The sequence below is a fragment of the Streptomyces sp. NPDC050704 genome (assembly GCF_040654355.1).
GTDB lineage: Bacteria > Actinomycetota > Actinomycetes > Streptomycetales > Streptomycetaceae > Streptomyces.
Genome location: NZ_JBFAHW010000004.1, coordinates 57,307 through 113,295, shown reverse-complemented (window position 1 = coordinate 113,295; position 55,989 = coordinate 57,307). Strand labels below are relative to the sequence as shown.

At 68.0% G+C, this 55,989-nt stretch carries 58 protein-coding genes (2 of these 58 cut by a window edge); 31 read left to right on the top strand and 27 right to left on the bottom strand.

All coding sequences use genetic code 11. The features are described from left to right. Both AB0I18_RS03250 and AB0I18_RS03245 read left to right on the top strand, forming a co-directional pair. On the top strand, window positions 1-259 hold the 3' portion of the coding sequence (locus AB0I18_RS03250; RefSeq protein WP_363103633.1) for a DUF4229 domain-containing protein. Its footprint begins 50 nt before the window's first position; only the last 259 of its 309 coding nucleotides appear in the window; its start codon lies beyond the left edge, outside the window; its stop codon occupies window positions 257-259. Between the two features lie 77 nt (window positions 260-336). Then, complete coding sequence (locus tag AB0I18_RS03245) at window positions 337-978, top strand: TetR/AcrR family transcriptional regulator (protein WP_363103707.1); 642 nt, start codon at window positions 337-339, stop codon at window positions 976-978. A 24-nt stretch (window positions 979-1,002) separates the two neighbouring features. Here AB0I18_RS03245 and AB0I18_RS03240 read toward each other — a convergent pair whose 3' ends face one another. Together AB0I18_RS03240 and AB0I18_RS03235 are read right to left on the bottom strand one after the other, a co-directional pair. Further along, a complete protein-coding gene (locus AB0I18_RS03240) occupies window positions 1,003-1,869 on the bottom strand; it encodes a MaoC/PaaZ C-terminal domain-containing protein (RefSeq protein ID WP_363103706.1) in 867 nt (288 codons plus the stop codon). Window positions 1,870-2,006: 137 nt separating this feature from the next. Then, the gene (locus AB0I18_RS03235; RefSeq protein WP_363103632.1) at window positions 2,007-3,365 is read right to left on the bottom strand and encodes a 3-oxoacyl-ACP reductase; all 1,359 of its coding nucleotides are present in this window, start codon (window positions 3,363-3,365) and stop codon (window positions 2,007-2,009) included. Window positions 3,366-3,498: 133 nt separating this feature from the next. On the opposite strand from AB0I18_RS03235, the gene AB0I18_RS03230 reads away from it, so the two are divergent. The 3 genes from AB0I18_RS03230 (at window position 3,499) to AB0I18_RS03220 (ending at window position 7,764) form a co-directional block, all read left to right on the top strand. Further along, window positions 3,499-4,821 (top strand): acetyl-CoA C-acetyltransferase, encoded by a 1,323-nt coding sequence (locus tag AB0I18_RS03230; RefSeq protein WP_363103631.1) that lies wholly within the window; start codon window positions 3,499-3,501, stop codon window positions 4,819-4,821. A gap of 148 nt (window positions 4,822-4,969) precedes the next feature. Next, window positions 4,970-6,886 carry an AMP-dependent synthetase/ligase gene (locus tag AB0I18_RS03225; RefSeq protein ID WP_363103630.1) on the top strand — a complete coding sequence of 639 codons (1,917 nt, stop codon included), beginning with the start codon at window positions 4,970-4,972 and terminating at the stop codon, window positions 6,884-6,886. Between the two features lie 50 nt (window positions 6,887-6,936). Further along, entirely contained in the window at window positions 6,937-7,764 is an 828-nt protein-coding gene (locus AB0I18_RS03220) for a class I SAM-dependent methyltransferase (protein ID WP_363103629.1), read from the top strand. On the opposite strand, the gene AB0I18_RS03215 is transcribed toward AB0I18_RS03220, so the two are convergent. Continuing rightward, window positions 7,741-8,055, bottom strand: a complete 315-nt coding sequence (locus tag AB0I18_RS03215; protein WP_363103628.1) for an AzlD domain-containing protein — start codon at window positions 8,053-8,055, stop codon at window positions 7,741-7,743. The genes AB0I18_RS03220 and AB0I18_RS03215 overlap by 24 nt on opposite strands. Then, entirely contained in the window at window positions 8,052-8,738 is a 687-nt protein-coding gene (locus AB0I18_RS03210) for an AzlC family ABC transporter permease (protein WP_363103627.1), read from the bottom strand. Before AB0I18_RS03210 ends, AB0I18_RS03215 begins: the two co-directional genes overlap by 4 nt. A 70-nt stretch (window positions 8,739-8,808) precedes the next feature. On the opposite strand from AB0I18_RS03210, the gene AB0I18_RS03205 reads away from it, so the two are divergent. Beyond that, a complete protein-coding gene (locus tag AB0I18_RS03205; protein WP_363103626.1) occupies window positions 8,809-9,378 on the top strand; it encodes an XRE family transcriptional regulator in 570 nt (189 codons plus the stop codon). A gap of 291 nt (window positions 9,379-9,669) precedes the next feature. On the opposite strand, the gene AB0I18_RS03200 is transcribed toward AB0I18_RS03205, so the two are convergent. Beyond that, window positions 9,670-9,873, bottom strand: a complete 204-nt coding sequence (locus tag AB0I18_RS03200; protein WP_033319512.1) for a cold-shock protein — start codon at window positions 9,871-9,873, stop codon at window positions 9,670-9,672. A 353-nt stretch (window positions 9,874-10,226) separates the two neighbouring features. Between AB0I18_RS03200 and AB0I18_RS03195 the strand changes: the two genes are divergently transcribed. Both AB0I18_RS03195 and AB0I18_RS03190 read left to right on the top strand, forming a co-directional pair. Next, entirely contained in the window at window positions 10,227-11,108 is an 882-nt protein-coding gene (locus AB0I18_RS03195; RefSeq protein WP_363103625.1) for a menaquinone biosynthesis protein, read from the top strand. A gap of 376 nt (window positions 11,109-11,484) precedes the next feature. Continuing rightward, the gene (locus AB0I18_RS03190; RefSeq protein ID WP_363103624.1) at window positions 11,485-13,254 is read left to right on the top strand and encodes a protein kinase; all 1,770 of its coding nucleotides are present in this window, start codon (window positions 11,485-11,487) and stop codon (window positions 13,252-13,254) included. Window positions 13,255-13,298: 44 nt separating this feature from the next. Here AB0I18_RS03190 and AB0I18_RS03185 read toward each other — a convergent pair whose 3' ends face one another. Next, a complete protein-coding gene (locus AB0I18_RS03185) occupies window positions 13,299-17,927 on the bottom strand; it encodes an FtsK/SpoIIIE domain-containing protein (protein ID WP_363103623.1) in 4,629 nt (1,542 codons plus the stop codon). Window positions 17,928-18,242: 315 nt separating this feature from the next. Between AB0I18_RS03185 and AB0I18_RS03180 the strand changes: the two genes are divergently transcribed. The 8 genes from AB0I18_RS03180 (at window position 18,243) to AB0I18_RS03145 (ending at window position 23,721) form a co-directional block, all read left to right on the top strand. Further along, window positions 18,243-18,548: a WXG100 family type VII secretion target gene (locus AB0I18_RS03180; RefSeq protein WP_363103622.1), complete on the top strand. Its 306-nt coding sequence runs from the start codon at window positions 18,243-18,245 to the stop codon at window positions 18,546-18,548. 116 nt (window positions 18,549-18,664) lie between these two features. Beyond that, a complete protein-coding gene (locus tag AB0I18_RS03175) occupies window positions 18,665-18,991 on the top strand; it encodes a hypothetical protein (RefSeq protein WP_363103621.1) in 327 nt (108 codons plus the stop codon). 71 nt (window positions 18,992-19,062) lie between these two features. Then, window positions 19,063-20,412: a hypothetical protein gene (locus AB0I18_RS03170; RefSeq protein ID WP_363103620.1), complete on the top strand. Its 1,350-nt coding sequence runs from the start codon at window positions 19,063-19,065 to the stop codon at window positions 20,410-20,412. 12 nt (window positions 20,413-20,424) lie between these two features. After that, complete coding sequence (locus AB0I18_RS03165) at window positions 20,425-21,090, top strand: hypothetical protein (RefSeq protein ID WP_363103619.1); 666 nt, start codon at window positions 20,425-20,427, stop codon at window positions 21,088-21,090. A 7-nt stretch (window positions 21,091-21,097) separates the two neighbouring features. Continuing rightward, window positions 21,098-21,706 (top strand): hypothetical protein, encoded by a 609-nt coding sequence (locus tag AB0I18_RS03160; protein ID WP_363103618.1) that lies wholly within the window; start codon window positions 21,098-21,100, stop codon window positions 21,704-21,706. A gap of 4 nt (window positions 21,707-21,710) precedes the next feature. Next, the gene (locus tag AB0I18_RS03155; RefSeq protein WP_363103617.1) at window positions 21,711-22,277 is read left to right on the top strand and encodes a hypothetical protein; all 567 of its coding nucleotides are present in this window, start codon (window positions 21,711-21,713) and stop codon (window positions 22,275-22,277) included. Window positions 22,278-22,422: 145 nt separating this feature from the next. After that, entirely contained in the window at window positions 22,423-22,800 is a 378-nt protein-coding gene (locus AB0I18_RS03150) for a nuclear transport factor 2 family protein (protein ID WP_363103616.1), read from the top strand. A gap of 369 nt (window positions 22,801-23,169) precedes the next feature. Next, complete coding sequence (locus AB0I18_RS03145) at window positions 23,170-23,721, top strand: hypothetical protein (RefSeq protein WP_363103615.1); 552 nt, start codon at window positions 23,170-23,172, stop codon at window positions 23,719-23,721. Here AB0I18_RS03145 and AB0I18_RS03140 read toward each other — a convergent pair. The 15 genes from AB0I18_RS03140 to AB0I18_RS03070 form a co-directional block, all read right to left on the bottom strand. Then, complete coding sequence (locus AB0I18_RS03140) at window positions 23,704-24,303, bottom strand: hypothetical protein (protein WP_363103614.1); 600 nt, start codon at window positions 24,301-24,303, stop codon at window positions 23,704-23,706. The two genes, AB0I18_RS03145 and AB0I18_RS03140, sit on opposite strands and share 18 nt — an antisense overlap. 6 nt (window positions 24,304-24,309) lie before the next feature. Further along, complete coding sequence (locus AB0I18_RS03135) at window positions 24,310-25,698, bottom strand: putative T7SS-secreted protein (RefSeq protein ID WP_363103613.1); 1,389 nt, start codon at window positions 25,696-25,698, stop codon at window positions 24,310-24,312. Then, window positions 25,695-25,994 carry a hypothetical protein gene (locus tag AB0I18_RS03130; RefSeq protein WP_363103612.1) on the bottom strand — a complete coding sequence of 100 codons (300 nt, stop codon included), beginning with the start codon at window positions 25,992-25,994 and terminating at the stop codon, window positions 25,695-25,697. Before AB0I18_RS03130 ends, AB0I18_RS03135 begins: the two co-directional genes overlap by 4 nt. Further along, window positions 25,991-26,617 carry a hypothetical protein gene (locus tag AB0I18_RS03125; protein WP_363103611.1) on the bottom strand — a complete coding sequence of 209 codons (627 nt, stop codon included), beginning with the start codon at window positions 26,615-26,617 and terminating at the stop codon, window positions 25,991-25,993. The genes AB0I18_RS03130 and AB0I18_RS03125 overlap by 4 nt, the downstream gene beginning before the upstream one ends. 161 nt (window positions 26,618-26,778) lie before the next feature. Further along, window positions 26,779-28,038, bottom strand: coding sequence for a hypothetical protein (locus AB0I18_RS03120; protein WP_363103610.1), 1,260 nt, complete (start codon window positions 28,036-28,038; stop codon window positions 26,779-26,781). Continuing rightward, window positions 28,028-30,133 (bottom strand): hypothetical protein, encoded by a 2,106-nt coding sequence (locus tag AB0I18_RS03115; RefSeq protein WP_363103609.1) that lies wholly within the window; start codon window positions 30,131-30,133, stop codon window positions 28,028-28,030. The genes AB0I18_RS03120 and AB0I18_RS03115 overlap by 11 nt, the downstream gene beginning before the upstream one ends. Window positions 30,134-30,296: 163 nt before the next feature. Continuing rightward, window positions 30,297-31,187, bottom strand: a complete 891-nt coding sequence (locus AB0I18_RS03110) for a hypothetical protein (protein WP_363103608.1) — start codon at window positions 31,185-31,187, stop codon at window positions 30,297-30,299. A 77-nt stretch (window positions 31,188-31,264) separates the two neighbouring features. Then, the gene (locus tag AB0I18_RS03105; RefSeq protein ID WP_363103607.1) at window positions 31,265-32,062 is read right to left on the bottom strand and encodes a hypothetical protein; all 798 of its coding nucleotides are present in this window, start codon (window positions 32,060-32,062) and stop codon (window positions 31,265-31,267) included. 39 nt (window positions 32,063-32,101) lie between these two features. Next, entirely contained in the window at window positions 32,102-33,019 is a 918-nt protein-coding gene (locus AB0I18_RS03100) for a hypothetical protein (protein ID WP_363103606.1), read from the bottom strand. Window positions 33,020-33,059: 40 nt separating this feature from the next. Next, on the bottom strand, window positions 33,060-34,322 hold the full coding sequence (locus tag AB0I18_RS03095) for a putative T7SS-secreted protein (protein ID WP_363103605.1): 1,263 nt from the start codon (window positions 34,320-34,322) through the stop codon (window positions 33,060-33,062). Between the two features lie 2 nt (window positions 34,323-34,324). After that, window positions 34,325-34,621, bottom strand: coding sequence for a hypothetical protein (locus AB0I18_RS03090; RefSeq protein WP_363103604.1), 297 nt, complete (start codon window positions 34,619-34,621; stop codon window positions 34,325-34,327). A 131-nt stretch (window positions 34,622-34,752) separates the two neighbouring features. Continuing rightward, window positions 34,753-35,835: a hypothetical protein gene (locus tag AB0I18_RS03085; RefSeq protein ID WP_363103603.1), complete on the bottom strand. Its 1,083-nt coding sequence runs from the start codon at window positions 35,833-35,835 to the stop codon at window positions 34,753-34,755. Further along, window positions 35,826-36,497 carry a hypothetical protein gene (locus AB0I18_RS03080; RefSeq protein WP_363103602.1) on the bottom strand — a complete coding sequence of 224 codons (672 nt, stop codon included), beginning with the start codon at window positions 36,495-36,497 and terminating at the stop codon, window positions 35,826-35,828. The genes AB0I18_RS03085 and AB0I18_RS03080 overlap by 10 nt, the downstream gene beginning before the upstream one ends. A gap of 327 nt (window positions 36,498-36,824) precedes the next feature. Next, the gene (locus AB0I18_RS03075) at window positions 36,825-37,172 is read right to left on the bottom strand and encodes a hypothetical protein (protein ID WP_363103601.1); all 348 of its coding nucleotides are present in this window, start codon (window positions 37,170-37,172) and stop codon (window positions 36,825-36,827) included. Further along, a complete protein-coding gene (locus AB0I18_RS03070; RefSeq protein WP_363103600.1) occupies window positions 37,169-37,465 on the bottom strand; it encodes a hypothetical protein in 297 nt (98 codons plus the stop codon). Before AB0I18_RS03070 ends, AB0I18_RS03075 begins: the two co-directional genes overlap by 4 nt. A gap of 162 nt (window positions 37,466-37,627) precedes the next feature. Here AB0I18_RS03070 and AB0I18_RS03065 point away from each other — a divergent pair, with 162 nt between their 5' ends. Further along, the gene (locus AB0I18_RS03065) at window positions 37,628-37,915 is read left to right on the top strand and encodes a winged helix-turn-helix domain-containing protein (protein ID WP_363103599.1); all 288 of its coding nucleotides are present in this window, start codon (window positions 37,628-37,630) and stop codon (window positions 37,913-37,915) included. A gap of 21 nt (window positions 37,916-37,936) precedes the next feature. Here AB0I18_RS03065 and AB0I18_RS03060 read toward each other — a convergent pair whose 3' ends face one another. Beyond that, entirely contained in the window at window positions 37,937-38,422 is a 486-nt protein-coding gene (locus AB0I18_RS03060) for a hypothetical protein (RefSeq protein WP_363103598.1), read from the bottom strand. Beyond that, window positions 38,419-38,748: a ribbon-helix-helix protein, CopG family gene (locus AB0I18_RS03055; RefSeq protein ID WP_363103597.1), complete on the bottom strand. Its 330-nt coding sequence runs from the start codon at window positions 38,746-38,748 to the stop codon at window positions 38,419-38,421. The genes AB0I18_RS03060 and AB0I18_RS03055 overlap by 4 nt, the downstream gene beginning before the upstream one ends. A gap of 158 nt (window positions 38,749-38,906) precedes the next feature. On the opposite strand from AB0I18_RS03055, the gene AB0I18_RS03050 reads away from it, so the two are divergent. The 3 genes from AB0I18_RS03050 to AB0I18_RS03040 all read left to right on the top strand — a co-directional run bounded on the left by AB0I18_RS03050 (window position 38,907) and on the right by AB0I18_RS03040 (window position 44,933). Further along, window positions 38,907-39,554: a hypothetical protein gene (locus tag AB0I18_RS03050; RefSeq protein ID WP_363103596.1), complete on the top strand. Its 648-nt coding sequence runs from the start codon at window positions 38,907-38,909 to the stop codon at window positions 39,552-39,554. A gap of 152 nt (window positions 39,555-39,706) precedes the next feature. Then, complete coding sequence (locus AB0I18_RS03045; RefSeq protein ID WP_363103595.1) at window positions 39,707-44,290, top strand: RHS repeat-associated core domain-containing protein; 4,584 nt, start codon at window positions 39,707-39,709, stop codon at window positions 44,288-44,290. A 1-nt stretch (window position 44,291) separates the two neighbouring features. Further along, on the top strand, window positions 44,292-44,933 hold the full coding sequence (locus tag AB0I18_RS03040; RefSeq protein ID WP_363103594.1) for a hypothetical protein: 642 nt from the start codon (window positions 44,292-44,294) through the stop codon (window positions 44,931-44,933). A 131-nt stretch (window positions 44,934-45,064) separates the two neighbouring features. Here AB0I18_RS03040 and AB0I18_RS03035 read toward each other — a convergent pair whose 3' ends face one another. The 3 genes from AB0I18_RS03035 to AB0I18_RS03025 all read right to left on the bottom strand — a co-directional run bounded on the left by AB0I18_RS03035 (window position 45,065) and on the right by AB0I18_RS03025 (window position 47,220). Beyond that, complete coding sequence (locus tag AB0I18_RS03035) at window positions 45,065-45,187, bottom strand: hypothetical protein (RefSeq protein ID WP_363103593.1); 123 nt, start codon at window positions 45,185-45,187, stop codon at window positions 45,065-45,067. A 126-nt stretch (window positions 45,188-45,313) separates the two neighbouring features. After that, complete coding sequence (locus tag AB0I18_RS03030) at window positions 45,314-46,066, bottom strand: hypothetical protein (protein WP_363103592.1); 753 nt, start codon at window positions 46,064-46,066, stop codon at window positions 45,314-45,316. Between the two features lie 140 nt (window positions 46,067-46,206). Then, window positions 46,207-47,220: a hypothetical protein gene (locus tag AB0I18_RS03025; RefSeq protein WP_363103591.1), complete on the bottom strand. Its 1,014-nt coding sequence runs from the start codon at window positions 47,218-47,220 to the stop codon at window positions 46,207-46,209. A gap of 456 nt (window positions 47,221-47,676) precedes the next feature. On the opposite strand from AB0I18_RS03025, the gene AB0I18_RS03020 reads away from it, so the two are divergent. The 9 genes from AB0I18_RS03020 (at window position 47,677) to AB0I18_RS02980 (ending at window position 54,274) form a co-directional block, all read left to right on the top strand. Further along, entirely contained in the window at window positions 47,677-48,399 is a 723-nt protein-coding gene (locus AB0I18_RS03020; RefSeq protein WP_363103590.1) for a hypothetical protein, read from the top strand. Between the two features lie 22 nt (window positions 48,400-48,421). Next, window positions 48,422-49,276 (top strand): hypothetical protein, encoded by an 855-nt coding sequence (locus AB0I18_RS03015; protein WP_363103589.1) that lies wholly within the window; start codon window positions 48,422-48,424, stop codon window positions 49,274-49,276. A gap of 37 nt (window positions 49,277-49,313) precedes the next feature. After that, window positions 49,314-50,624 (top strand): ATPase, T2SS/T4P/T4SS family, encoded by a 1,311-nt coding sequence (locus AB0I18_RS03010; protein WP_363103588.1) that lies wholly within the window; start codon window positions 49,314-49,316, stop codon window positions 50,622-50,624. An 8-nt stretch (window positions 50,625-50,632) separates the two neighbouring features. Then, entirely contained in the window at window positions 50,633-51,598 is a 966-nt protein-coding gene (locus AB0I18_RS03005) for a type II secretion system F family protein (RefSeq protein WP_363103587.1), read from the top strand. Then, on the top strand, window positions 51,595-52,515 hold the full coding sequence (locus tag AB0I18_RS03000; RefSeq protein WP_363103586.1) for a type II secretion system F family protein: 921 nt from the start codon (window positions 51,595-51,597) through the stop codon (window positions 52,513-52,515). Before AB0I18_RS03005 ends, AB0I18_RS03000 begins: the two co-directional genes overlap by 4 nt. Window positions 52,516-52,570: 55 nt before the next feature. Next, the gene (locus AB0I18_RS02995) at window positions 52,571-52,822 is read left to right on the top strand and encodes a hypothetical protein (protein ID WP_055610899.1); all 252 of its coding nucleotides are present in this window, start codon (window positions 52,571-52,573) and stop codon (window positions 52,820-52,822) included. Between the two features lie 133 nt (window positions 52,823-52,955). Beyond that, window positions 52,956-53,336 (top strand): TadE family protein, encoded by a 381-nt coding sequence (locus AB0I18_RS02990; protein ID WP_363103705.1) that lies wholly within the window; start codon window positions 52,956-52,958, stop codon window positions 53,334-53,336. Beyond that, window positions 53,337-53,753 carry a TadE/TadG family type IV pilus assembly protein gene (locus tag AB0I18_RS02985; RefSeq protein WP_363103585.1) on the top strand — a complete coding sequence of 139 codons (417 nt, stop codon included), beginning with the start codon at window positions 53,337-53,339 and terminating at the stop codon, window positions 53,751-53,753. 26 nt (window positions 53,754-53,779) lie between these two features. After that, window positions 53,780-54,274: a pilus assembly protein TadG-related protein gene (locus AB0I18_RS02980; RefSeq protein ID WP_363103584.1), complete on the top strand. Its 495-nt coding sequence runs from the start codon at window positions 53,780-53,782 to the stop codon at window positions 54,272-54,274. A gap of 12 nt (window positions 54,275-54,286) precedes the next feature. Here AB0I18_RS02980 and AB0I18_RS02975 read toward each other — a convergent pair whose 3' ends face one another. After that, window positions 54,287-54,622, bottom strand: coding sequence for a hypothetical protein (locus tag AB0I18_RS02975; protein WP_363103583.1), 336 nt, complete (start codon window positions 54,620-54,622; stop codon window positions 54,287-54,289). Between the two features lie 157 nt (window positions 54,623-54,779). Here AB0I18_RS02975 and AB0I18_RS02970 point away from each other — a divergent pair, with 157 nt between their 5' ends. Together AB0I18_RS02970 and AB0I18_RS02965 are read left to right on the top strand one after the other, a co-directional pair. Beyond that, window positions 54,780-55,301: a GntR family transcriptional regulator gene (locus AB0I18_RS02970; protein WP_363103582.1), complete on the top strand. Its 522-nt coding sequence runs from the start codon at window positions 54,780-54,782 to the stop codon at window positions 55,299-55,301. After that, window positions 55,298-55,989, top strand: partial view of an ABC transporter ATP-binding protein gene (locus AB0I18_RS02965; protein ID WP_363103581.1) — the 5' portion only. 253 nt of this gene lie beyond the right edge of the window; only the first 692 of its 945 coding nucleotides appear in the window; its start codon is at window positions 55,298-55,300; its stop codon lies off the right edge, out of view. The genes AB0I18_RS02970 and AB0I18_RS02965 overlap by 4 nt, the downstream gene beginning before the upstream one ends.

Below are 55,989 nucleotides of genomic sequence, written 5' to 3'. Positions count from 1 at the left end.
GGTCGTCTGGGGCCTCGTCTACTCCGGCATCGCCCCGCGCGGCCTCGGCGACTCCAACTACATGTGGGTCGTCCTGCTCTCGCTGCTGATCTCCGCGCCCATCAGCTTCGTGGTCCTCCGCAAGGAGCGCGACCGCGCGTCGGCGCAGGTGGTGGCCCGGGTCGAGCGTACGAAGGCCAACCTGGACGCGAACCGCAGCCAGGAGGACGCCGCCGTCGACGAGGCGGTCCGCGGCGGCGCGCGGGGCCAGGCCTCGTAACGTAACGCAACGTAACGCGGCGATCCGCGCGGATCCGCCCGGCGGCGGGCGATCGTACGCTTGCCCCCATGGGTGGAGTGGGTGGAGTGAAGAGCAAGCGGATGCCGCGTGCCGTGCGCGAACAGCAGATGCTGGACGCCGCCGTGCGGACCTTCGGACAACGGGGGTACCGGGCCGCGTCGATGGACGAGATCGCCGATCTGGCGGGCGTGTCCAAGCCGCTGGTCTACCTGTACCTGAACTCCAAGGAAGACCTGTTCACCGCGTGCATCCGCCGGGAGGCCGCCGCCCTGACCGCGGCCGTACGCGCGGGGGTCGGGCCCGGCCTGCCCGCCGACCGCCAACTCTGGGAAGGGCTGCGGGCGTTCTTCACGCACACCGCGCAGAACCCGGACGGCTGGGCGGTACTGCACCTCCAGGCGCGTACGCACGGGGAGCCGTTCGCCGCCGAGGTCAGTGCGATGCGCGAGGAAATCGTGGCGTTCGTCACCCAGTTGATCGTGGTCGCGGCCCGGGAGGCCCACCGGGACCCGTCGTTGCCCGAGCGCGAGGTCGCCGGTCTTGCGGAGGCGCTCGTCGGTGCCGCCGAGTCCTTGGCCGCCTGGGCCAACGCCACGCCCGGCATCTCCTCCAGGCAGGCCGCCGCGACCCTGATGAACTTCGCCTGGGCCGGGCTCGGCGCCCTGATGCAGGGGCAACCCTGGTCGGAGCAGCGGTAGATGGAGCCGAAACCCCGGTCCCGGTCAGAGCAGCGGTAGCGGATCCACCCGCCCGCTCAGATGCAGCCGGCCACCGGCCCCGCGCAGCTCGAACGCGTCGCCGTCGGCCCCGTACGACACCGTCCCCGGCAGCAGCACCGGCGCCCTGAACTCCGCCCGCACCACGGCCGCCTGGGGCACCCCGTGCCCGGCGAGGCAGCGCGCCACGCTCCACATGCCGTGCGCGATGGCCCGATGGAAGCCGAACAGCCGGGCGGCGAGGGGGTGCAGATGGATCGGGTTGCGGTCGCCGGACGCGGCTGCGTACCGCCGCCCGACGTCCCCGGCGAGCCGCCACTCGGCGACGACGGGCAGCGGCGGCTCGCGCTTCTCGGCGGGCGGCTGCTTTCCGGTGCCCGAGGCGCTCCCGGCGGTCCTGTGCCGCGCGAGGTACGTGCTCCTGGACTCCCACACGAGTACGCCGCCCGCCCGGGCCTCGGTCACGACGACTGCCTCGGTGCCACGGCGGTGGGGCGCCAACTCATCGACGTACACCGTGAGTTCGTACGCCCCGGTGGCCGCCAGAACCCTGTGCTGGGTGATCCCGATCGACGTGTGCACAAGGCCGAGCAGCGGCAGCGGGAACGCCCGCTCACTCATCAGCCGCATGACCAGCGGAAAGCCCAGCACATGCGGATACGTCACAGGCAACTCATCGGCCCCCACCCCGAACCCACAGGCCCGTTCGTACGCGGCGAGCTTGGCCAGATCGATACGGACACCGGGCAGGACGAGACGAACCCGGGGCGCTCTGACGCCGTGCCGGGGCCGCTTGAAGGGCGAGAGGAGAGCACCCCGGGCAAGGAGGGGAGCGAGGTAGGGGGACCGGGTGAGGGTGTGGGTGAGCATCATTTCCGCCGTACCGTCCACTGTTGATCGACTCCTAAGCCAGGCGCGCCCCTTCAGGCGCGGGGCTGTGACACTGTGCGGCTCCGCCGCGTGGGCGCGACCAGCCACGTACGGCCCGCACCTTCGAACCCAGCCAAACGTCACGCCCCCAGAAGGCTCTGCCCACAAACCCGAACAACCTGCCCATTGACCGCCCCAGACCCAGGCCCCGCAAACCACGCCACCGTCTCGGCCACATCCCCCGGCACACCACCCTGCCCAAGAGAGTTCATCCGCCGCCCCGCCTCACGAATGAACAACGGCACGGCAGCCGTCATCCTCGTCTCGATGAAACCGGGCGCGACGGCGTTCACCGTCACCCCGTACTCGGCAAGCGCACGAGGCGCGAGGGACCGTACGAGCCCCACGATCCCCGCCTTGGACGCGGCGTAGTTGGTCTGCCCGGCGTTCCCCGCGATCCCGGCGATGGACGCGGTGGCGACGATGCGCCCGCCGGAGCGCAGGGCCCCAGCGGCGAGGAGCGCGTCCGTGCTGCGGAGGACACTCGCGAGGTTGACGTCGAGCACCGAACTCCACCGCTCGGCGGGCATGTTGGCCAGCCTGCGGTCGCGGGTTATCCCGGCGTTGTGGACAAGGATGTCGAGGTGTCCGCCGGGCAGCGCCGCCGCGATCCGGGCGCCCGCGTCGCCCGCCGTGATGTCGAGCGGCAGGGTGGTCCCGCCGAGCCGCTCGGCGACCCGGGCGAGGTCGGCCCCGGCGGCGGGCACGTCGAGGCACACCACCCGCGCCCCGTCCCGCGCCAGCGTCTCGGCGACCACCTCACCGATACCGCGCGCGGCCCCGGTGACCAGGGCGGTGCGCCCGGCGAGCGGCTTCGCCGGATCGTCCACGGGCACTGTCGCCCCACCGATGCCGATGCCGGTGTCGACGCCAGCGTCACGGCCGCCCACCTCGATCAACTGCCCGCTGATGTAGGCCGACTTGGGAGAGAGGAGGAAGCGGAGGGTCGACTCGGCGGCGCCCGCGTCCGTGAGCCGTACGAGGTTCGCGGTGCGCCCGCGGCCGATCTCCTTGCCGAGGGACCGTACGAAGCCTTCGAGGGCCTGCTGGACGGCGTACTGGTGGTGGTCAGCGGGGTCCAGGGGCGCGCCGAGCACCACGATCCGGCCGCTCTCGGCGACCGACCGTACGACGGGGTGGAGCGCCGCGTGCACCTCGGCGAGCGCGTCGGTGTCACGGACACCGGTGGCGTCGAGGACGACGGCGGTCGGCCTTCCCGTACCGGCATCCGCACGCGTGCCGACCTCCAGACCCGTGCGGGCCAGTACCGGTGCGAGGTCCGGGTCCGACTTGCCGGCGGTGAGGTGGAGCAACCTGCCGTCCAGGGAGGGGTGTTCGGCCGACCAGCGCCGCAGCGGCGCCGGTTGCGGCAGCCCGAGCCGGCGGGTCAGGAAGCGGCCGGGCGCGGTGCCGGTGAAGCTCAGGTAGCGGTCGGCCATGGTCCAACTCCCAGCTCGGTCCTGTGGCTTGATCCTGTGCCCGGTCCTGCGCTCGGGCAGGTGCTCGCGCTTGCTTACTCTGGAGTAAGGTTACCGGAGGTAAGCCTACGTCACAGGTGAGGGGCAGGTCGAGATGAGTCCGGTGGAACCACCTCAGGCGCCGAAAGTCCGCCGCGTCGCGGTTGTCGGCGGCACCCGCATCCCGTTCGCCCGCTCCGACGGCCCGTACGCGACCGCCTCGAACCAGGAGATGCTGACCGCGGCGGTCGACGGCCTCGTCGGGCGGTTCGGGCTCGAAGGGCCGGGCGCGGTGGGGGAGTTGGTGGCCGGGGCCGTCCTCAAGCACAGCCGCGACTTCAACCTCGCGCGCGAGACGGTCCTCGGGTCGGGGCTCGACGCGCGGACACCCGCGTACGACATACAGCAGGCCTGCGGGACCGGCCTCCAGGCCGTCATCGCGGCCGCCAACAAGATCACCCTGGGGCAGACCGAGTCGGCGATCGCGGGCGGCGCGGACACCGCGAGCGACGCCCCGCTCGGCGTCAACGACGAGCTGCGGCGCATCCTGCTGGAGGTCCGGCGCGCGAAGACGACGGGTGCCAGGCTGAAGGCGCTCGCCCGCATCCGCCCCGGCCACCTCGTCCCCGACATCCCGCGCAACGCCGAGCCGCGTACCGGCCTCTCGATGGGTGAGCACGCCGCGGTGACCGCCCGCGCGTGGGGCGTACCGCGGGAGGCGCAGGACGAGTTGGCGGCCGCGAGCCATCAGCGGCTGGCGGCGGCGTACGAGCGCGGTTTCTTCGAGGACCTGGTCGTGCCCTTCCGGGGGCTGGCCCGGGACCAGAACCTGCGACCGGGGTCGACGGTCGACAAACTGGCCTCGCTGAAGCCGGTGTTCGGGGTCGAGGGCCCCAACCCGACCATGACCGCCGGGAATTCGACGCCCCTGACGGACGGCGCGGCGACCGTGCTGCTCGCGAGCGACGAGTGGGCCTCGGCGCGCGGACTGGCTCCGCTCGCGTATCTGACGGCGTACGAGACGGCGGCCGTCGATTTCGTGGCGGGGGACGTGGCGGGTGGTGCGGACGGGCTGCTGATGGCTCCCGCCCACGCGGTGCCGCGCATGCTGGAGCGGGCCGGGCTCGGGCTCGACGACTTCGACTTCGTCGAGGTCCACGAGGCGTTCGCGTCACAGGTGCTGGCCACGCTGGCGGCCTGGGAGAAGCGCGGTCTCGGCACGGTGGACCGGGCGCGGCTGAACGTGGCCGGTTCGTCGCTGGCGACCGGTCACCCCTTCGCGGCGACCGGGGCGAGGATCGTGGCGACACTGGCGAAGCTCCTCGCGGAGCGCGACACTTCCGACATTCCCGAGAGGTCCGGGCGTCCCGTACGCGGGCTGATTTCCATCTGTGCGGCGGGCGGGCAAGGAGTGACGGCGATCCTCGAACGCCCTTGACGCGCATACATGTTGGGCAAAAGGTGAACAGGCGTACGCTGTGAACACGAACTTCTCACTCTTCCGCACACAAGCCCCTCGGTTTCCGAGGTGAACCCGCCACTTCACCGGGCCGTAATGGGGGAAGCACAAGAGTAAGGAGCCGCCCGTGTCCCGCGATCCCTCTGACCACCCCCAGCTCGTCATACCTGAACCCGAGGTCAGGCGACTTGACGGGGTGGTACGAGAGGTCTCGGTCGCCCCGCTGGTCCGCCCCGTGACGTCGTACACATCACTCGGGGACATCCCCTTCGAGAACCTGGAACAGGCCCCCGACGACCCGGTGCTCAGCCGCAAGGCACCGGACGGCCGCTGGACGGACGTCACGGCGGCCGAGTTCGCGGAGCAGGTGCTGGCGGTCGCCAAAGGGCTGATCGCGGAGGGCCTGATGCCCGGCGACCGGCTCGCGATCATGGCCCGTACGACGTACGAGTGGTCGCTGCTGGACTTCGCGGCCTGGGCCGCGGGGCTGGTCACCGTGCCCATCTACCCCACCTCGTCCGTCTTCCAGACGCGCTGGATCCTCCAGGACTCCGGCGCGGTCGCGCTGGCCGTCGAGCACGTGGGGCAGGCCGCCGCGCTCGGCCCGGAGCGGGACCGGCTGCCCGACGTCCGCCACATGTGGGTCTTCGAGAAGGGGCACATGGACCGCCTGGCCGAGCTGGGCCGGGACGTGCCGGACGGGGAGGTTGAGGTGCGCCGGGGCGTGCTCGGCCCCGACTCGCTCGCGACAATCATGTACACCTCCGGCACCACGGGCCGCCCCAAGGGCTGCGCGCTGACCCACGGCAACTTCTTCGCCGAGGTCGACAACGCGGTCGAACTGCTCCACCCGGTCTTCAAGTCCACCTTCAAGGAACCGGCGGCCACGCTCCTCTACCTCCCCCTCTCGCACGTCTTCGGCCGGATGGTGTCCGTCGCCTGCATGCGCGCCCGGGTCCGCCTCGGCCACGCGCCGAGCATCCGTACGGAGGAACTGCTGGCCGACCTCGCCGGGTTCAGCCCGACCTTCCTGCTGGCCATCCCGTACGTCCTGGAGAAGGTCTACAACACCGGCCGGGCCACCGCGGAGAGAATGGGCCGGGCCGCCTCGTTCGACCGGGCGGCCCGCATCGCCCGGCGCTACGGCGAAGCCCTGGAGGCCGAACAGCACGGCACGGGCCCAGGTCCTGGTACGAAACTCAAGGCGGCCCGCGCCCTCTACGACCCGCTCGTCTACCGCCGTATCCGCGCCGCCCTCGGCGGCAAGGTCCGCCAGGTGGTCTGCGGCGGCTCCCCGCTCGGCCGGCGCCTGGCCTCCTTCTACGCAGGCGCGGGCATCCAGGTCTACGAGGGCTACGGCCTGACCGAGTCGACCGCGGCCGCCACGGTCACCCACCCGCGCCGGCCCCGCCTCGGCACGGTGGGCTGGCCGCTGCCCGGCACGCGCGTCCGGATCGCCCAGGACGGCGAGATCCTGCTGAGCGGGCCGCAGGTGTTCCGCGGCTACTGGGATCCGCAGGCGGGCGGGGTGGTCCCGGCCGACCAGGAGGGCTGGTTCGCCACCGGTGACATCGGCGAGCTCGACGACGACGGCTATCTGACGATCACCGGCCGCAAGAAGGACATCCTCATCACCACCAGCGGCAAGAACGTCGCCCCCGCGCCCCTGGAGGACTGGCTCCGCGCCCACCCCCTCATCAACCAGTGCGTGGTCATCGGCGACAACCGCCCCTACGTCACCGCCCTCATCACCCTCGACGCCGAGGGCATGGACCACTGGTGCCGGATGACCGGCAAGTCCGACGTCCCGATCGCCACCCTCGTGACGGACCCCGACCTCCTCGGCATCCTCCAACGCGCCGTCGACGACGCCAACCGCCTAGTCTCCCGCGCCGAATCCATCCGAGCCTTCACCGTCCTCCCCGTGAACTTCACCGAGACGGCCGGCCACCTCACCCCGACGATGAAGCTCCGCCGCGCGGTCGTCACACGGGAGTTCGCGCGGGAGATCGAGGAGTTGTACGGGGAGTCGGGCGACGAGTAGGCAGACGGACATGGCCGGTGGCCGGTGGCCACGTCACTAGGGTGAGTGCCATGTCGCAGCACCCTTCGGTGGCGGGCTTCTACGACCGGCTCGCCCCGGACTACCACCTGATCTTCCCCGACTGGGACGCCTCCATGGCACGGCAGGGCGCCGCCCTGAACGCCGTCATCCGCGCCCACCGGAACAGCGAAGACCTCGCCGACGTTCTCGACTGCTCCTGCGGAATCGGCACCCAGGCGATCCCGCTCGCCCGGCACGGCCACCGGGTGACCGGCACCGACATCAGCGCGTCGGCGACGGCTCGCGCGGCACGGGAAGCGGCCGCCCGGAGGGTGCGACTGCCAACAGCCGTCGCGGACATGAGGCGTCTCCCCTTCGCGGACGCCCGGTTCGACGTCGTCGTGTGCGCGGACAACTCCCTGCCCCATCTGCTCACGCCGGACGACATCCACGCGGCGCTCACGGAGATGCGCCGCGTCCTGCGCTCCACCGGCCTGCTGATCACCACCACCCGCCCGTACGACGAGATCCGCCGAAACCGTCCCGCGTCGGCCCCGCCCCAGGTCGGCCCCGCTCCCCACGGCCGGGCGATCACCTTCCAGCTCTGGCACTGGCACGAGGACGGCGAGCGCTACGACTTGGAGCACTTCCAGCTCGTACCGACGGGAGCCGAGGGGGCCGAGGGGGCAGGGGAGGGCGAGGCCTGGGACGTACGGGTGCGGCGCACCACCTACTGGGCCCTCACCCGACAGCAGTTGAGCGGCTTCGCGACCGCCGCGGGTTTCACGGAACCCGCCTGGCACACCCCGGAGGACACCGGCTTCTACCAGCCCGTCCTCACGGCCGTCGCCGGCTCAGGCCAGCCCGGCCGCCCGTAGTCCCGCCGTGGTCGCCGCGGCCGCGAGTACGACGACCAGGAACGGCGCCCGCCGCCAGGCGAGCATGCCGCCCACCAGTACGCCCATGGGACGGGCCCACCCCGCGAAACCGCCGCCCTCGGTCAGCGCGCCCGTGGCGAGCAGGGCGACGAGGAGCACCACGGCCCCCGCCGCGAGCAACTCCTGGACACGGGCGGTCAGTTCGACCCTCCCGTGCAGCACCGGTCCCACCAGCCGGAACGCGTACGTGCCCACGGCCAGCGCCAGGATCGCGGCGACCGTCGCGCTCACACCGGCCTCCTGGAGAGGGCGAGGACACACAGCCCGGTGAGCGCCAGGAGCACCGGCACCCCCGCCGGTACGACCGGCGTCACGGTCAGCGCCACCACGGCCCCGAGCACCGCGGCCCGCCGTACGCCCCCGTCCTTCCGCAGCGCGGGCAGGACCAGGGCCGCCAGCACCGCGGGGAAGGCGGCGTCGAGTCCGTACCTGCCGGTGTCGCCCAGCGCGGTTCCGGCGAGCGCCCCGCCCAGCACGCAGACGTTCCACACGGCGAACAGGCTGAGCCCCGAGAGCCAGAAGGCGGCCCGGCGCCGCGCCGGATCCGGCTGGGCGAGCGCGAAGGCCACCGTCTCGTCGGTCACCAGGTGCGCGCCCAGGAAGCGGGTGACGCGGCCCGGGCCCAGTACGTCCGCCACCGCGAGGCTGAAGGCCGCCGTCCGTGTGTTGAGCAGCAGTCCGGTCGCCGCCGCGGCGAACGGACCGCCCCCGGCCAGCAGTATCCCCACCGCGCTGAACTGGGCGGAGCCCGCGTAGACCACCAGCGACATCAGCACCGGAACCCATACGGGCAGGCCGCCCGCGACGGCGATCGCGCCGAAGGAGACGCCGACGACACCGCTGGCCAGACAGACGAGGGAGACGTCCCGCAGCAGCTCTGAGTCGACCGAAGATGTTCGGAGTGGCGAACGCATGTTCTCTACAATGGACAAGAGTCGTCATGTTCGTCAAGGCGAACGATCGTACTTCTGGAGCGAACGAACCGTGACCGAGCCCACGCCTCCCTCCCGCCTCCCTCTCGACTGGATCGCCGCCTCCCTGCGGCGCGAACGCGGCCGCGTCGGCCTCTCCCTCTCCGAGCTGGCCAAACGCGCCGGCATCGCGAAGTCCACGCTCTCCCAGCTGGAAGCGGCGAGCGGCAACCCGAGCCTGGAGACGCTGTGGGCGCTGGGCGTCGCCCTCGGCGTACCGTTCAGCGCGCTCGTCGAGCCACCCGCCCCGGCGGTCCAGGTGATCCGCGCGGGCGAGGGGCCCACCGTCCACTCCGAACAGGCGAGTTACGCGGCGACGCTGCTGTCCGCCAGCCCGCCGGGCGCGCGGCGGGACATCTACCACCTACGGATGGAGCCGGGCGCCGCGCGCGAGTCGGACCCGCACATCCCGGGATCGGTCGAACACCTGGTCGTCAGCACAGGACGGCTGTCGGCGGGCCCGCGCGGGGAGGCGGTCGAGCTGGGCCCCGGCGACTACATGGCGTACCGGGGCGACGTACCGCACCGATACGAGGCGCTGGCACCGGGAACGACGTTCGTCCTGGTCATGCAGCACGTCTGAGGGGGAGCGCCCCTTCGGCGGCGCCCCCGAAGAGGCGCGGGGCTGTGTCATCGTGCGGCTCCGCCGAGCGGGCACGGTCGGCCCCACCGGCCCGCGGCCGCCCACGACACCGCGACCCGGGCCCGCTGACCACAGCGCAGGGGAGCACAGCGGAGTACGAGAGAGCGCAGGGGCTGCTCAAAGGCAGGAGCCCCGGCACCTGACGGTGTCGGGGCTCCTTGGGTACTGCGATCAGGTCCGGACCAGAGCATCCGGATCAGAGCTAGAGCTTGGGCTCATGAAGCCGAAGGCTCAGACAGGGGTGACGTTCTCCGCCTGCGGGCCCTTCGGACCCTGGGTCACGTCGAACGTAACCGCCTGGTTCTCTTCGAGAGAGCGGAAACCGCTCGCATTGATCGCGGAGTAGTGGACGAAGACGTCCGGGCCGCCGCCTTCCTGGGCGATGAAACCAAAGCCCTTTTCGGCGTTGAACCACTTCACGGTTCCGGTAGCCATAAGCCCTCCTTGGGCCCAAAGGGTTGCCCTGCTCCAGAACCTGCGATTGTCTAAACAACTGCATTCGTCTGAAAACGACGAGAGCCCGCGGTCACATGCTCCGCAGGCTCTGTACTGCAAGGGAAACCAAACTGCAACTTGCGGCGAGCCTAGCACGCAGGCAGCCGAATGCAATAGAGGGCAAGATCACGTCACCCGGAAGTTTGATGGGGTCGTCAGATGGGTTGACGAAGTGATGTTGCGGCGAAGTCGCGAGGTGTCAAAGGGGTTGACACAAGAGGTCGAGATGGTTTCCGAAACCACTCCGGGACCCTGAAGCCTGCACCGTACCGCATGGGCGCTAGCCTCGCGATGTGGACAATTCTCCCGAGTCTCCCGAGGGGCGTCCCGACGCCCGCCGCTCCCGGCCGCGCGTCGGCCACATCCAGTTCCTGAACTGCCTGCCCCTCTACTGGGGCCTCGCGAGAACAGGCACGCTCCTCGACTTCGAGCTCACCAAGGACACCCCGGAGAAGCTCAGCGAACAGCTGGTGCGGGGCGACCTCGACATCGGGCCCATCACGCTCGTCGAGTTCCTCAGGCACGCGGACGAGCTGGTCGCCTTCCCCGACATCGCGGTCGGCTGCGACGGCCCGGTGATGTCCTGCGTACTCGTCTCGCAGGTCCCGCTCGACGAGCTGGACGGCGCCAGGGTCGCCCTCGGCTCCACCTCGCGTACGTCCGTACGCCTGGCCCAGCTGCTGCTCTCCGAGCGTTTCGGCGTCCAGCCGTCCTACTACACCTGCCCGCCCGACCTCGGCCTGATGATGCGGGAGGCCGACGCGGCGGTGCTGATCGGCGACGCGGCCCTGCGCGCCAACCTGCTCGACGGACCGCGCTACGGCCTCGCCGTGCACGACCTGGGCACCCTGTGGAAGGAGTGGACGGGCCTGCCGTTCGTCTTCGCGGTCTGGGCGGCCCGCCGTGACTACCTGGAGCGCGAGCCGGTCGTCACCCGCAAGGTCCACGAGGCCTTCCTCGCCTCCCGCGACCTCTCGCTGGAGGAGGTCGGCAAGGTCGCCGAGCAGGCGGCCCGCTGGGAGGCCTTCGACGAGACGGTCCTGGAGCGCTACTTCACGACGCTCGACTTCCGCTTCGGCGGGCCGCAGCTGGAAGCGGTCACGGAGTTCGCGCGGCGAGTGGGACCGACGACCGGCTTTCCGGCGGATGTGAAGGTGGATCTGCTGGAGCCATAAGGGGCGGTGGTGACGGTGGGGCGGAAGGGAACGCGCGCGGCGAATTCCGCTTGTCGAGGTCGATGAACTCGGCGAGGTCGATGAGTACGGCGAACTCGGCGAACTCGGCGAACTTAGCAAAGTTAGCGAAATGGACGTCTCTGTGAATTCCCGGGCATTCCGGGAAGGAGGCGGCCGGGCTGAACGCGGTTCGGTATTTCCTCCGGTAATGGAGGGGCCGCGCGGGATTGGCGAGGGCCGCCGAGGGCGTACGGCACTACTCTGCTGGGCAGTGCCGTGCAGTGCGTGCGGAGCGAGTGCTGGGCAGTGCGGCGCGTACGGGGATACGCGGATCCGGGGACATCGGTACGCGGGATACGGGGGAGGTGCGGACGCCATGAAACCGCTCGAAGTCGGCGAACCCACCGTCGTGGGGCCCTACCGGCTGCTCGGCCGGCTCGGCGCGGGCGGCATGGGCCGCGTCTATCTGGGCCGCAGTGCGGGCGGCCGGACGGTCGCGGTCAAGATCGTGCACCCGCACTTCGCGCTCGACGAGGAGTTCCGCGCCCGGTTCCGCCGCGAGGTGGAGGCGGCCCGCCGGGTGGGCGGCGCGTACACCGCGCCGGTGCTGGACGCCGACCCGGGCGCGCAGGTGCCGTGGGTGGCCACGGCGTACGCCGCCGGCCCCTCCCTGACCGCCGCGGTCGCCGACTACGGCCCCCTCCCGGAACACTCCGTACGCGTCCTCGGCGCGGGCCTCGCGGAAGCGCTGTCGGCGGTGCACGCGCTGGACCTCGTCCACCGTGACGTGAAGCCGTCGAACGTGCTGCTCACCCTCGACGGCCCCCTCCTCATCGACTTCGGCATCGCACGGGCGACGGACGGCACGGCGTCCCTGACCTCGACGGGGGTCTCCGTCGGCTCGCCCGGCTACATGTCGCCGGAGCAGATCCTCGGCAAGGGGGTCACGGGAGAGGCCGACGTCTTCTCGCTGGGCGCGGTACTGGCGTACGCGGCCACGGGTTCGTCCCCCTTCCCCGGCGACTCCTCGGCCGCGCTCCTCTACAAGGTGGTGCACGAGGAGCCCGAACTCGGCTCCCTGGCAGGCGAGTTGAGAGAGGTGGTGGCCGAATGCCTCTCGAAGGACCCGGCCGGCCGCCCCTCCACCGCCTCCCTCGCCGCCCGCCTCGCACCGCAGGGCGCGGCACAACTGGTGACGGCCGGCTGGCTGCCGGGCCCGCTGGTGGAACAGGTGAGCCGAAGTGCCGTACAGCTGCTGAACCTTGAGGCGGGGGAGCCGGCACCGTCGGGAGTGGTGGGGTTCAGCAGCCCCTCGGTGGACGCGGCGGACGCCGCGTCCACCAACGGAACGGCCGCACCGGCCGGGGCTCCGGCGGGGGTCTTCGGCCCTCCGGACCCGTCGTACGCGAACCGGGCGAACCGGGCGAACGGGGTATCGGCCACACCGACATACGTCCCGGAGCCGCACGACGCCGCTCGCCCGGCCACGGCTCCGGCGTCGACCCCGGCGCCCTCTCCCGCGGGCAAGGTGTCCGTCAGCGTGGCCGCGACCTCCACGCCTGCGGCCAACGGCCGTGGACGGAAGCTGAGTTGCACAGTGGCGTTGGCGGTCGCGGGAGCGCTGGCGGCGGTGACGATCGGCTCGACGTTCGTGTTCGACCTGCTGCCGGGCAACGGATCGCAGGACAGCGCCGACAGCGGAGACAGCAGCGACACGGGCGCCGCCCCACCGCCCGCGCCCAGCGCGACGGCCTCTGCTTCCGCTTCCGCTTCCGACGGGGCGAGCGGCTCCTCCACCATCCCCAAGTCCTACCTCGGCACCTGGGAGGGCGACGCCCTCGCCCTCAACGGCGCCCTGCCCCTGGGCACGTTCCGCGTCACGGTCGGCCAGGCCGGTGTGGGCGACCAGTTCGGCACGTTCCGCCAGACCGACCTCATCGGCGGCACCTGCGACACCGTACTCATCCTCAAAAAGGTCACCCCGAAGCAACTCGTCGCCACCAGCGTGTCCAAGCCGTCCACCACGTCGGAGTGCACGAAAGGCCGGCACGAGGTGCGGCTGACCCCCGTCGGCGACGACCTGCGCTACGACACGGACAACGCGGACGCGGGGAATCCGGTGGCTCGGATGTCGCGGATCAAGTAGCGGGCCGGGCGGGAGGGTTGGGCTCGTCTGAGATCTCGGAGACGTCAGATCGGTACGGTCACCGTGACCGGCTCGCCACTCCCCAGGTGCAGCATGCCCTTGCCGGGCGTGACCGGGCCGCCGACCATGCTGCGGGTCGTACGGATGCCGATCAGCTCGCCCGCGCCGGAGTCCTGCGGGGAGAGCAGGATGCCGCGGCGGCCCTTCTTCGCCTCGACCTGCCAGCCCGAGAAGCCGCTGCAGACCTCTTCCTCGTCGCCGCCGATGACCAGTGCGAGGCCGCGGTCGGCGCCGCGCTGGACGAGGCGCTTCAGCTCGCGCTCGCAGTCGCAGTCCTCCAGGACCTCGCCGTCGTCGACGATGACGACGATCGGCTCCTCCGGGGACGCCGACTCGATGGCCTCGTTGAAGTCGTCGCTCTCGATGTCGTCGTCGGTGAAGACCTTCAACACACCGTCCTGGCCGTCGAGTTCGCGCAGCGGCGACGGGCGCGGGGCCGCGATGACGAGACGTACGCCCTGGAGGAGGTACGAACGCGCCAGGTTCAACAGGGCCGTGCTGCGGCCCGACTTGGCCGGACCCGCGACGACGAACGTCGGCACGCCCTGCGAGAGGTCGGGGCCGAAGGCCATGATGTCGTCGCCGCCGATACCGGCCAGGGCCCACAGCTTGGACTGGGCGACCGCGGAGTCCCGCATCTCCCAGGCCTCCGCGAAACCGATGCGCGAGGGTAGTACGTCCACCCGGAACGGCCGCCGCGCGCGCGGGACTTCGGCGTCGCGGGCCGCGGCCGCCTCACCGATCGCGGCGAGCGCCGCGGCCTGCCCCTGACCGGTCACGTCGTCGGAGAGCAGTGCGAACTGCGTCTCGATCGCCGACTCGTTCTTGAAGCCGCGCCCGGGCGGGATCTCCTCCGGCACCTTGCGCGCCTGGATGCCCAGCATGGTGAAGTCGGAGCGGTCGGCGAGCCGCAGGCCGTACTTCTCCTCGGTGAGCGAGGCCATCCGGCCGAGCAGCACCTGCCGGTCGCCGGTGACGACGAGGTGGATGCCGACACTCGCGCCCTCGCGCATCATCGTCTGCAACTCGTCCGTCAGCTCACCGTGGTTGTACTCGCCGAGCGTCGGCAGCCAGCCCTCCCACCGGTCGAGGAGTACGACGATGTGGGGCAGCCGCTCGTCCTCGGCCACGGACGCGCGCTGCTCGCCGATGTCTGCGAACCCCTTGTCGGACAACAGGTCCTGACGACGCGTCAACTCGCCCTTGAGGCGGGTGACCAGTCGTACCGCCCGCTCCGTCTGGTTACGGGCGACGACGGCACCGCAGTGCGGCAGCCGGGTCAGGGCGTTGAGCGCGCCGTTGCCGCAGTCGATGCCGTAGATGTGCACGTCCGCCGCGGAGTTGGTGCGCGCGAGGGAACCGGCGAGAGTCCGCAGGACCTGCGAACGGCCGCTGCGCGGCGCACCGCCCACGATGAGATGCCCGAAGGAGGAGAAGTCGACGACGACCGGGCGTCGCGCCTGGTCGGCGGGGATGTCCTCGACACCGAACGGGGCCGGAGGCAGCTTGCCCGGCGCCAGGGCCGCGGCCGCCGGCACCTCGACCTCGTCCAGCAGCAGCGTCTCGGAGAGCGCGGGCAGCCACGGGCTGTGCTGGGCGGGGATGCCGAGCGAGCGGTTGGCGTCCCGGACCGCGTCCACGAGCACCTTCAGGTCGGTGATCTCCTCCTCCTCGCGCGACTCGGCCTTGGGCTTGACGAGCGCGGCCCGGCCCAGGTCGCCCCAGGCCAGCGGCCCGGCCCAGGGCGCGAGCAGTTGCGGATCGGCGGCACCCGGCCGCCGTCCACCCACCCGCCCCGACTGGAACGGCACGAGCGAGGCATGCCCCAGCCGGACGTACGCGCGACCGGGCGTGCTCTTGGAGATGTGCCCGGCCTCCGGCGAGTCGATGACGTCGCTGGACTCGCCGCCGTCCGTCACACGCAGCGCGATACGGAGGTTGGTGTTGGCGCGGATCTCGGGGGACACGACACCGCTCGGCCGCTGGGTGGCGAGGAGCAGGTGGATGCCGAGCGAACGGCCTCGCTGGGCGATGTTGACCAGTCCCGCGACGAAGTCGGGCAGGTCGCGCACCATCGAGGCGAACTCGTCGATGACGATGAGGAGTCGGGGCACGGGCGGGTGCGAGGGGTCCCTGCGCACCAGGTCCTGGTAGTCCTCGATGTCCTTCGCGTCGGCGTCGGCGAGGATGTGCTCGCGCCGCTTCAGCTCCGCGCCCAGCGACTCCAGGGCCCGCTCGACGAGGTGCGCGTCGAGGTCGGTGACCATGCCGACGGTGTGCGGCAGCTTCACACAGTCCTTGAACGCCGAGCCGCCCTTGTAGTCGACGAGGACGAACGTCATGTTCTCCGGAGTGTTGGCCACGGCCAGCGCGGCCACGATGGTCTGCAGCAGCTCCGACTTACCGGAACCGGTCGTACCGGCGATCAGACCGTGCGGCCCGTCCCGCCGCAGGTCGATGCCGAAGGCGCCGTCGTACGACTCACCGATGACCGCCATCGTCGACTGCCCGCCCATCCGCCAGCGCGCGGTGATCGCGTCACTGGTCGGCGGCTCGAGCTGCAGCACGTCGAGCAGCCGACTGGAGCCCGGCAGCGCCGAGTCCTCGCTCTCGCCGCTGATGTCGCGGAGGGGCGAGAGGGAGCGGGAGAGGCGGGCGCACCAGGCCGGCGACACGAAGTCCGGTCGTACGTTCTTGACCCGGGCCTTGCCCGTCTGCTCGACGCGCAGCCGCAGTTCGAGCGGTTTCCGCGAGCCGTCCTGCTGGTCGTCGGTTTCGTTGGTGTGCCAGGCCTGGAAGGAGGGGAATCCGTTGGAGCCGGCCTGGTATCCGCGACCGGCCTGCGCGCCGCCGGCGGCGTTGGTCTGAGGGCTGTGCTGCTCCTCCGGCTTCGGCTCGGCGACGACGACGGCCTGGCACTCGCCGGGCAGGAACCGTTCCTCCTCGTCGAGGCAGATCGCGTACATGCTGACGCCGGGACCCTCCCGCAGCAGCCGTACGACACCGGGCATGGAGCGCAGCCGCCGCGAACCGTCCCAGATGACGACGATGTCCGGGTCGGTGAAGCTGGCCTGGCGGCCGTTGTCCCTGGCCGCCTTCTGGCGGGCGTCGAGGAGCTGGGTCAGCTCGCCGATGCGGGCGCCGACGGTCTCGGCGTCCATGCCGATCAGGACGTTGGTGTCCTGGGCGCCGGACGGCCGCGAGTGCGGCAGCCACCGGACCCAGTCCCAACTGCTCTGGGCGCTGTTCTCGGTGAGGACGTAGAACTGCACGTCCAGCGGGCTGTGCAGGACCGCGGCCTGCGAGACGATCCACCGGCCGATCGCCTGCGCGGAATCGCCCGGGCCCGCGATGCCGACGACCCCGCGCTCGGGCAGCGGCAGCGCCACCGGGGCGTCCTCGATCTTCCAGGTGACCTCGCGCTTGTGATCGTCCTGCTCCGGGTCGTCGAGTACGACCTCGGAAGGCAACTGCCCGGTCCCCACCCGCAGCAGCAGATGGTCGGGGTCGGTACGCCGCCGCTCCCACAGCCGCGTACGGGGCCCGGTGCTCATGGAAAGCACGGTGGCGGGATCGGGAACGGCCTGCCGCCGATCGACCCGCTCGGCCACCAGCGCATCCTGCGCGTCCTTCTCGATCCGCTCCTTGTGCTCCTTGTACTCCTTGACCAGCTTCGCATGGGACTTGCGCCCGTGCTTCTTGTCCATGAAGTAGTTGCCGAAGAGGATCAGCGGGCTCAGGCCCGCCATGATCAGGTAGTACCAGCGGTTGAAGATGAGCACTGCAATCACCGCACCCACCAGTGGGGTCAGCGCCATCAGCCAGGGCAGCGGCCGGGCCTCGAAGTCGCGGGGCGGGGCCGGCAGCTTGAACCGGGTCTGGCGCTCCGGGGGCTGCAACCGGGGCGGCCGGTTGTAGTCGAGCCCGGCACCGTCCTCGGACCACTTGAGTGCGGCATTGGGAGGGGAGTAGCGGTCGAGCTCGAGCAGGGTGTTGCCGACGGCGATCTGGGCGCCGAGGGGCCAGTCCTTCCCCTCGATAGGCTCACCGTCGAGCGTGACGCCTTTCTTGCCCTTGTCGCCCTTGTCGCCCTTGTCGTCCGTACCGTCCTTGTCATCCCCGTGTATGGCGACCTGACAGGTTCCGTCCGTTGCAACTGACAACGTCAGTGCGCGCGCCGCGAGTTCCGGATCGTCGATACGGATGTACGAGGCGGGCCCGCTGCCGATGTCGTACCGCCCGATGCCGAGCCGGTGCACGGCGCCCGCGGCGGGCCCGCTCGTGACGCGCAGCTCGACCAGACCGGTGGGCTCGCCCGGCAGGCAGCCGGCCGGGTCGTGCAGGCTGACGACGGCACCCTCGCGCAGCGGCGAGGTCCCGATGGTGGCACCGGGATCGACGGGATAGCCGTCGACATAGGCGAGGGGCGCACCGCCACCCGCCGCCTGCTGTCCGTGCTGGCCTATGGGGATGATCTGCGCCCCACCGCTGTAACCGACGTGCGCGGCCAGCTCTTTTGCGATGTCCCCCATCGAGGACTCGGGATCCGCGTCGAGCACCACGTCGGCGTTGGCACCGCCGAGCGGATCGACAACGGTCAGAGTCAGGCGCACGATCGTCCTCCCCGAAACCCCTGGGCCCGCTGAGCCCCCGACGGACCGCGAACCACAGTGACCACTGAACTGCTTGATTGACTGCTAACTGGCTGCTGGCTGACTGCTCTCATGCTGCCCAGTGACGATATCCGCTCCACCCTTCCCACAGGCAACGGCGTGTGTGCTGGTTCCCTGGAGGCTCATGAAGGATCCGGGGTGTGCTGCTGCAAGCGTCCTGCGTAAGCTGCTGGCCCAGCGGACGATCGCATCATCCGCAACGGGAGCCACGGGGGTTGGCCCTGCGGCAAGTCGAGTTGTTACGGAGGACGCCACATGGCCGGCGGCAAAGACGCAGATATCACTTATGACGAGATGAACAAGGCGGCTACCAAGCTGACCGACGCCAAGGACAAGATCGACGAGAAGCTCGACGCCCTTGAGCGCTACATCCAGGGCCTCGTCAAGGACGGCTACACCACCCGCAAGGGCTCGCAGGCCTTCGAGGACGCCTTCACGGAGTTCAAGAAGGGCGCGAAGGACACGATCGAGGGCCTGACCGGCATGTCCAAGTTCCTCACGAGCGCCGCGAAGGCGTACGAGGACCTGGACGCGGAGCTGGCCAAGGGTGTCAAGGGCTGAGGTTGGTCTTTCGGGTGGCTGGGGCTGCTCGGTGATGATGTGGTCTGGTGCGGTGGGGTGCTTGATGCCTCACCGCATCGGGCTGTTTCGGGTGGATCCGGTGCAACGGGGGCGCTATGGGCGGCAAAAGCGATCACACGCGGCTCGATCTTGACGTGATCAAGGGGATGGGCACCGGCCTCAGTAACGTGAAGAAGGCGTTTGATGGGCTGGACAAGCTCACGCAGAAGTACGGCGACGACTTCGGACACAGTGATCTTGCCGAAAAGTTCGAGGACTTCGCTGATAACTGGGAGATCAAGCGCGAGGAGCTGACGGCCGAGATCGAAACTTTGGCCAAGATCGCCAAAGCGGCCGCAAAGGCGTACGAGGAAATCGATCACCAGCTGGCCGAGGCTATTCGGGGAGCCCAGGACCCCAAGGCCTCAAAGAGGGGGAAGTAGTCATGGGGGGACGGCCGCGTGACTGGCATCCCGTAGCGGATCGTGACCCTGTTCCAGGCGATCCGGACCAGATGGCGGCCTTGGGGCGGCAACTGCGTAAAACGGCTGAGGAGTTGGGGCGTCAGATCCGAAACCTCAAGGCGGTTGCCGAGGTTGAGGCGTGGGACAGCGAGGCCGGCAAGGAGTTCCGAGAGAAGGCGAAAGGCAACGTCAAGAAGCTCGAAGCCGCCTTCAAGCGATACGACACGGCTGCTGATGCCATCGGTGTCGAGGTGACTGAGGTAGGTGGGAGTTATCAGGACAAGCTGCATGCCAGGCCGAAGAATTATGCCTCCGACTTGAATCGTGCGCAGGAGATTGCGGACGGCGCACTCAAGGAAGCCAAGGTGGCTGATGAGAGAAAGGGGGCGGCTCAACGGAGCCTGGATGGGCTGACGGAGAAACAGAAGGACGATAAGAAGAAGATTGAGGAGAAGCGGGACGCTGCTGGAGATGAGATCCAAGCGGCCAGGGCGAAGATCAGTGAGGCGGAGCGGATTCGAAATGAAGCCGCGAAGCGGGCGCGTGAGAGTATTGATGACGTAATCAGCAATGATTCGCTTAAGGATGGCTTCTGGGATAAATTCGATCACTGGGTCGATGAAATTGGGACGTGGACAGGAAGAATTGCCACGTGGCTCGGTGTCGCATCACTCCTAGTTGGTTGGATTCCCATCATCGGTCAGGCCCTGGCTGGGGTCCTTGGCAGCATGGCCATGCTCCTTACCTTGGTCAGCACTCTGGCTACTATCATCCAGTTCGCGCGAGGCGACAAGGGCTGGATGGATCTCGGAATGTCTGTTGTTGGATTTCTTATGATGGGAGTGGGAAAAGCCTTTTCCAAGATGGCGGGGAAGTATGCGAAGACCGCGCTTGGTCGTTTGGGGAAGGTCACGGGGTCGGCCACGTCAAAGGAGTATGGGCGAAGCGTCAAGAAGATGAACAAGCTTGCTGCCGGTCCGATCAAGTGGCAGCGAGGGGAGTTTGTCAAGTCGTTGAAGGGGAGACTACAGAACGCCAAGCTGGAGAAGGGTGACGGCTGGAAATCACTGAAAGAGCCGTTCACGGAGCCCTTCTCGGGTGGAGCGTGGGGGGATAATCTCAGGACGTTGGGAAGCCGCGGGAGTTATGGTGATGCTTGGCGAACGGTAGTGACACGAGGCGACGGTAACGCCGCGCTCGGCGTCGGGAGGTCCGTTTCTGCGGCAGATGCGGGTGTCGCATCGCAGCTCAAGGACATTAAGTTCACCACGCAAGGCCTGAACAGCTCGGAGGCGGTCAATAGAATCTCCCGGACGGCTACCGGGATCTCTCTTGCCGGCGCCGGCGTGACAGCCGGTGGAATGGCTCTGGACAGCAACCTCAACCCGCTTCTGGAATGAAGGGAAAGATGAATGACGACCTCAGGAGGCTTGCCCCCGGGTGTTGACGGCTTTGCGTGCCGCTTCGATCTGCAGGCAGGGTGGGTGGATCTGACACTGCAAGGCGGGTCGAAAGCCGAGGCGACTGGTTTGGCTGGTTCGGCGCTCGACGAGTTCAATCCACTTGAGCTGCAGGTCAGTAAACGCGGCCTCATGAACGATCTGATCGATCGGGCAATGGATCTCAACAGCGACGATCCGATCCTTGCTGCTTCTTACTACGGAAGGGACGGTGTCAGCCTGATCAATCTCGTGGTTGATTCCTACGGCGAAGACGGTGCGCCCCGACCTTCACGCGAAGAGGTGCAGCCATTGCTTGTTCGATCAGGTCCGGATAACACCGTCGTTGCCAGTGAGCCGGACATTTCGTATCTGGATATTCCCGCCGGCCCTGCTGTCCGGATTCAAGCGATGGCGAAGGCCAAGCGCATGTTCGGATTCGGGAGCCGACTTAACGAGTTCATTAAGTATGCTGTTTTCCCGCCGAATATCGAGCAACTCATCGTGATTACCGCGAATTGGCAGGATATTCAACGGACGGATGAACTCGCGCAAGTAACCGATGGGTTGGTGGCCACGATGAGGAACGTGCCGCTCGATGCCAACGGTCAAGAGATCGTGTCAGGCCCTCTGGAGTGACATCAGCGTGAAGACAGCCAGCGAATTTAGTTCGCCGCCGCAGGACTACAACGTGATTGTGCCGGACGGTTGGTTTCAGTTGTCGCTGAATCCCGAAGAGCGCGATCGGTGCATCGAGGCCCTTGCCGATCTGCAGTTCCGTGGCATCGACAACGCTCCGCACCTCAAGAAGCAGTTCATGCGAGACCTGCAGAAGAAGGCGAAAGACGCGTACAAGGTCGGTGGCACCGAGCTGTATCTCTCCACGCTCACCATCGGTCCCGTGCCGCTGGCGTCGTCGCTGCTGATCAGTGTTCCGGCCCCCGATGAGTGGCCCGAGTGCTCGGACGCCGAGGAGCTGGCGGAGCACTTGGCCGACCAGGAGGCCAACGACAGCGAAGTGGGCGTCGTAGAGCTGGCGGTGGCAGGCAAGGCAGTACGCCAGCGCCGCCGGGAAGCTCCAGACCCTGATTCTCAGATGGGCAATACGCTCCCGACGACGAGCCTCACCTACTACGTACCGATCCCGGTCACCACTCGCTGGCTGATGCTGAACTTCTCCACGCCGGTGGACCCTCTGGCGGACCAGATGGTGGCGTTGTTCGACACGGTGGCAGAGACACTGCATTGGGGCTGAGTTGATGACGGAGAAGCCGAGCGGTGGCTTCCGGCTGCGGGACGGATTCGGGATCGCCGGAGTGGTGATCGCTCTGGTGGTCACCGGGGCTGTTCTTCTGCTGGTCCTGGGTGCCTGGAAGGCGTTCGTACGGGAGACGGCACCCTTCGTGTTGGACTGGCCCGGTGGTCCGTGGGCCTTTGGGGCCCTCTGCGGTCTGGTCTCGGTCTTTGGGGTCTTCTACGGACACCGTCTTCTTATGACTGCTCCCCCGCGTCGGGAGGCACGGCTGCCACGGGCGGCGCGTTGCGTCGTGATCGCCGGTTGCTGGGGTGCGGCGTTGGCGTCCTTCAGCTACGTGGTGGGTTCCCTTCCTGGCAAGAACTGCCGTTCCTACAAGGAGGGTTGTGCGTACATCCCCGGCACAGGGAGTTCACTCATCGCCTACGCCGTCGCGGCAGCCCTCGTGGGCTGGCTCGTCTACCGCGCGAGCAACGCCCGAGCCGAGGAGCGCGGCGCGCAGGAACGTGAACGCCTGCGGAAGCTGCGCAAGAAGGGAAAGGGCAAGAGCCGGGCGGCGGCGCGGCGTTGAACGATCGCGTATCGCCTTGAACCTTGGCCTCGGTTGCCGGCCTGCTTGTCGCCAGTGCTGTGACCGGGATGGTCCACCGTGGCCGGGAGACGGCTCGCAGGACGAACCCTGCTGAGAGCTGACAATGGCCTGGTATTAGTGGTGTATGCATGAAGAGACCGCGCAGTCCGCGATCGACACGTTCATCTCCGCGTTCAACGCCGCGAACGACAGCTATGTGACTGGGCTGCTTTCCCAGGCCCTGACCTCGGATGTCATTTTCTGGGGACCGTTGGGACGCAGTGAGGGGATCGAGGCGGTCGAACGGTTCGTGCTGGACATCCGGCGTCACCCGGCGGGGACCGGCACGATGGTGCGCTGCTCGGCGGTGGACATGCCGGACGAGTGGGCCCGGTACCAGTGGGTCTTCACCACGCCGGATGGAGGCCCCCGCCTGGCGGGAACGGACGTCGTCCATCTGCGGCGGAGTCTCATCGACCAGGTCATCATCTTCGCGGGAGAGATCAAGCCGTCCGCCTCCTGAGCCATCCTTCGCCTGAACTGCCCCGTTCGCAGTGGGACTAAGGTGCGCTGCGGCCGGGTTAGTTCGCCGGCTTGGTCGGGCTGCGGTGGCGAGTAGGCGTCCGCCCCAGCGGATGCCCTACTTTCTTGATGCGGATGGGCTCGCGGTGTTGGACAGCCAGCTCCAACCGTCAGCCCGGCGAACCTACGCGATCACAGCACTAGGCTGACCGCGTGTACATATCTCCTCGCGCCCTCGACGGCAGTCGGCGTCAGCGCCTGGTCGTCGGGGGTGAGGAGTGCGGCCCGCCGGCCTCATGAGGATCGGTTCTGCTCCTGGCCGACGGGGCCGGTTATCCTCATCCGGACCTGGCGAGGAATGGGAGAGTCCATGTCTGTTGGATCAGGGGCCGGGAAGCCCCGGGCGGAGAGTCCTGGGCGCTCGCTCGCGGGGAACATTGCCTTCGGCGCCGGGCTGCTGATCGTTCTGGCCACCATGACGCTCGGGGGCTATGCGGGCGTTTCCCTGAGCCTCGGCCTGGCGGATGACTCGTTCCTGTCGTCGGCGGTCCCCGACGACGGACGCAACGCGGTGGCGGTCGGAGGCATCGGTGCGGGTGGTCTGGCTGGGCTCATGGTGCCGCTGATCCTGCTCGCGGCGGTCCGCGGGACTGAGGAAAAGCCCAGGATGCCGCTCGGTGAAGCCCTGCTCAAGGTGCTCGGCGCACTCGTCCTCGGCGTATACCTGCTGGTCGTCTCCCTCGTAGCCGCCCAGCTCGGCTGGCTTCTGTCCGAGGGGATCACCACCCTGGTCAGTGTCTTCGTCGTCGGCTTCAGCTGGCTGCCGCTGGCACTCGTCCCATGGGAACGGTTCGGGCTGGGGGGCGTGGGAGGACTGCTCGGCACCTCTCGTGATCGGGGTAGTTCAGACAAGTCGGACTGAGGTCGCCAACTCGTCGGCGATCTTCCCCAGTTCCTCACCGAGACCCAGGGCTCCCCACAGGAGCCGGCACTCCAGCGCGGTGGGATGCTCCCGGGGCAGGACGTAGTGGGCCACGCCTTCCAGCACCGAGCCGCTGTCGGCGTCGGGATCCGTGAGTTCCAGGCGATGCACTCGGAGCGCGGCTCCCAGTGGAAGCTCGACTTCCGTGATGTCCGGCGGCTGGAAGTACGGCCCCTCGGCCAACTCGGCCTCGACCCGCAGTGCGTCCAGCCGCAGCGACTGAGGTGGAACGCTCAGTTCCCGCACGGAGTAGAACGCGGCGACGCCGCCGTCCTGTGGGGTGAGAAGAGCGGCGCAGAGTGCCTTCTGCCGTGCGGCGGCGGCCCAGTACCAGAGCACGTCCTCGGCGAACGCCTCGCGCCATTCGACAGGTACGTCGGCTGTGAAGTGCTCGTCGGCCATGGACCGAGCCCACGCCTCGGGTTGCCGGGCGGTGAGGTCGAGGACGAGCCAGTTGTGCGGGGCGGGCAGAGTGACACGGCACTCGTGCCAGTCCGTCACCGCGGTGTTCGGGATGTGCATCGGAGGCTACCTTCCGGCCAGTGAGGCGTCGGGGCCGGTCACGTCGATGTCCTCGTTACCGAAGAGCCCGACGAAGCTCTTGGTGTCCGAGGTGGCCCCCGTACCGGTCGCCCCAAGGGCCCAGGAGTTGTACTGCATGGCCTGCTTGAAGGCGTCAGGTGTGCCGATGAAGCTCAGATCCGCGGCGTCGATGTTCTTGATGCGGGAGAGCTCGTCGACCATCCCGGGCCCCGCGTACATGCTGGCGACGCCGCGCGTGCCACCCGCGTTCCATGCGTTGCGGACCGCGGAGACGTTGTCACCGACCTTGAACAGATCTCTCCAGTTGCCCCGGATCGTGCCGATGTCGTCGGCGAAGGAGCGGGGCAGGCCCCTGAACGCGGCTCCCAGGGAGACGTTTGGTGCCGCGGCGGTCCCGGTCGCTCCGGCTCGAGCTCCCACCATTTCCACGACCATCGCGCGTCGCGCCGCTGAGCTGAGACCGGGATGCCACCCGCGTACGTACTGGGTCGCCGCGGCCCAGACGCGGCTGCGGCCGGCTGTGGCGGCGAGCTTGGCCCCGGCGGAGAAGACACGCCCGATGCCGAAGGTCGCCAGCCCCAGTACGTCCATGGCCACGTCTCCCCACGATCCGTCGCCGTTGATGGCGAGGAGCACGTGACAGACGAGCGAAATGGCGGTCGCGATCAGTGCAATGGTGCCCAGAACGCCGGCGATCGCCTGACCGATGATCGGGATCCAGCCGACAAGGAGTGCAACCAGCCCGCACACGGCCGCGACGGCTCCCGCGATGTCGGCGACGATTTTCAGGGTGTCGCGCAGCTCGTCCAGCCAGGAGTCGTTGAGGTCGTCGCTCTCGGTGATCTCGTGGATGCGCTTGGCGGCCGCATTGCCCGCGGTGTTGTGACGGCTCTTGAGTGTGGAGAGCTTTCCGCGCAGCCCCTCCAGATCACCCTGCAGATCCGTCACCTTGGTGTCGAGTTTCTTCTGCCCGGCCTTGTCGGTGTCCTTGGGCGGGCCGTCGGCCTGGGACTTCGCGGTGGTGAGATCGCCGCTCTTCGTCTCCGCCTGCCCCAGCAGCCGATCCGCTTCGTCCTGGATCGTCTCGAGTTCGGTGTGGTACTCCTTCAGGGCGGCGCCGGCCTCTTTGTAGCGGTCGTGCGCCTTGCTCACGGTCTTCGCGGTGTCGTCGGCCTTGTCGGCGAACTCCCGCCCCGCTTTGGAGTCCCAGCTCTTCTGGTCGCCGAGGCGGCGTAGTGCGGCGGCGGCGTCCGAGATGGTCTTCGCCGTGGCGGTGAAGCGCTTGGCGAGTGCCTGGAGGTCGTACACGTCGCCGGGCACCGGGTCTTCGCTCTCGCCCAGCACCTCCCAGCGGTGGTCGGCGGGGCGAGTCACTTCTTGTCCTTCCCGACGAGCGCCTTGTACAGCTCGTCGTCGATCTCGGTGTACGCCTCGCCGGCGGTCTTGGCCACCTCGCCCAGGCCCTTGATCTCCTCGATCATCTTCTCCCGGTTGTCGTTCCAGCCGTCGGAGAATTCCTGCAGTCGTTCCTGAAGCAGCTTGTGCCCGACCGTTCGCCGGTCGTAGGAGTCCAGAAGCTTGTCGAGCCCCTCGAACTCCGTGGCCACGGTTCGCAGTCCCACTCCGGCCGTGTGCAGATCGTCGGTAGAGACTCTGAGCCGCTCGCTCATCCCTGGTGCCCCCGTGGTTCCTGAGTCTTTTTCTGCCAGCGCAGAGTACCGGCGACCGCGTCGAACAGTTCCGCCATCGCGTCTGCGATCGGCTCGAGCGGGGTGCTGAACGTCAGCATGAGTACTTCGTCCCGATCCGGTACGGGGACGAAGTACTCCACGATGGTGTCCTCGAACTCGCTGCCGAGCCGCTTGGCTTCCCGTGTTCGCTCCGTACGTCGTCGGCGTACCGCCCGCCCGGCGGCCGGAAGGCGTACCGGAGCCGTCTCGCCCTTGCCTGCCAGCGCCGCGACGGCGTCAAGGCTGTCGAACCGCTGGTGGAGCCTGGAGATCAGCAATGACGCGGACAGCGGGATGCCGGCTGCCTCCAGAAATGACAGGTAGAGCACCACCCCACCTTGATCGGCACCCGCCTCAGCGGCGCCCAGAAGCTGCTCCTCCGCCTGGCGGCGCAGCACCGGCTGATCGTCCACACCGCCGAACTGCCTTTTGATCAAGGCGCTCACGGATGCTTCGCGGCGCTCCAGGGGGAGGAGCGGGATGCGATACCAGTCTTCGGGTGTGATCAGGCCGAAGATGTTCTCACCCTCGGCGGCCCGTTCGGACGGCGCGGTCTGCTGCATGCCGCCCGACGCTATCCGGGGGGCGCCGCTTTTCGCCACAGCGAAGTTTTCCGTGAGACATGACAGAGGTGCTCAATCCGGACTGAGAGGGATGGCGTGGTCGGTTCGTGAAGCCCGAGCGTTTCCCGTTCACGCGCGGACCGTTTGTAAGTCCGCCATGCCTACCGACAGCCGAGGCTGCGGGAGAAGTCGCCCCGACTGACCCGGAGGGCCAAGCGATCGTCCGCACCCGAGAGCAGTGAGCCGTACCCGGTCGTCGCCCAGAGACTGTGTGTGGCTTCGAAGTACGGGACGCGGCGGCCGTCCTTTGTCGTGTCGGTGAGCACCTCCGGCGCTCGGTGCTCGCGAACGGCCTGAGCGCAGGCCGGACATGTCGCGACCCGGAGGAAGTCCCGGCGGCCGAGAAGGCGCCAGTCGAGCCGGTCGGTGGCGCGGCCGTGGAGAGGGTTGAAGAAGCACAGGGGGAGGGGGTCGGCGACGGCGTCCAGGGCGTCGCGGCCCTCCGCCGCCAAGGCCAGCACTCCGGCGAGGTCCGGAAGGCCCCGGGACGCGTCGAGTACGGTGCCGGCGGCCGCGTAGGCGTCAAGGGCCTGCTGCATGGCAGTGGTTGAGAGAGCTGTCGAACGGAGCGCCTCACCCAGGGCCAGCACCTCCGCCTCCGCAGCGCGTCGAAGCTCGGCTTCGTCGGCCGCGCGGGCCGCCATGAACACCGCATGCGAGTACGCGGAGGAGGCGCCCCGGCGGTCGCGACGGCGTACGAAGAAGAGGAGAGCCAGGGCAGCCACGAGAGACGGTACGGCGATCAGAGTTGGCCAGAGCAAAGGCGAAGTGCCCTCGTCCGACGACTCGGACGACCCCGGTGTCTGACCGGAACCGTTGCCGTTGCGCAAGTCATTCGTCGCCTCCTCGTACGCTTCCCTTCCATCCCCCTGCTCGACCAGTTCGATCGCCTTCGCGGTCCGGTCGGCCAGGCCGGCGTCCTCCATCTCGTCCAGGAACCCGACCGTGGCGACCGCGTCCTGTGCCTGATGGGCGTCGCCCGGCCATTCGTGGCCGTTCAGTGAGTCGGTGAACTCGCCGTCCGTGGTGATCAGGATGAGTTCGCGCAGGGCGAGGCGGTCGCGGACGACCTCGGCGAGGACGGCCGAGTCGCCGTTGAAGGAGTCACCCTTGGTCAGGGGGGTCAGAACGACCTTGATCGGAAGGCCGGTTCGCGAGATCTGGTGGGCGAGTTGCTTCTGACGAGCGGGCGGGACTGATCCGTCGTATGCCGGATCGACGTACACGGGCGACTTGCCCAGAGCGTTCGTGATCCGCTCGCCGGGGCTGGTGTCGTCGGCCTTCGCCCAGGCGGGGGTGGCGAGAAGCAGTGCGGCCAGGAGAGCGGTCAGAAGGACAGTGAGGTCACGCTTAGCTGACACTGGTGAACTCCCTTACTCGATTGATGAGTTCGGGAATTCCGTCGCGTACGGCGGGAAGGGGCCCCGCGTCCTCCTCGTACGGCATACGTTCGCCGCGCTCCGGCCCCGGCAGCGTCATCCGGAGTGTGTGCACCGTGCCCGGCTCGACGATGGCCGTCTCGCGGCACACCTGGCAGACGGGGAGCAGGCTCCTGCGCCGGCCCTCGGCGGAGATGCGGACGTGGTGGCGGCTGACCGCCGGACCGTGCAGGGGGTTCAGGCCGCAGCAGAGGTTGTTCGTGTCGCCGGAGAGAGCCGCCCGGCCGGCGCGGGAGAGGACGATGACCGCCACCAGGGAGGCGGGCTCGACGGAGTCGTCGTCGGTGAGTGCGTCGACGTCGCCGTCGACGAGCAGCATCGCCGCGTCGAAGCACTCCCAGGCGCGCATGTGTGCCAGTTGGTCCGGGCTGTCCCTGAACTGCCCCTGGAGCTCCCCGAGTTCGGTGCGCGCCGTGCGTCGCAGGTACGTCGTGGACGGGTCGGTCGGAGCCTCGAAGGGCAGGGTCGCCGAGGGGAGTGGGGCGGGGTTGCGTCGCCGCAGCACTGTACCGACGATCGCGAGCACCCCGGCGAGGAGAGCGAACGCCAGCAGCGCGACCAGCGCGCCGACGAGCAGGCCGGGCCAGAAGTCGCCGGAGAAGAGCGGGGCGAGGGCGTGGTCGTCGACGGGCTCCGGCCTGCGGTCGGGGGCCGGGTAGTCGGGCTCGTCCTCGGCCGGTGCCTTCTCGAGGAAAGTCATGAACTTGTCGAGACGCTCGCCGAGTCGGTGGTCACGGGAATCGGAGTCGTCGTACTGGACCGCGTCCGGCAGGCCGAAGAGGTAGCGGTTGGTGACATGGGGCAGGCCGTAACTGACGGCGTTGATGTCGCCGTCGACCGGGTCGGCCACGACGTACACGCCGTCCCTGTCCAGCTCTCTGTGCACGGAGGCCGCGAACACGTCGGTGTTGCCGGCCGATTCGTCCTCCGGCATCTGCGGGACGACGGTGACGAAGACCGGCCCGCCGTCCTTGGAGCCGCTGAACTCCTGGATGCGGTCGCGGAGTTGCTTCTTCTGATCGGCGTCGAGGATCTGCGGGCTCTCCGGATCCGCGTAGACCGAGTCCTGCTTCAAGCCTTCCGCGACCCGGTCAATACGCGCCGACAGGTCGGTGGCGGCGGGCGCCTGCGCCGCGCTCGACGTCGTCTGGTCGAAGGTGAACCAGGCGCCGAGGCCGATCGCGAAGGCAGTGAGCAGGGCGAGGCCGGGCAGCACCCCGCGGGGGAGGTGGGAAGTGGTACCAGCGCCCGGATTCCTGCGAGCCGAGGGCAGGCGGCGCCTCCAGCGACGTACGAAAGCGCCGAGCGTCAGGAGCAGCAGAGGCAGGCCGGTGAGCAGGATCCCGGTGAGGAAGGACTGGTTGTCACGATCCGTGGGGCCGATGTACAGCTCCTCGGGCTCCTCCCCGGAGTGGCTGCCACCGTACTTCTCGCTTGCCGCCTCCGCCCGTGCGGCCGCTTTCTCGTCGCCCTGGGCGATGACGTCGGCGAACCGCTCGAAGCTGCGCAACGGGCCCGCGTCATAAGGCAGTTCATAGGACGTCACCGTCAGCGCGTCCTCAGCCGGTGCCCGCACCCCGAACGCCACCGCGTCCGTGACGCCGATGTAGTCCACCAGCACGTACAACCCGTCCCGCCCGAGCCGGTCGTGCACGGCGCCGAGCAACGCCTTGCCGTTGGTGGACTGGTTCGGGAGTACGAGGACGTACGTCGGGACGCCCGTGCGCTTGGCGAGTCTGGTGAAGTCGGGGGCCGTGGACCGGGGTATCTCGCGCGGGAGTTGGTCGGTTACGTAGACCGGGTTGGTACGGAGCTGGGCGGCGAGGTGGGCTGCCTGGGTGGTGTCGGCGGCCCCGGCCGGGGCTGGGGTGGCGGTCCAGAGGGCGCACAGCAGGAGGAGTACGACGGAGACTCCGAGGGTGTATCTCGGGCGTGAAGCGTGACCCCGGTGTGCGTCGCCGTACGGCGTGGTCGTCACTGCTGCCCGTGTGTCGTCCTGCGTGCCCCCTGGTCTCATTCGCCGCACTCTACTTATCTGTTCGCGGTAGCGAAACGGGGGACCGGACGGTCAGCCGCCAGGCTTCTGTGCCTGCTCCGGGTCCTTCTTTGATCCGGGGGCGAGACATCCGCTGACGGCCGCCCGAGGTGATGACCCCCGTCTGTGCCACGTGGACGCATCCCTACAGGTCACCGGGCTTCGGCTGTGCCGGCTTGCCCGAGGCGTCCATCAGGGTCCCGGCCGTACTGAAGATTTCCTTTCCGGCTTTGGAGGGAGCGCTGGCTTCGACGAGGAGGATTCCACTGGGCAGCCTGATATACACGGGCGGCTGTGCGGTGTCGGGGAGGTCTGCCATGAATCGGGACACGCCTTGGCGCTGCGCCTCCGTCAGGGCGCTTTCGGGTAGTGCCTGGTCGTTTCCGCAGAGGATTCCTGCGACTCTCTCGGCGATTTTGGGATTGCCGGTGAAGAGGCGGATCCAGGACTGATCGGCGAACGTGATGCGTACATCCGCGCTGATCTTGCTGAACTCCATTTGCTGGGCCTCGATGACAGACTCCCGCGGAATCTCACCCAGGACGTCGGCTTCGTCGGAAGTGTCACTTCGAGTGCCGAGGAAAAGCAGCCGTCGGTTGGTCACAACGAGATCCGTGCCGTACCCGTCCGGACGGCGCCCGGGATCCAGCTGCCACGGCACAGTACGTGCGACGGCTCCGGGGGCGGCCCACATCACGGGGAAGTCGTGGACCTCGTTCTCCGGGTCCTGTGATTTTCTTGCCCCGGCCACGCCGCCGAAAGGCGAACCGCCGGCTCCACCGATGTTGGCGATGAGATTCGCGATCACCGGGATAGCGGTGAGGAATCCACGGCCGGCGCGGCGGGCGGTCTGGTCGCCCGCTGTGCGCGGGGCGAATTCGGGGCCAGGGGGCCAGCCTGCCAACTCGCCTTGGATGTCGTTGCGTTCGGCGTCCCGGAACCATCTGTAACCAGAGACCGCAGGCGCCAGACCGGTGGCGAATTTGACGGTGAGCCGGAAGAGCGGGTCTTCGTCGGGCGCGGGATGCCAGTCCATCAGTACGTCATTTCTTGTGAGTTCGCCTGCGTCGTTCGCCCCGTGGGCGCGTTCGACTACGCCACGCCAGGCGGCCGTCAGCGAGGCCCGGCTGCTTCGGTCGCCGCCTGCGTGGTGTCTGCTGTGTCGACGTCCGCGTCCGTGCTCGCAGTCCTGCCCGCCTCCGCGTCCTCCGTCGGGTCCGTGAAGGAGACTGTCTGGAGGATTCCCTCCATGAGGTCGGAGAACTGCGTCCAATAGTCCACCGACGCCGTGAACAGAGTGAAGACGGCGGTGAACGGACCGGTCGGAAACGGGACATGGACCTGAATCTGGGCGGTGACGAGATCCGTTGTCTCACCGCTTGCCGTCATTTCCGGATCGAGCCGGTGCTGACGCCAGGTGACACACGACACGGCGGGGCCGCAGGGCAGGTCGAGCCAGCGGACGTCGTCGTACGGGTCCTTGGAGAGGATGGCGAGGATCCCCTGAGCGACGACGTCGGTGTCTGCTTCGGCCTGGTCAGTGGGGATGGCCGACAGGGTGAAGGCACACTGGGCCGCTCCGTCGGAGAGGTCGTGCCTGGCCACGTCCCCATCCGGAGTGCGCTCCTCGTCGGATGTGGAGAAAAGGCCCATCGCGCAGTAGGAGACACCGGATCCCGCCATGAGTTCGGCCATCGCCGCGAAGTACGGAGAGGCAGGACCCCAGATGCTCTCGTCCCCGCGGGAATAGAGCTCGCGTACGAAGGACTCCGCACGCTGTGCCCGTTCCTCGGGTGTTTCGGCGAGGGGGAGAGCGAAGAACCCCTCGGGACTGAGGAACCAGACGGGCGGAGGCTCGGTCTGTGGGACGAGCGGGAGAACCGGTGCGGTGGAACCGGAAGAGGGTGTCATCGAACTGAATACCGTTCCAGAAGTCATGAGGCGCCGGGGTCAGAAGTCCTCGGGCTGGTAGTCACCGATGTCGACCCTGCGCCCATCGGGTTCTATGGTGGCGCTCACTTCCGAGGCGCCGAAGGCGGATGTATACTTGCTTGGAAGCAAGATATGAATCCGAATTCGTCCGTTTGGATTGTAGGAGAGAATAGGGGAAACGGACTCCGGCACCTGCTTCTCCCTGGTGATTTCCTGAATGGTCTTCTGTTGTTGCGGAGTCAGGGATTCCAAGGGGATTAGTTCACGTGGGGGCGTCAGATACGACGTGAGCTTCCGGCGCCAATGGCAACTCAGTCTGCACCAGGAGCCGTCCACGAAGGCGACTTTGAAGTCGTTGCCGTCCTTGAAGTCCTTGAGTTCAACAGCACTGATGTCAGTACGGGCGCACTGCCAGAGCACCTCGTCCTCGATAGCCTTCAAGTTCTTCTTGTGGAAGGGCAGGCCGACGACGACAAAGCGGCGGTCGGTGACGATCAGGTGAGTGGAGTAGTGCTTGTCGTCCGAGCGGCCGGGATCCAGCTGCCAGGGCAGGGTGCGGGCGATCGTGCCGGGTGCGGCCCACATGACCGGAAAGTCCTCAACCTCGTCGGCCGGGTCGTCCGGGGTGTCGGAGCCCGAGTCGTCGGGTCCGCCGCCTCCGCTGACGTTGCCCCCCGCGGCACTGAGGAAGGCCATGACGGCTACGCCCGCAGCCGTCGCGGCGCCCCTCAAGGACTTCTGGGCGACCGCGCCTCCCGTCGAACGGGCCGTGAAGGAGGGGCCCTTGGGCCAGCCGGGCAGTTCGTGCTGGATGTCGTTGCGTTCGGTGTCACGGAACCAGCGCATGCCCCTGACACGCGGTGCGGCACCCGTGGCGAAGGTGACCGGAGCGCGGGAAAGAAGCGTCTCTCCCGGATCGGGCTGCCAGATGTTCATTGCTGTATGCCCTTCCTCGTGTGGAGCGCCATTCCTCTGATTAGTCACCGGATACGGCCTGTCCGATATGAGTGGCAACCTTGGGCGCAATCTTCATACCACCGTCGATAGCCCTACCGAGGCCACTGAACGGGTCCACGCCCTTCGATGTGACCATGTTGATCCCCTTCGTGCCCAGCCACTGCCCTTCGTGATAGCCGGCGCTGGCAAGGCCTCCCATACGCGACATCAGGCCGCTCCCTGCGTGCGAGACCTCGAAGGCAAAGTCGGATGTGCCACCGATCTTCACCAAGCCCGCCTTGCCGATCCCACCCGTGAGTCCCGCCGATTTCCCGCCGAAGGACAACAGGACGCGTGAACTGCCCAGATCCTTGTACTGGAACCCCTTCCCCAGCATGCCGACCTTGGCCTTCGCCGCGCCTTCGGCTATATCGGCGGTCTTGCCGACGACCTTGACGCCCTTTCCGAACATGCCGATTCCCGGCAGTAGCCCGACCGCGTCGAGTCCGAGCGTTGCCCAACTCACATCCGCGCCGGCCGCCTTGGCCACGCCATGGGCGGCCAGGGTGAGCCCCGCGCCGATGAGTGCGGCCGTGCCGAAGATGGCCGCGAGGGGCGGGAAGGGAAGGGTGACGATGGCCAGCATGCCGAGCACGGCGGTGATGTCACTGAGTACGTCGCCGATCGCTTTGATCAGGTCGGCATGCTCCTTGAGCCAGTCGCCGGTGGCGTCCCAGGCGTCCGAGACGCCCTGACCCAGCTTGTCCCAGAAGCCCGGCTCGTCCGGGGCGATGTCGCCCGCCTTGTCGAGTTCCTTGCTTATGTTGTCGGCGGCTCGCTTGTAGCGGTCCTCCAGGTCGTGGACCTTGCCCGTGACCTCGTCGACCGCGCCGGAGGCCTTGCCGAGTTCCTCGCTGCCCTTGCCGTCGCCCTTCGCGTCGGCTTTCTGCTGGGCCGTTTCTCTGGCTTCGAGTTTCTCGCCGGCGGACTTCTCCAGGCGGTTCGCCTCGTCCTGGAAGTCCTGCAGTTCGTTGGCCCACCGGTGCAGGGCGCGCGAGGCCTTGTCGAAGGAGTCGTGGCTCTTGCTGATGAGCGGGGTGACGTCCTTCCCGATGTACTCGGTGAAGGCGACCGCGGTCTTGCCCTTCCAGGCACCGCACTCGATCCGCTCCAACTCGCGGAGAGTGGTGCCCAGGTCGCTTGCCAGGCCTCCGAGTTTCTTGGCGAGGTCCCGGGTGTCGTCGACGTCTCCCGGCGTCGGGTCCCAGCCTATGTTCGGGAAGGCGGGGCGCTTGCCGGCCACGTCTACTTGCCCTTCTTCGTCTTGAGGGATTCGGCGAGTTCGTGGTCGAGCTTGCCGAACTCCTCACCTATCTTGTTGATCATTTTCACGGCACCCTGCGTGTGTTTGCCGAGCTGTTTGATGCCGTAGCCCCACTCGTCGGCGAATTCGTGTACGTCCTCGATGAGCCCGCTCTCACCGACCGCGGAGCCGTCGGCGCCGCGGAGGGTGCGGCGGGCGGAATCCATACGGTCGCTGATCGTCGAGAAGGTCTTCTTCAGATCCTCGAAGACTGTGTCTTCGAGGCGCAGGTCGCTCATGTTCTGTTCCGGGTTCCCTGAGTGGTTCGTCGGTGGGGGAGGAGGGAGTGGTTCGTCTGTGGGGTGGTGGTTTGGGGGAGAGGCGCGGCCGGTTCACGAGGGCTGAACCGGCCGCGAGCCGTCCGCTCCGCTCAGCGGTTGACGGACTGGATTTCCTCGACGGTGATGTCCTGGACGACCTCGATCGTGCCGTCGGGCATGCCGATCGGTCCGGCCTGGCCGGTGCCCGTCCAGCTGATCTCCCAGGTGAGGGCTGCCTTGAGAGGGAATGTTCCGCCGTTGGAGGAGCGGCGGTAGACGATGCCGCAGGGTGGGGTCTCCTCGGACTTGCCCTTGGCGTAGGGCTCGCCGATCCTGCCGTCGACGATGAGGCATTCGCCGTCGGCGGGGATGGTGCTGGCGTCTTCGGTGCCGGGGTCGAGAGTGAGCGACTTGGGGGCGGCGGTCGTTGTCGCCTGGATGTTGAAGCCGGGGACGTTGATGGCCGCCGTCGCCTGGACCTCGTCGAAGACGGCCTCGTCGAGCCAGGCCCAAGTCGGCAGATTCACCTTGGTGTTGGCCTCGGGAGCGAGGGTGACCTTGGTGTCGGGGAGTTGCATGTGCTGGTAGGCGAGGGCGGCGAGCATCTCCGGAGTGATGGCCTCTTCGTGCTGGGGCGGCGGGGGCTCGCCGTTGTCGACCCAGAAGGGTAGGTCGGTGCACGATTTCCGCTTGAGATAGTCCGTCTCGTCGGGGTTTTCGACGCCGGCCCAGAACATCCCCTCGCCGTCCTTCTCGACGTTGTAGTCCTTGTAGCCGGGGTTGTCGGCCCAGCCGAAGTCATCCTCGTAGTGGCGCTCCATCTCGCCGATCGCCGCGCCCGCGTGGCCCGTCATGCCGGGTGTGTTCTTCGAGGTGTCGATGTCCTTGGACATCTTCTTCTTGAAGTCCTTGGCGCCGAGGTAGGGGGCGTACCAGCAGGGCGGGGGCGTCCAGTTGACGTCGGCGGAGGTGACGTTTCCGCGGCCGCCTCCCTTGGCGACGGCTCCGGAGTACTGGATCCGGGCGGCGGCGTAGATGCCTTTCTCGTCTCCGCCGCCTTTCTCGTCTGTGCTGGCTCCTTGGCCGGAACCCACCGGCTTTGCGGCGTGAGCGGACTCCGTGAGGACGAGAGCGCTGAGGGCCAGTGTCAGAGCTGCGGTGCTGAGGACTGTGCGCCGAGTGTTCACTGGCACTTCTCGGCTTTCGTCTCGACGAACACCTGGGACGCCTGCCACAAGTCCGTGCCCGTAGGGAACTTGACCATGATGATCTTGTAGTAGTCGAAGTCCTCGATGCTGGGCTTGGTCGTCAGGATCTTCTCGGTCTTGATCTCTTTGCCGTAGAACTTGCCTGCATCTGCGCAGAACGCCACTTCCACCGCCTTGCTGTTCGACGTGGACCGTGTGGTGGCGTCGTAGTGGCGCAGGGTGCCAGTGGCGGTCCAGTCGCCGTCGATCCAGGCGTTGATCTGGGTCTTCGCGTAGTGGAGTCCCTCGCCGGTGGCGTAGGCGGTCACGGCCGCGTCTTTGGTCGTGCGCTTGTCGACGCCTCGGTAGATGGCGCGGAGGAAGTTGGCGGCGTCGTCCATCGCGGCCGCTTCGTTCTTGTCCTTGGGCTTGTCCCAGTCGAAGACCAGGTTCATGTCCTTGGGCAGGGAGACGTCCACACCGTCCGGCTTGTCCACCGCCGGCGCCGCCGAGGGTTCCGCCGACTTCTTCGGCGCCTCCGTCCCCTGTTCGGCACCGGCGATCTTGTCGCCGTCGGAGGACTTGTCGTCTCCGCTGCCACAGGCCGTCAGCAGCAGGGCCGCGGTCGCGGCGAGCGCGGTAGCAACGGGCAAAGTGCGGCGCTTCACAGTGGACTCCCCGTGAGACAGAAAAGCAGTCAAGAGCAACGACGGTATCCGTGGGGCGATCGGTTTCGCTACAGCGAACTTCCTTGCATGGCTGGGCGGATATGGAGAAATCGGGCAAGGCGATGGCGCTTGTGGCCCGATCGTGTCTGAGTGCACAGCGACCCCGAACGCCAGACGCGCGTCCGAGGCCGCTGTGGGTGTTGGAGTGAGTGATTGGAAGGTTTGGGCCAGTGCCAGTGGCTGCGACCAGGCCTTGCTGAGGCCATGCGTGTCCTGAAGCTTCCAATCGCCTTGATGGGGGCGCGTCCGCTCAGTGTTCGGTGCGGGCTATCGGGCTCGGCAGCCTGGGCATCCGCAGGGCGGGTAGGCCGACGTACGCGGCAGCGGGTCCGTTCGGTCGCCGAGCAGGATCTCGACCCTTCCTCGGTCCTCGGTTACGGCACCCTTCGCGTCCATCTTGTAGACGCGGAGGGTGAGGCGGGAGCGGGGGCGCGGTCGGCGGGGCGTGTCCGGGATTTCCAGTACGTCGGTCATGGGCGGGTAGTGGTCGGCGCACTCAGGGCACGCGTACACGTTGAAGCCCGGGCCCGTCGCCGCGTGCACCTCGTGGACGAGTACCGGGTGACTCGTCGTGTCGTGGCAGCGGGCGCACATCCGTACGGCGGGGCGCGTCATCGGGCGGCCACGGGTACGCGGACGCCGTGGATGTGGGACGGGCCGACGTCGATGCCCAGGGTTGCCAGGTAGGCGGCGCGGCGGCGTTCGCGTTGCCGTCGGTATTCGGCGGGGTCCAGGACGTAGGGGCGTACGAGTCGGGATGCGTTGCCGTCGAGGAGTTCGGTGAAGCGGGGCGGTGGGGCGGGGATGATCCGCAGGGGCGGGAGCGTGCCGAGGCGGTGGCGGCCTCGGGGGCGGGGAGTGCAGATGCTCAGCACCCAGGCGAAGAAGCGAACGGTAAGGTCCAGCACGTTGGCGCTCCTAGAGATAAGCGTCGGCCACGCCCCGGGACGGTTGCCTCCGTCGCCGGGGTCTTTCGTGCCGTAAGCCTACATTGCTGCGCATGTCAGTGCATAGCAGTGCGCAGCAATAGGACCATCACTGCAGCTCAATGCTGTTTTACGGTGGTTGTTATGGCAGCAGACACAGGCGATTCGCCGATCGATCCCAACAAGATCGCGTACGTCTATATGCAGGTGGCCGACCACATCGCTGCCCGAATTGAGTCGGGCGAGCTGAGGCCGGGCGCGCGGCTGTCCGGTGAGCGGGATCTCGGTACTGAGTACGGAGTGGCTTATCTGACCGCCCGCCGAGCAGTCCGCGAACTCCGCGAACGCGGTCTCGTCGTCACGCTCCCCGCGAAGGGCACCTTCGTCGCGTACCCGGAAGTGGACGAGCCCTCCGACGACAACTCCCAGTAACGCCCGCCCCGCGCTCTTCCATCACACCGCCTCGACGTGGACGTCGGCGGGATTCAGCACCGCCAGATACGCCTCGATGTCCTCCGGGTCACTGGTGAAGACGACGGCGCTGCCGTGCTTGACGGCGGACAGGGCGACCCAGGCGTCCACCGCGTCCGGCTTCTTCTTGGGAGGGAGTTTCGCCTCCCCCAGCGCCGCGCCGATGCGGCGCCAGTCGATGACGTCAGGGCCGGTGGCACACGCGATGCACTCCGGCCGGCCGGCCTTCGTCTCGCGCATGGGCGGCTCGGATGCCCGGGCCTGCGGCACGGTGCAGTCCTTCAAGACGGCGGCCAGGGCGTGGATGGCCGCCGGGCGCGGGCGCCACACCTGGGCGAGAACCGGGCCGAGGACGAGTGCCCGGTGCGAGGTGGCCTTGAGCCCGCTGTGCAGTGCGACAGCCTTGGCTTTGCGATCCGCGAGGGCGATGAGCATTCCGGTGTCGTACACCGGGACTCGTGCACTCACGCGGCGTGTCCGGGATGGCGGGCGGACGAGCGGTCTTCACCGTAGACGAGGTTGAGGGCGGCTTCGACGTCTCGCCGCTCCTGCTCTGTCAGCTCCCGCGCCGTCACGTCCGGTTCGGGGGGAAGGGCGGCCGCTTCCGCCTCTGCCTCCGCGATGAGGGAATCGAGACCGGAGAACTGTTCCTCTATGGCCTCGGTCTCCGCCATCTGCCGTGTCGCCGCGTGCACGAGGTACGCCGACACATCCATGCCTGCTCGTTCGGCGTGCTGCCTGATGCGCTCGGCCTGCTCCTGCTCAAGGCTGATGCTGATCCTGGTCTTGGCCATGAGAAGAGTGTATGACGCGTATTACGGCCGCTCAAGCGGAAGGGGGAGGGGCAGGAGGCGACGTACGAATGAGCCGCCGGGATCACGCGTACGCGGCCTCGTAGGCTTGCGCCCACCAGTCCGCCCAGCCTGAGTCGACACCGGGGAGAACATCCAACATGGCCCGCTACATGGAAGCGCTCACCATCGAGCGCGGCGGCTTTCGAATAAAGGTGCCCGAGTCGTGGTGGGAGTTCGACGTGCGGCCCGAGTCGCGGGACGACTCGATCCGGCGCATGGTGGTCGAACGGGTGCGGCAGAAGCCGGAGTTGGCCCAGTACCAGGACACGTACACCGCCTTTCTGCGGAAGGCCGCGGCGGACGCGTGGAAGTCCGGCGCGCTGTACTGCGGCTGCATGGCCGAGAGCTTCGGCGGTGACACCCCGATCACCGGCTCGATCACGGTCTCGCTCGTCGGCGGACGTACGCAGGCCGGTGAACCCCTCTCCACCGACCCCCAGGTCATCGCGAGCCAGCTCGCCGTGCGGGAGGCCAAGAAGGAGGGCGACGCGTGGCGGAAGGTCACGACCGTCGACATCCCGGGCGTCGGCACGGCCGCGCGCACGTACGGCATCGAGGACATCCCCGTACCCGATGACGCCCTCAACCGCACCATCCGGGCCGTACTCATGCAAACGTTCGTCCCTGTGCCCGGGCAGGAGGGCAAGGTCGCCCTCATCGCCGGCAGCAGCCAGGTGCTCGACCTCGCCGACTCGTTCTTCGACATCTTCGACGCGATCACGTCGACGTTCCGCTTCGCGGAGTAGCGCAGTTCAGCGACTGTGGCGGCGGCAACAGCCCGTGTGACCTTCACGCCGAACACCAGTGCCTAGTAACTTCACTTGTGCGTACGTGTGGTTGAAGAGGTTGGTGCGACGGGGGTTGCGTGGTGGCGGGTTATCGGCCGACGGACTGGCATGTGCTGGATCTGGAGAAGGATCCGACGCCGGGGGATCCGGACCGGGTGCGGTCGTTGGCCAAGCAGTTGCACGACTTCGCCGATGACGTGCAGGACGCGCTGCGACTGGTGAAGGGGATGGCGGAGGAAGATGCCGTCCTGACGATGGTGGGCAAGACCGCCGAGGTGTTCCGGGACGAGTTCTCCGGAGTCCCGAAGAATCTGAAGAAGCTGAAGAAGTCGTACGACCTGGCGGGGGATGCGCTGGCGGCGTACTGGCCGAAGCTGGAGCGGGCCCAGGCGCTGGCCGACAAGGCGCTGGCGAAGGGCCGCGAGGCGCAGGCGGATCTCTCCTCGGCCAAGTCCCGTCTGTCCACGGCCGATTCCTGGGTGACGCGGGCCAACAAGGAAGCCGACAAGTACAAGGACGACCCCACGTCGGCGGGCAAGGACGTCCCGAAGCCGGACGAGTCCAAGGTCCGTGCCGCGACGCGGGATGCCCAGAACGCCGAGTCCGCGCACAGCTCCGCTCAGTCGGATGTCACCTCCGCCTCGAACGCGCTGGACGCGGCGAAGAAGATGGCCGCGGACGCGCGCACCATGCGCGAGGAAGCTGCCCGCGAGGCGAAGAGCAAGCTGGATGAGGCCTCGGACGCGGGGATTCAGAACCGTAAGTGGTACGAGGAGGTCGGGGACTGGGTCTCCGACAACTGGGACACCATCGTCGCGGTCTGCAAGGTCGTCGTCGCCGTCCTGGGCATCATCGCGATGATCATTGGTGGGCCGATCCTGGGCGCGATTGTGCTCATCGCGGCGCTCGTGGTGCTGGCCGACACCCTCAACAAATATATGAAGGGCCAGGCATCCCTGTGGGATGTGGCCTTCGCCGCCCTCGATTGCATACCCGGCATGAAGGGGTTGACCACCCTCGGCGGCCTCGCCAAAGGCCTCAAGGGCCTCAAAGGCCTCAGGGTCGGCCTCAAAGGCATGGCCACAGGACTTCGTGGTCTCGGCAAGTCGGCCCGTGGTGCGCTCGCGGACGGCGCGAAGGGGGCGTACAACCGCCTCACGAGCAAGATCAAGGGCTGCGGCGACCCAGTTGATCCCGCAAGCGGGCAGATGTTCCTGGCGGGCCGGGATGTAGTGCTGCCCGGTACTCTCCCGCTGACCTTCACCCGCAGGTCTGCTTCCGGCTACCGCTGTGGCTGGTGGTTCGGCCCTTCTTGGGCATCCACCATCGACCAGCGTCTCGAGATCGATGAGAGCGGCGTCGTCTTCGTCACCGAGGACGGGATGCTCCTGGCTTACCCCCACCCAGACGGGCCGGACTCGCCCGTCATGCCCGAGGCCGGTCCCCGTTGGCCCCTGGTCCGTCTGGACAACGGCGGTTACACCATCAGCAACCCGATCACCGGGCATAGCCACCAATTCACCGCGCCCAGCGCGGGTCTGGCACTCCTGGAACGTATTGCCGACCGCAATAGCAACACCATTACCTTCGACTACAACGACCGCGGCATGCCGCTCTCCATCCGGCACTCCGGCGGCTACCAACTCATCTTGACCGTGGACGAGGACCGGATCACCTCGCTCAGCGTGAAGGGTGCGGGCGAGGGCAACTCAGATCTGACGGTCAAGCGATTCGGCTACACCGGTGGCAACCTCACCTCGGTTACCAACTCCTCAGGCACGCCCCTGCAATTCACGTACGACGAGCGGTTGCGCATCACATCCTGGACGGACACCAACCGCAGTCGCTACGAGTACGCATACGACGCCCAAGACCGCTGCATCGAGCAGGGCGGTGAAGCCGGGCACATGGTGAACACCTTCGCGTACGACGTCCTGAACCCCGCATGGCCCGAATGCCGCGTCACGGAAATCACCACGGCAGAGGGGGACACCTCCCGCTTCGTCATCAACGACAACTCTCAGGTCGTCGCAGAGATCGACCCGCTGGGCGGTGTGAGCCGCACCGCCTACGACGTCCATCACCACCTCATCTCCTCAATGGATCAGGTCGGATACACGACCAAAGCCGTAAACAACGAGTTGGGGCAGCCCACCGAGGTGACCCGGCCGGACGGTACGGTCGTTCGTTTCGTCTACAACGATCTCAACCTCATCACGGCGATCGACCTCCCGGACGGAACCACCTGGCGATACGCCTACGACGAGCGCGGCAACTGCATCGCGGCAACCGACCCGGAGGGGGGAACAGCCCGCAGTACGTACAGCGCGACGGGTGACGCCACCGCCGTCAGTGACGCCTTGGGGCACACCACTGTGGTGCGGTGCAATCCTGCGGGGCTGCCCATGAACGTCACTGACCCGACGGGTGCCGAGACGGTCTGGGAGCGGGATGCGTTCGGCCGTCCTGTTGCGGTGACCGATCCCCTGGGGCACACCACGCGCTTCACCTGGTCGCCCGAAGGCAGACTCATCGGCCGCACCACTCCTGACGGCGCCACGGAGGCCTGGAACTACGACGGCGAAGGCAACTGCACCAGCCACATAGATCAGTTGGGGCAGACATCCCATTTCGAGTACACCCACTTCGATCTACTCGCCACTCGCAGCGGCCCCGACGGAAGGCGCTCCGAGTTCGCATACGACGCGTCGCTACGGCTCATCGGCGTCACCAACCCCCAGGGCCTGACCTGGAATTACGAGTACGACGCCGCCGGACGCCTGATAGCTGAAACGGACTTCGACGACCGTACGCTCACCTACACCCACGACCCGGCCGGCCAGATCGCCTCCCGTACCAATGGCATCGGTGAAACCGTCGCATTCGAACGCGATGCGTTCGGCCAGGTCATCCGAAAGGATGCCGTCGGCGCAGTCACCACCTTCGCCTACAACCTGTACGGTCGCCTGACCCGAGCGGCGAATTCGGACTCCGAACTCCGGCTGCAGTACGACAGCTTGGGGCGACTGTGCTCAGAGACAGCCAATGGCCGCACCGTCACCTACGCCTACGATGCTGCAGGACGGCGTATACGCCGCACCACTTCGAGCGGCGCTACCAGCACATGGGCCTACGACCCGGCGGGTAATCGCACTCAGCTCAACGCCTCCGGTCGTACGGTTGACTTCCATCGTGATCCGATAGGCAGGGAACTCGCCAGGAGCATGGGCGCGAACGTAACCCTTGCCCAGGCCTTCGACGAACTGGGGCGGCTTACAGCTCAATCGGTGTCCGTCGCCGAGGCCGGCACCGTCCAGCATCGGGCCTACACCTACCGGGCCGACGGCAACCTCAGCCAGTTGACCGATCAGCGTTCGGGCACTCGCCGATTCGACCTTGACGCGGCCGGGCGGGTCACGGCCGTCCATGCCCAGAACTGGACCGAGACCTACGCTTACGACGGAGCGGGCAATCAGACCCAGGCTTCGTGGCCCCGGGATCATCCCGGGCATGAAGCAACCGGACCGCGCACCTATACCGGTACTCGGATCACCAACGCCGGCCAGGTTCGCTACGAGCACGACGAACTCGGCCGCATTACTCTGCGCCAGAAGACCCGACTCTCCCGTAAGCCGGACACTTGGCGCTACACATGGAATGCCGAAGACTGCCTTGCCTCGGCTGTCACCCCCGACGGCATCCTGTGGCGCTACGCCTACGACCCTCTCGGCCGTCGCACAGCCAAATTTCGTATGGCAGCCGACGGCGAGACAGTGGTTGAACGCACCGACTTCACCTGGGACGGCACCACTCTCTGCGAACAGACCACAACCAGCGATGAATTGCCGAACCCGGTCACCCTCACTTGGGACCATCAGGGTCTGCGGCCCATCGCCCAGACCGAGCGCATCGCAGCGGCCGAGGCACCCCAGGACGAGATCGACTCCCGTTTCTTCGCGATCGTCACCGACCTTGTGGGTACTCCCACCGAGCTCGTCGACGAATCAGGTGACGTCGCCTGGCGTACCCGTACTTCCTTGTGGGGCACCACCAGCTGGACTTCGAGCAGCTCCGCATACACACCGCTACGGTTCCCGGGGCAGTACTTCGACCCGGAAACCGGTCTCCACTACAACCTTTTCCGGCATTATGACCCGGAGACAGCCCGTTACGTCACCCTTGATCCCCTCGGGCTGGCTCCAGGACCCAACCCGTTTGCGTACGTCGACAACCCGTTCCTGTGGATCGACCCCCTGGGACTCAGTCCCTGCAGCCCTGGAACACGGGACGATGCTCTCCTGGCCCTTGACCGTGCAGAAGAGCTCCAATCCCTCAGGAACGACTACTGGATGGCCGATGTAAAGGGAACCACAGCGGTGATCGGGGTATTCAATTCCGAAACGAGGCAGTTCGCCAGGAGGATCGGAATCAATGGTGACGGACCCATGCCCTCCGGCTGGCAGCTGCGAGAGGGCGAGGAGTTTGTCCGAGGTCCCGGACATGCCGAGGAAGGTATACTCAACTCCCTGGGGCCCAACGAACATGCCGTTTACGGGGCGGCCTCGCGGAACTTCTGCAACGATATATGCCTGCCGCAAATCGATGTACGGGGTATAGAGGTCGGCGGACAGGGAATTCGCGGTCATATGCCACAAAATTCACCCTTCACGTTGTTTTGGACCAGAGGAGATTAAGTTGGCTCGTAATGTGGAAGCCTACTCCGCGCTTCGTGAACTCCCTGCTGACTTTCTTGCGGTGTTCTGTCTCGCCTCTGCGGAACGTGGGAGCGGAGTATTCGCTGCTTTGGCCCAATCAGCGGACAAAGAATGGTTCTCCTATGCCCTTGATATTGCCTGGAGGGCTCCACTCGGGGAAGTAGACGAGGATGATCTCATCGAGATTCTCGAAGAATTCGAAAACAGAACAGAATCGATCGACGCCGACGATCCGGGTAGTAAAGGGTTCTCCATCGTGCAGTCCGCGATGCTTGCTGTAAACGCCATCGCTGTTTACATGAATCCCAACCCGGCTAGAGCCGAGATGTCCGGCCAGACACTTGAAACGGTTCTCGGAAGTTTTGACTTCAAACTCGGCGGAAGTGCCGTCACAATGACTCGGGCAGGTGAGGACGAAGAAGTCGGACACCTTCAGCAATTGGAGCAAGACGGCCAGAATTCCTTCCTCGACTCAGTCCGATCCCTGGTTCGCGATCAAGGTGGAAGTGGTCTCGACAGGAATTTCCTTGAAGGCCTGCGTGACTCCTGCACCCCTGTTCGCGACGAGATCAGGGCAGCCACGGAGTCGGTTGCCGAGCTCGTTGGTTGGGACCAGGAATGATGTCAACTTCCGCTGAATTGCTCATGGCGGTGCGCGGGGGCACAGGGACCCGCCCGGCCTCGGTTCGCTGAGTCGGCCGACTGGGATCAGGGGTGATGCCGGCCCTCTGGGGACCGGCGCACCCCCACCCGTCAGGCCGTCGTGTCCGCGAACAGAGCTCCCGCAGTGGTGACCGTGATCACGACCCTCCGCGCGAAGGCGCCGGGGTCCTCCTGGAAGATGCGGCGCATCGCCTCGTGGGATGAGCTGACCATGTGACGGACGGTAGTGAAGGCACGTCAAGCCGGTCCGGAATACGCCGTCGAGTCACTCGCAGGGATGATCAGCGGCAGGTTTCCGGTCTCGAGTGCTGGAAGGCGCCAGGGACCGGCGCCCCCGCATCACCCAAGCTTCGCGTTCTGCGCCTCGACCACCGCGCCCGGCAGCTTGGCGTCGCTCGGCCTGGACTGGGCGATGGCCGCGCCGTTCACCGAGAAGTAGACGGCGATGATGTCGCCCTTGCGTACGGCTGCCGAGTGGAGCCCGTGTGTGAAGCCCCTGAATGTCATCGTGGACTTGAAGGCGAGGGACTCGTCGCCCGCGCCAGCCTTGTCGGTGACGGGTTCGGCGGCGACCGAGTCGTACGGGCTGGTGTTGCCGTTCGCCTTGGCGGTGAAGCCGTCGCCGCAGGAGGCCACCGCCTTGGTGAGGCCGGCCATGGCCGACTCCGCCTTGCCGCCATCCTCGTAGGCGGTGAGCGTGACGTAGGTGTAGCCGTTGGCGAAGCCGTTCGAGGCGACACGGGTGAGGTCGGCCTGCGGTTCGCCGACGGGGAGTTGGTTCATCGCGTACGCCAGCGGGGCGCAGACCTTCTTGTCGAGCGTGACCTCGTCCTGGGACTTGGCGAAGATGAACTCCTCCGACGGTTCCTCGACGTTGTAGCCACCGACATCGGCCGCGGTGATCGCGAGCTTCGCCACACGCTCCGCCGGGCTCACGCTCGCCTCCTTGGCCTGAGAGGCCGTCGCCTTCGGCTTGTCGGCCGCCGCGTCGGTGTCCGAACCGGAGCCGGCGTCGGAGGAGCCCCCGCAGGCGGTCAGGCCCGTGAGCACGGCGACGGAGAGCGCGGAGGCGGCCAGGGCGGTTCGCTTCATGGGGGGAGGGGCTCCTCGGTTCGGGTGACTTTCTCAGGTTTTCGGTGGAGATGGGTTTCGGTGGAGACGGAGAGACGGGGAGACGGGAGTGAAGTGGGGGGGGCGACAGCCGGGAGACCGTACGGCCCCCCCGGCCCCGCTCAGCCCCGCTCCTTCTCCGTCTCCTCCTCCAGCAACTTCTGCAGCACCGGCGAGAGTTCGGGAACGCGCGCCCCCGCCGACTGGGCCGCCGCAAGGGCACGTACGTACGCCACCGCTGTCTCCCGGAGGTGCTGCTTCTCGCGGCCCTGGCGGGCTCCGGCCAGCCAGGTCGTGATCGCGAGGGGGAGGGCCAGGACGGCTGCCAGGTAGCCGAGAGGGGTGTCGGAGGAGACGGCCCAGGCCACGCCGCCGATCCCCGCGAACAGCAGCAGGCACCCTGCCTCGTCGTGCCAGCCGCCCTCGTCCGCGACGGCTTCGTACAGCGCGACCGATGACGGCTTCGCCGGAACGGCAGGGGGCGGTGCCGATGGCGTCGTGAGCTTCGCTTCCGCCGGCGACGGCACCTCGCCGGGCGAGGGCGCCTCGTCCCGTGACGGCGCCTCGTCCCGCGACGGCACGTCCGAAGGCGATTCCACCTCCGTCTGCACGGCCACCTCCGGGTCCGGGTCCGCGTCCGCAGCCACCCCTGCATACACAGGAACCGGCGCCGCCTCCCTCCCCCCGCCCATCGACCGGCCCACCAGCCAGCCCGGCACGTGTGTCACCGGCACCCCGTGGGCCCGCGCCAGGCCGAGCACGGCGCGGTAGCCCGCCAGTCGCGGGTGCCGCAACTCCCTTTTGACGCGCCGTTGTGCGAATGTCAGGCAGGCCACGGCCACGATCAGCAGGGGGCCCGCCGGGGCGAATGCCAGCTCCGGCCTTCCGGCGAAGGCGGGGATCGCCGGGGCCAGGAACGGCCATACGACGCCGACGGAGAGCGCCAGAGCGCCCAGCCACATCACCGGGCCGTATTCATAGGCGCGCAGCTTGCGTCGGTGCTCCGTGAGCATCGCCGTTGTCGCCGCGTTGTCCGTGTAGTCGAAGCCGTGGCGGACGCCGAGGGCGCGTACCGACGTCAGGAGGCGGGCGTCGGCGGAGAGCGCCGCCCCGTTCACCGGGAGAAGCCCCGTCACCGGGTGAAGCTCCGCCATCACAACCAACAACCCCCACCTGTACCCGTATCCGTGCCCGTCCCGGGCGCAAGGCGTCACCCTTGCGGCTGAAGATCATGACACGCCCCCGCCCAGCCCCCGTGAGCAAGTCGTGCAGGCATGGTGGACGCAGCGTGACGAGCGCACGTCGGAGCGGCGATGAAGGATTCGCGGAAGCACAGCAGCGGGCCTCTGTGCAGGCCTGTACTCAACGGGGAACCGAACGGGCTGCGTTGCGCGTGGATAACGTCGAGTCGTGTGAGGTTCGCTATCGCCGACGCGCCTTGAGGGGCTTATGTGCTGCTGATACGGTGCGGTGACTTGACACTCACTCCAGCGCTGGCTATTTGACCAGGTCGGGCGGTATGCCCGGTGGGAGTGGAGTGTTCCAAGTGTCCAGAATGACGAAACCTTCTTGGGTGTACGGGGAGCGGTTGCGTGAAGATCCAAGAGCGTACGGGGGCGGGCAGCAACCGTTCCGCTGCGCCGGCTCAGCCGACGATGGGCGAGCGCCTTCCCGCGCCGCCTCGCGAGCGCAAACCGGCGCTGGCCGCGCTCGCGGTGCTGCTGATCCTCGTGGGTGCCCTCGGGGCGACGATGCTGGTGCTGCGAGCCGGTGAGCGCATCGAGGTCGTGAAGGTGACCGGCGACATCCAGGCCGGTCAGTCCGTCGGCAACCACGTGGAATCGGTGCTGGTCGCGGACGATACCGGCATCAACTACGTCAAGTGGTCCCAGGTCAAGCAGCTGAAGGAGCTCAAGGCCAAGTCCACTATCTACAAGGGCACCCTTGTCATCGGTGAGATGTTCGGTAGCAGCAGCCTCCCGGCCGGCCAGGCCATCGTCGGGCTCTCCCTCAAGGAGGGCCAGTACCCGCTGAACATCAAGTCCGGCGACCGTGTGGACGCGTACCAGGTCGGCAACAGCTCCACGCCCTCCGACGACGAGACGGGCGCCGGCTCCACCGGCTCAACGGGTAGCGGCGGTACGCCGATCGTCTCCGGCGCGCGCGTCAATTACGTGCAGCCGACCGGCGGTGACTCCACCATCAGCAGTACCAATCAGCGCATCACGGTCATCGTCGACGACGCCGACGCCGCCGCCCTGACCCGTGCCGCCGCGGCGAACCAGGTCGCCCTCGTCCTCGTCCGCGGCAACTGACGGCAAGAGAGTCCCCAAGCAAATGGCACTCATCGCCCTCGCCGCCGACAAAGGGTCGCCCGGCGTCACCACCGCGGCTGTCGCCCTCGCCGCGGTCTGGCCCCGTCGGGTCCTGCTCGCCGAGACGGACCCGGCCGGTGGCGACCTCGTCTACCGGAGCGCCGCCGCGCACGGCGGGCCGCTGAACCCCAACACCGGCATGCTGTCCATCGCGGCCACCGCCCGCCGTGGTCTCGTACCGGATCAACTCTGGGACCACGTACAGCCGTTGAGCGGTGGGCTCGAAGTCCTCGTCGGGCTCGGCAACGCCGAGCAGGCGGCCGGGCTCGCGGGTCTGTGGCCCACGCTCGGCCGGGCCTTCGCGCAGCTCGCCGACTCCCCGCACGCGCCCGCCGACGTCATCGCGGACTGCGGGCGGATCAGCGGGGACACCCCGGCCGTCGAGATGTTCTCGCAGGCCGCACTCGTACTGCTCATCTCGCGCACCGAGCCGGAGGCCATCGCGCGCGTGCGCGACCGGGCCGCCGCGCTCACCGCCAAGCTGCACGGCGGAGGGCGCGGGGCGGCGACGCTCGCCACACCCCTCATCGGCGTCGTCCTCGTCGCCGACCCGAGTGACTCCGCCAAGGTCCTCCACCAGGTCAACGACATGCTCGTGGCCGCGCAGACCGGCGCCCGCGTTGTGGGCACGATCGCCGACGACCCGGCCGGCGCCGACCAGTTGGCCGGCCGCAAGCGCGGGCGGCTCGACAAGTCGCTGCTCATCCGCTCGGCCCGCAAGGTGACCGCGGACCTGTACCAGCAGTTCGGCGCGGCCTGGGCCGTACCGGCGGCCGGCGGTCCCAACGGGCAGCCCACGGCCGGAGCCGGCCGATGACCGCGGGGCGTAGCGGCAGGACCGCGAGGGTGGGCCGATGACCGCCGTCGACCACCAGTTGGTCAAGCGGTTCCGGCAGGACGCCGGTGACCGTATCGCCGAGCAGCGCCGCCTCGACCAGGTATCCGGCGTCACGCCGATGTCCAACGAGGACGAGCGGCACTACGCGCGGGCGGTCATAGCCCAGATCCTGGAGGACTACGCCCGGACCGAGATCAACTCCGGTCGTACGCCGCTCGATGCCGAGACCGAGGAGCAGTACGCCGCCGCCGTGCACGCGGCCCTCTTCGGCGTCGGCCGGCTCCAGCCGCTGCTCGACAACCCCGAGGTCGAGAACATCGACATCAACGGGTACGACCAGGTCTTCGTCGGTTACGCGAACGGCGAGGAGGTCACGGGCGATCCCGTCGCGGAGAACGACGAGGAGCTCATCGAGCTGATCCAGATCCTCGGCGCCTACTCCGGTCTCTCCTCCCGGCCCTTCGACTCCGCGAACCCGCAGCTCGACCTGCGGCTGCCGGACGGTTCGCGACTGTCCGCCGTCATGGACGTGACCCGCAGGCCCGCCCTGTCCATCCGCCGCGCCCGCATGGGCAAGGTCTTCATGTCCGACCTGGTGGGGAACGGGACGCTGACACCCGAGGTCGGGCACTTTCTCGCCTGTGCCGTCCGCGCGCGCAAGAACATCATGATCGCGGGCGCGACCAACGCCGGTAAGACGACGCTGTTGCGCGCGCTCGCCAACGAGATCCCGCCGCACGAGCGCCTCATCACCGTCGAGCGCGCCCTGGAGCTCGGCCTCGACACCTTCACCGACCTGCACCCGAACGTCGTCGCGTTCGAGGAGCGGCTGCCCAACTCCGAGGGCCAGGGCATGATCACGATGGCGGAGCTGGTCCGCCGGTCGCTGCGTATGAACCCCTCCCGCGTCATCGTCGGTGAGGTCCTCGGCGACGAGATCGTGACCATGCTGAACGCGATGTCGCAGGGCAACGACGGCTCGCTGTCCACGATCCACGCCAACAGCTCCAGCGAGGTCTTCAACCGTATTTCCACGTACGCGCTCCAGGCCAACGAACGGCTCCCCATCGAGGCCAGCCAGATGCTCATCGCGGGCGCGGTGAACTTCGTCGTCTTCGTCCAGCGGCGCAACAACTACCAGACGGGCGGCCGGCTTCAGCGCGTGGTCACCTCGATCCGCGAGGTCAACGGTGTCGACGGGCGCGTCCTGTCCAGCGAGGTGTTCGCCGAGGCGCCGGACGGCCGGGTCGTACCGCACGCGCCCCTCGCCTGCCTCGAAGACCTGATCCAGCACGGCTATCGCCTGCCCGGCGGGAACTGGGGGTGAAACCGACCATGACTCTCGCCGCACTCGACTCGCTCGGCTCCATGGGCGGGCTGTTCTCCACGACGGTCCTGTACGCGCTGGCGTGCGGCATCGCCGTCGGCGGCGGCCTCGCCCTGTTCGCCGTCGCGGTCCGCGGGCTGCCCGCCAAGCCCGAGCACGAGAAGCAGAAGGCGAGTGAACGGGCGAGCGAGCTCGTACGGTTTGCCGGTCAGCGCGGTTCGATCGCGGCCGGCGTCGGCATCGTCGTCCTGCTGCTCACGCGGTGGGCGGTGGCCGGTATCGCGGCCGCCGTACTCGTCTTCTTCTGGGACAAGCTCTTCGGCGGCGCCTCCGAGGAGAAGGCCGCCATGCGCCGCGTGGAGGCGCTCGCGTCCTGGACCGAGTCGCTGCGCGACACCATCGCCGGCGCGGTCGGCCTGGAGCAGGCCATCCCGGCATCCGCCCGCGCCGCGGCGCCCGTCCTGCGCCCGCACCTCGACGCCCTCGTCGACCGCCTCCGCTCCCGTACGCCGCTGCCCGAGGCGCTCCAGCACCTCGCCGACGAGATCGACGACGCCTCGGCCGACATCATCGTGGCCGCGCTGATCCTCAACGCGAGGCTGCGCGGCCCGGGTCTGCGACAGGTGCTCGGCGCACTCGCCAAGTCGGCGCGCGAGGAGGTCGACATGCGGCAGCGCGTCATGGCCCAGCGCTCCTCGACCCGCCGGTCCGTGCAGATCGTCGTCGCCGTCTCGGTCGCCTTCGTGCTCGGCCTGTCGATCTTCAACCGCGAGTTCGTCGAGCCGTACGGCACGGCCGTCGGCCAGCTCGTACTCGTCTGCGTCTGTGGTCTGTTCGCCCTCGGCTTCTGGTGGCTGCGCAAGCTGTCGACCATCGAGACGCCGGAACGGTTCCTGGTGCGGGACGAGTCGGTCCAGTTCGTACGCCCCCGTATGCCGTCGCCGTCCCAGTCGGAAGAGGGGGTACGCCGATGAACCTGACCCTGCCCATCACGGTCGGCGCGGTCCTGGGCCTGGGCATCTTCGCCCTCGTACGCGCCCTGATGCCGTCCAAGCGCAGCGCGGTCTCCCAGGTCGCGCGCATCGACGCGATGCGGGCGCGCGGAGCGGCGTACGAGTCCGCGCACCGCACCGCCGACGCCGGACGGATCGGAAGCGTACGGGCCGGAGTGGGCCGGCGTGTCTCCGAGTTCTACATGCAGCAGGGCTGGGAGCTGCGGACGTTGCGGGCCGACCTGGCCGTGCTGGACCGGAGTTGGGAGAACTTCCTCGCGACGAAGGTGCTGCTGGCGGCCGGGGGAGTGTTCTTCGGGCCGTTGATGTTCGCCGTCGTGTGGACGCTCGGGTTCGGCAGCAGCCCCGCCATTCCGGTCTGGCTGGCGCTGCTGTGCGCGGCCCTCTTCTTCTTCCTGCCGGATCTGGAAGTACGCCGGGACGCTGCCGAGAAGCGGCGTGACCTGCGGCGCGTGATCGGCGCGTACCTCGACCTGGTGTCCATGAGCCTGGCCGGCGGGCGCGGTCTCCCGGAGGCACTGATGGCCGCCGCCGAGGTCTCCGACGGCTGGGCGACGCAGCGCATCCGCAACGCGCTCGCGGACGCCCGTATCACCGGCATCAGCCAGTGGCAGGCGCTCGGCACGCTCGGCGAGGAGCTGGGCATCGAGGAACTCAAGGACCTGTCGGCCTCGTTGGCGCTCGTCGCGGACGACGGCGCGAAGGTGCGCGAGTCCCTCGCCTCGCGCGCCGAGACGATGCGGCACCGCGAACTCGCCGAGATCGAGGGCAGCGCGGGCGAGAAGTCGCAGTCGATGCTCGTGGCACAGCTGCTGCTCTGCGCCGGCTTCCTGGTCTTCCTGATCTTCCCGGCGGCGATGCGCGTGTTCCAGGTCTGACACCGACAACTGCATCTTCGAACTGCTCTGAACTGTCTTGAGAGGACAACTCACCATGAACGGACGGAACTTCAGCACCGGGATCCCGGGGGTGGACTTTCTGATCACCTTCCTCCAGGGCCGGGTGCAGCGCGCCCGCTCCGGCGAACTCGACCGGGGCGCGTCCGCGGTGGAGTGGGTCATCATCTCGGCGGTCGTCGTGGCGATCGTCGGTGTGGTCGCCGCGATCATCAACGCCGCGCTGAGCGACGGCGCCAACAAGGTGGGCGACTGCATCAAGGGCGCGGACGCGGGCAGCACCTGCTGACCTGTTCCCTGGCCTGACCTGACCGTCCCACTTCTCTGACATCTCTGACATCTCGTATACGGGGTTACTGGTGAGCGTACGACGCTGGGTACGCCGCCGGGTGGAGGCCGCCTCCGCCCGCGGCGACTCCGGCATGACCGCGATCGAGTTCGTGCTGCTCACGCCCGTGCTCTTCTTCATGATCTTCGCGACGGTGCAGTTCGCGCTGTACTTCTTCGCCGACCACGTGGCCCAGGCGGCGGCCCAGGCGGGCGCCCGCAAGGCCCGCGCCATGGCCGACGAGCAGCCGGGCGCGTGGCGGGGCGAGGCACGGGACGTGGTCGACAGCTACATCGCGCAACTGGGCCCGCAGTTGGTGCTCTCCCCGGACGTGGAGATGCTCCAGCCGGAGCAGAACACGGTGGGGGTGGAGATCACGGCGAGGGTGCCGTCGGTGTTCCCGGGGCTGGATCTGACGGTGCACGCGCAGTCGGTGGGGCCGGTGGAGAGGTTCGTAGAGGAGGACGGGAACTAGATGCGCCTTCTTCTCGTACGTTCTCGTGACGACCGTGGGTTGTCCACCGTCGAGGTGGTGATCCTCGCGCCGGTGATGATCCTCTTCATCCTGGTGCTGGTGGCTTTCGGGCAGCTGGTGGACGGGCGCGGGGCGCTCGACGGGGCGGCGCGGGACGCGGCTCGCTCCGGGTCGCTCCAGCGCGAGGAGGGTCCCGCCATGGCGGAGGCCCAGAAGGCGGCGGACGCCGACCTGGCGGACGTCTGCTCCGGGCCCGTGACAGTCGACAAGACCAGCGCCGGTTTCGCCGAAGCGGACCTGTTCACCGTCGAGGTCAGCTGCGAGGTGCGGGGCCTGGCCATGCTCGGCCTGGACGTCCCGACGAGGCTGTCGGCGTCGTTCACCGCGCCGCTGGACCCCTTCAAGAGGAAGGCGTGACGGGGGAGATGACGGAGTCGGGGGAGATGGCCGAGCCGAAGGAGACCGTCGGGCGCGTCCGGGGCGCCGCCGTGCGCGCCTGGCTGGACGCGCGCCGCGTACGCCTCGACGACCGGGGCTCGGGCGCCGGCGCGGTCATCATCTTCGCGCTGGTCTTCCTGTCCCTCTCGGCCTTCGTCATCGACGGCGGCCTGTCAATCTCCAAACGCGAACGCGCCGCCGACATCGCGGAACAGGCCGCGCGTTACGCCGCGCAGGACGTGGACCTCGAAGAGCTGTACCAGAACGAGGGCGGCGGGGCCCCCATCCTCTTCGAGAACTGCGGCGCCCGGGTCAAGGCCTTCGCCCAGGAGATGGGCATGACCGGCGCGGACATCGCCGCCACGCACTGCGTCGCCGCGAACGCGGACGAGGTCGAGGTCGAGGTCCAGCTCACGTACGCGCCGGTGTTCACGGGGATGTTCTATGGCGGGGACATCACGGTACGGGGGCGTGCGGTGGCTGAGAACGAGGTCGGCTGACGGTTCGGCGGTCTACTTGTCGCCGCCGCCCTTGTCCCCGCCCTTCTCTTCCGCCTTCACGCCGTCGCGGACCTGCTTCGCCAGGTCGTCGTCCAGCTTCTTGAACTCCCGGACGACCGCTTCGGACATGCTGGCCAGCGCGTCGAGCTGCTGGTTGATGTCCTCGCGACCGTCCTCCCAGTTGGACTCGAAGTCCTCCAGCTTGTCGTAGACACCGCCGTCACCGATGTCGTCGCGGTAGGACTCGAAAAGCTTCTTGGTGTGGTTCATCCGCTGCTTGATGTCACGCAGCCGGGTCCCGTAGTCCTCGAGATCGCTCAACGGGAGCGCGAGGTCTGGTTTGCCCATGTCTGATCCCCCTGTGGTGGCAGCGCCGTGAGTGGTGGCTGGTGTCGGTCCAGGCTTCCACAACATCTTCGACGCCGCGATGCCTCCACCTGTGAGCTTTGACAGGTACGCGATCTGTGCCTCATCATCATTCCACTAGTCGACTAGTGAATTGGTGGTGAAAGGGTTGGAGTTCCGCATCGACCGGCGGAGCGGGGTCGCCGCCTATCAGCAGATCGTTCAGCAGACCAAGCAGGCGCTGCGGCTCGGCGTACTCGTGCCCGGCGATCAGTTGCCCACGGCCAAGGCGGTTGCCCAGGCCTCCCTGGTCAACCCCAACACCACGCTCAAGGCGTACCGCGAGCTGGAGCGGGAGGGCCTGGTCGAGGCGAGGCCGGGGCTGGGGACCTTCGTACGTCAGTCGCTGGCCCGTCCGCAGACGGCGGCTGACTCGGCGCTGCGCGGCGAGCTGGAGGCCTGGATGGACCGGGCCCGCGAGGCCGGTCTCGAACAGGACGACGTGACCGCTCTGGTCACGTCGGTGATGGCGGAGCGGTACGCCGTGACCAGGCCTGCCGCCGAGCACCCGGGATCAGCAGAAACAGCGGGAACTGCAGGAACAACGGGAACTGCAGACACAGCGGGATCAGCGGAATCAGCAGCAACAACAGGAATCATGGGAACAAGGGGACAAGCATGACGAGCTACGAGACGGGCTACGGGGGATCGGCGGACACGTCCGCGATAGAAGCCCGCGGGGTCGGCCGGAAGTACCGCCGGGGCTGGGCGCTGCGGGACTGCTCCTTCCGGCTGCCGGCCGGGCGCATCTGCGGTCTGGTGGGTCCCAACGGGGCAGGCAAGACCACGCTGATGGCCATCGCCGCCAACCTGCTGGAGCCGACCACCGGCACCCTGCGCGTGTTCGGCGCGGCCCCGGAGTCCGCGGAGGCCACTCGGCGTACCGCGTTCCTCGCCCAGGAGAAGCCGCTGTTCCGGCGCTTCACCGTCGCCGAGACCCTGCGCATGGGCCGCGAACTGAACCCCGGCTGGGACCGGCGGGCCGCCGAGGACATCGTCCGCGCGGGCAATGTGCCCCTCGACGCGAAGATCGGCACGCTCTCCGGCGGCCAGCGCACCCGGGTGGCCTTCGCCGTCTCCTTCGGCAAGCGTCCCGACCTGCTGCTCCTCGACGAGCCGATGTCGGACCTGGACCCGCTGGTGCGCCACGAGTTGATGGGCACCCTGATGTCCGAGGCCGCCGAACGCGGCACCACCGTGCTGATGTCCACCCACATGCTCGCCGAGCTGGAGAACACCTGCGACTACCTGCTGGTCATCGCGGGCGGCGGGCTGCGCATGGCCGGTGAGGTCGACGAACTCCGCACCGC

Coding starts and splice junctions, on each gene's coding strand:
- AB0I18_RS03175 (WP_363103621.1), top strand. CDS start 18,665: ATGGGCGGCAAAAGCGATCACACGCGGCTCGATCTTGACGTGATCAAG.
- AB0I18_RS03200 (WP_033319512.1), bottom strand. CDS start 9,873: ATGGCTACCGGAACCGTGAAGTGGTTCAACGCCGAAAAGGGCTTTGGT.
- AB0I18_RS02990 (WP_363103705.1), top strand. CDS start 52,956: ATGACCGCGATCGAGTTCGTGCTGCTCACGCCCGTGCTCTTCTTCATG.
- AB0I18_RS03090 (WP_363103604.1), bottom strand. CDS start 34,621: ATGAGCGACCTGCGCCTCGAAGACACAGTCTTCGAGGATCTGAAGAAG.
- AB0I18_RS03115 (WP_363103609.1), bottom strand. CDS start 30,133: ATGAGACCAGGGGGCACGCAGGACGACACACGGGCAGCAGTGACGACC.
- AB0I18_RS02995 (WP_055610899.1), top strand. CDS start 52,571: ATGAACGGACGGAACTTCAGCACCGGGATCCCGGGGGTGGACTTTCTG.
- AB0I18_RS03035 (WP_363103593.1), bottom strand. CDS start 45,187: ATGGTCAGCTCATCCCACGAGGCGATGCGCCGCATCTTCCAGGAGGAC.
- AB0I18_RS02985 (WP_363103585.1), top strand. CDS start 53,337: ATGCGCCTTCTTCTCGTACGTTCTCGTGACGACCGTGGGTTGTCCACC.
- AB0I18_RS03155 (WP_363103617.1), top strand. CDS start 21,711: ATGACGGAGAAGCCGAGCGGTGGCTTCCGGCTGCGGGACGGATTCGGG.
- AB0I18_RS03105 (WP_363103607.1), bottom strand. CDS start 32,062: ATGACACCCTCTTCCGGTTCCACCGCACCGGTTCTCCCGCTCGTCCCA.
- AB0I18_RS02975 (WP_363103583.1), bottom strand. CDS start 54,622: ATGGGCAAACCAGACCTCGCGCTCCCGTTGAGCGATCTCGAGGACTAC.
- AB0I18_RS03015 (WP_363103589.1), top strand. CDS start 48,422: ATGGCACTCATCGCCCTCGCCGCCGACAAAGGGTCGCCCGGCGTCACC.
- AB0I18_RS02980 (WP_363103584.1), top strand. CDS start 53,780: ATGGCCGAGCCGAAGGAGACCGTCGGGCGCGTCCGGGGCGCCGCCGTG.
- AB0I18_RS03100 (WP_363103606.1), bottom strand. CDS start 33,019: ATGAACATCTGGCAGCCCGATCCGGGAGAGACGCTTCTTTCCCGCGCT.
- AB0I18_RS03240 (WP_363103706.1), bottom strand. CDS start 1,869: ATGATGCTCACCCACACCCTCACCCGGTCCCCCTACCTCGCTCCCCTC.
- AB0I18_RS03150 (WP_363103616.1), top strand. CDS start 22,423: ATGCATGAAGAGACCGCGCAGTCCGCGATCGACACGTTCATCTCCGCG.
- AB0I18_RS03180 (WP_363103622.1), top strand. CDS start 18,243: ATGGCCGGCGGCAAAGACGCAGATATCACTTATGACGAGATGAACAAG.
- AB0I18_RS03075 (WP_363103601.1), bottom strand. CDS start 37,172: ATGACGCGCCCCGCCGTACGGATGTGCGCCCGCTGCCACGACACGACG.
- AB0I18_RS03065 (WP_363103599.1), top strand. CDS start 37,628: ATGGCAGCAGACACAGGCGATTCGCCGATCGATCCCAACAAGATCGCG.
- AB0I18_RS03010 (WP_363103588.1), top strand. CDS start 49,314: ATGACCGCCGTCGACCACCAGTTGGTCAAGCGGTTCCGGCAGGACGCC.
- AB0I18_RS03210 (WP_363103627.1), bottom strand. CDS start 8,738: ATGCGTTCGCCACTCCGAACATCTTCGGTCGACTCAGAGCTGCTGCGG.
- AB0I18_RS03230 (WP_363103631.1), top strand. CDS start 3,499: ATGAGTCCGGTGGAACCACCTCAGGCGCCGAAAGTCCGCCGCGTCGCG.
- AB0I18_RS03165 (WP_363103619.1), top strand. CDS start 20,425: ATGACGACCTCAGGAGGCTTGCCCCCGGGTGTTGACGGCTTTGCGTGC.
- AB0I18_RS03220 (WP_363103629.1), top strand. CDS start 6,937: ATGTCGCAGCACCCTTCGGTGGCGGGCTTCTACGACCGGCTCGCCCCG.
- AB0I18_RS03110 (WP_363103608.1), bottom strand. CDS start 31,187: ATGGACTGGCATCCCGCGCCCGACGAAGACCCGCTCTTCCGGCTCACC.
- AB0I18_RS03235 (WP_363103632.1), bottom strand. CDS start 3,365: ATGGCCGACCGCTACCTGAGCTTCACCGGCACCGCGCCCGGCCGCTTC.
- AB0I18_RS03000 (WP_363103586.1), top strand. CDS start 51,595: ATGAACCTGACCCTGCCCATCACGGTCGGCGCGGTCCTGGGCCTGGGC.
- AB0I18_RS03005 (WP_363103587.1), top strand. CDS start 50,633: ATGACTCTCGCCGCACTCGACTCGCTCGGCTCCATGGGCGGGCTGTTC.
- AB0I18_RS03130 (WP_363103612.1), bottom strand. CDS start 25,994: ATGAGCGAGCGGCTCAGAGTCTCTACCGACGATCTGCACACGGCCGGA.
- AB0I18_RS03170 (WP_363103620.1), top strand. CDS start 19,063: ATGGCGGCCTTGGGGCGGCAACTGCGTAAAACGGCTGAGGAGTTGGGG.
- AB0I18_RS03030 (WP_363103592.1), bottom strand. CDS start 46,066: ATGAAGCGAACCGCCCTGGCCGCCTCCGCGCTCTCCGTCGCCGTGCTC.
- AB0I18_RS03190 (WP_363103624.1), top strand. CDS start 11,485: ATGAAACCGCTCGAAGTCGGCGAACCCACCGTCGTGGGGCCCTACCGG.
- AB0I18_RS03145 (WP_363103615.1), top strand. CDS start 23,170: ATGTCTGTTGGATCAGGGGCCGGGAAGCCCCGGGCGGAGAGTCCTGGG.
- AB0I18_RS03050 (WP_363103596.1), top strand. CDS start 38,907: ATGGCCCGCTACATGGAAGCGCTCACCATCGAGCGCGGCGGCTTTCGA.
- AB0I18_RS03125 (WP_363103611.1), bottom strand. CDS start 26,617: ATGCAGCAGACCGCGCCGTCCGAACGGGCCGCCGAGGGTGAGAACATC.
- AB0I18_RS03140 (WP_363103614.1), bottom strand. CDS start 24,303: ATGCACATCCCGAACACCGCGGTGACGGACTGGCACGAGTGCCGTGTC.
- AB0I18_RS03055 (WP_363103597.1), bottom strand. CDS start 38,748: ATGGCCAAGACCAGGATCAGCATCAGCCTTGAGCAGGAGCAGGCCGAG.